The 56,196-nt window shown below is 46.1% G+C and carries 38 protein-coding genes, 1 rRNA gene and 5 pseudogenes (1 of these 44 running past the window's edge); 20 read left to right on the forward strand and 24 right to left on the reverse strand.

All coding sequences use genetic code 11. The features are described 5' to 3' along the window. Positions 1-1,074 carry the 5' portion of a nucleoside kinase gene (locus DW830_RS00490; protein WP_119248474.1) on the reverse strand. 588 nt of this gene lie to the left of the window's left edge, so only the first 1,074 of its 1,662 coding nucleotides appear in the window; it begins with the start codon at positions 1,072-1,074; the stop codon falls past the left edge of the window. 171 nt (positions 1,075-1,245) lie between these two features. Here DW830_RS00490 and DW830_RS00495 point away from each other — a divergent pair, with 171 nt between their 5' ends. Further along, complete coding sequence (locus tag DW830_RS00495) at positions 1,246-2,955, forward strand: Na/Pi cotransporter family protein (protein WP_119248475.1); 1,710 nt, start codon at positions 1,246-1,248, stop codon at positions 2,953-2,955. A 122-nt stretch (positions 2,956-3,077) separates the two neighbouring features. Here the strand turns inward: DW830_RS00495 and DW830_RS00500 are convergent, their stop codons facing one another. After that, a complete protein-coding gene (locus DW830_RS00500; RefSeq protein WP_119248476.1) occupies positions 3,078-3,686 on the reverse strand; it encodes a hypothetical protein in 609 nt (202 codons plus the stop codon). A gap of 367 nt (positions 3,687-4,053) precedes the next feature. Between DW830_RS00500 and DW830_RS00505 the strand changes: the two genes are divergently transcribed. Beyond that, positions 4,054-5,787, forward strand: coding sequence for a hypothetical protein (locus DW830_RS00505; protein WP_119248477.1), 1,734 nt, complete (start codon positions 4,054-4,056; stop codon positions 5,785-5,787). A 108-nt stretch (positions 5,788-5,895) separates the two neighbouring features. On the opposite strand, the gene DW830_RS00510 is transcribed toward DW830_RS00505, so the two are convergent. Continuing rightward, the gene (locus tag DW830_RS00510; protein WP_158573402.1) at positions 5,896-7,095 is read right to left on the reverse strand and encodes a serine/threonine protein kinase; all 1,200 of its coding nucleotides are present in this window, start codon (positions 7,093-7,095) and stop codon (positions 5,896-5,898) included. Between the two features lie 198 nt (positions 7,096-7,293). Between DW830_RS00510 and DW830_RS00515 the strand changes: the two genes are divergently transcribed. The 9 genes from DW830_RS00515 (at position 7,294) to DW830_RS00555 (ending at position 18,876) form a co-directional block, all read left to right on the forward strand. Further along, entirely contained in the window at positions 7,294-8,289 is a 996-nt protein-coding gene (locus DW830_RS00515; protein ID WP_119248479.1) for an NAD-dependent epimerase/dehydratase family protein, read from the forward strand. 45 nt (positions 8,290-8,334) lie between these two features. Continuing rightward, a complete protein-coding gene (locus DW830_RS00520; RefSeq protein ID WP_119248480.1) occupies positions 8,335-9,288 on the forward strand; it encodes a phosphatase PAP2 family protein in 954 nt (317 codons plus the stop codon). Between the two features lie 70 nt (positions 9,289-9,358). Further along, a complete protein-coding gene (miaB, locus tag DW830_RS00525; protein WP_022110614.1) occupies positions 9,359-10,693 on the forward strand; it encodes a tRNA (N6-isopentenyl adenosine(37)-C2)-methylthiotransferase MiaB in 1,335 nt (444 codons plus the stop codon). A gap of 125 nt (positions 10,694-10,818) precedes the next feature. Beyond that, positions 10,819-12,672, forward strand: coding sequence for an ABC transporter ATP-binding protein (locus DW830_RS00530; RefSeq protein WP_119248481.1), 1,854 nt, complete (start codon positions 10,819-10,821; stop codon positions 12,670-12,672). 41 nt (positions 12,673-12,713) lie between these two features. Beyond that, on the forward strand, positions 12,714-13,640 hold the full coding sequence (locus tag DW830_RS00535) for a lysophospholipid acyltransferase family protein (protein ID WP_119248482.1): 927 nt from the start codon (positions 12,714-12,716) through the stop codon (positions 13,638-13,640). After that, the gene (locus DW830_RS00540) at positions 13,637-14,695 is read left to right on the forward strand and encodes a CDP-glycerol glycerophosphotransferase family protein (RefSeq protein ID WP_119248483.1); all 1,059 of its coding nucleotides are present in this window, start codon (positions 13,637-13,639) and stop codon (positions 14,693-14,695) included. Before DW830_RS00535 ends, DW830_RS00540 begins: the two co-directional genes overlap by 4 nt. Positions 14,696-14,699: 4 nt before the next feature. Then, positions 14,700-15,773, forward strand: a complete 1,074-nt coding sequence (locus DW830_RS00545) for a pyridoxal-phosphate-dependent aminotransferase family protein (RefSeq protein ID WP_119248484.1) — start codon at positions 14,700-14,702, stop codon at positions 15,771-15,773. Between the two features lie 43 nt (positions 15,774-15,816). After that, positions 15,817-17,163, forward strand: coding sequence for a Gfo/Idh/MocA family oxidoreductase (locus tag DW830_RS00550; RefSeq protein ID WP_119248485.1), 1,347 nt, complete (start codon positions 15,817-15,819; stop codon positions 17,161-17,163). 147 nt (positions 17,164-17,310) lie between these two features. After that, positions 17,311-18,876 (forward strand): DUF6056 family protein, encoded by a 1,566-nt coding sequence (locus tag DW830_RS00555; RefSeq protein WP_147330148.1) that lies wholly within the window; start codon positions 17,311-17,313, stop codon positions 18,874-18,876. A gap of 53 nt (positions 18,877-18,929) precedes the next feature. On the opposite strand, the gene DW830_RS00560 is transcribed toward DW830_RS00555, so the two are convergent. From DW830_RS00560 to DW830_RS00575, 4 genes are read right to left on the reverse strand one after another with little or no spacing between them, the layout of a single operon-like run. Continuing rightward, a complete protein-coding gene (locus tag DW830_RS00560) occupies positions 18,930-19,730 on the reverse strand; it encodes a glycosyltransferase family 2 protein (RefSeq protein WP_118200952.1) in 801 nt (266 codons plus the stop codon). Between the two features lie 11 nt (positions 19,731-19,741). Continuing rightward, positions 19,742-20,530 carry a glycosyltransferase family 2 protein gene (locus DW830_RS00565; protein ID WP_118200953.1) on the reverse strand — a complete coding sequence of 263 codons (789 nt, stop codon included), beginning with the start codon at positions 20,528-20,530 and terminating at the stop codon, positions 19,742-19,744. Further along, positions 20,527-21,300 carry a lipopolysaccharide kinase InaA family protein gene (locus DW830_RS00570; protein WP_119248486.1) on the reverse strand — a complete coding sequence of 258 codons (774 nt, stop codon included), beginning with the start codon at positions 21,298-21,300 and terminating at the stop codon, positions 20,527-20,529. The genes DW830_RS00565 and DW830_RS00570 overlap by 4 nt, the downstream gene beginning before the upstream one ends. After that, positions 21,297-23,270 (reverse strand): RNA-binding domain-containing protein, encoded by a 1,974-nt coding sequence (locus DW830_RS00575; protein WP_119248487.1) that lies wholly within the window; start codon positions 23,268-23,270, stop codon positions 21,297-21,299. Before DW830_RS00575 ends, DW830_RS00570 begins: the two co-directional genes overlap by 4 nt. A gap of 471 nt (positions 23,271-23,741) precedes the next feature. Here DW830_RS00575 and DW830_RS00580 point away from each other — a divergent pair, with 471 nt between their 5' ends. Continuing rightward, entirely contained in the window at positions 23,742-25,511 is a 1,770-nt protein-coding gene (locus tag DW830_RS00580) for an ATP-binding protein (protein WP_119248488.1), read from the forward strand. Positions 25,512-25,560: 49 nt separating this feature from the next. Here the strand turns inward: DW830_RS00580 and DW830_RS00585 are convergent, their stop codons facing one another. After that, positions 25,561-26,115, reverse strand: coding sequence for a hypothetical protein (locus tag DW830_RS00585; protein WP_233544316.1), 555 nt, complete (start codon positions 26,113-26,115; stop codon positions 25,561-25,563). Positions 26,116-26,812: 697 nt separating this feature from the next. Here DW830_RS00585 and DW830_RS00590 point away from each other — a divergent pair. The 4 genes from DW830_RS00590 to DW830_RS16200 all read left to right on the forward strand — a co-directional run bounded on the left by DW830_RS00590 (position 26,813) and on the right by DW830_RS16200 (position 30,984). Next, positions 26,813-28,111: a hypothetical protein gene (locus DW830_RS00590; protein WP_147487171.1), complete on the forward strand. Its 1,299-nt coding sequence runs from the start codon at positions 26,813-26,815 to the stop codon at positions 28,109-28,111. Between the two features lie 227 nt (positions 28,112-28,338). After that, positions 28,339-29,796 (forward strand): DUF3843 family protein, encoded by a 1,458-nt coding sequence (locus tag DW830_RS00595; RefSeq protein ID WP_119248490.1) that lies wholly within the window; start codon positions 28,339-28,341, stop codon positions 29,794-29,796. Between the two features lie 43 nt (positions 29,797-29,839). Further along, a complete protein-coding gene (locus DW830_RS16195; protein ID WP_233544317.1) occupies positions 29,840-30,364 on the forward strand; it encodes a P-loop NTPase fold protein in 525 nt (174 codons plus the stop codon). Then, complete coding sequence (locus DW830_RS16200) at positions 30,334-30,984, forward strand: AAA family ATPase (protein ID WP_233544318.1); 651 nt, start codon at positions 30,334-30,336, stop codon at positions 30,982-30,984. The genes DW830_RS16195 and DW830_RS16200 overlap by 31 nt, the downstream gene beginning before the upstream one ends. Positions 30,985-31,071: 87 nt before the next feature. Here DW830_RS16200 and DW830_RS00605 read toward each other — a convergent pair. Next, a pseudogene (locus DW830_RS00605) lies at positions 31,072-33,011 on the reverse strand (LTA synthase family protein). A 141-nt stretch (positions 33,012-33,152) separates the two neighbouring features. Here DW830_RS00605 and DW830_RS00610 point away from each other — a divergent pair. Then, a complete protein-coding gene (locus tag DW830_RS00610) occupies positions 33,153-34,859 on the forward strand; it encodes an ArnT family glycosyltransferase (protein WP_119248491.1) in 1,707 nt (568 codons plus the stop codon). 78 nt (positions 34,860-34,937) lie between these two features. Here the strand turns inward: DW830_RS00610 and DW830_RS00615 are convergent, their stop codons facing one another. Together DW830_RS00615 and DW830_RS00620 are read right to left on the reverse strand one after the other, a co-directional pair. Continuing rightward, positions 34,938-35,867, reverse strand: a complete 930-nt coding sequence (locus tag DW830_RS00615; RefSeq protein WP_119248503.1) for a glycosyltransferase family 2 protein — start codon at positions 35,865-35,867, stop codon at positions 34,938-34,940. Positions 35,868-36,018: 151 nt separating this feature from the next. After that, positions 36,019-38,112: a helix-hairpin-helix domain-containing protein gene (locus DW830_RS00620; protein ID WP_119248492.1), complete on the reverse strand. Its 2,094-nt coding sequence runs from the start codon at positions 38,110-38,112 to the stop codon at positions 36,019-36,021. 209 nt (positions 38,113-38,321) lie between these two features. Between DW830_RS00620 and DW830_RS00625 the strand changes: the two genes are divergently transcribed. Next, the gene (locus DW830_RS00625; protein WP_119248504.1) at positions 38,322-38,960 is read left to right on the forward strand and encodes a DUF4294 domain-containing protein; all 639 of its coding nucleotides are present in this window, start codon (positions 38,322-38,324) and stop codon (positions 38,958-38,960) included. Between the two features lie 155 nt (positions 38,961-39,115). On the opposite strand, the gene DW830_RS00630 is transcribed toward DW830_RS00625, so the two are convergent. The 11 genes and pseudogenes from DW830_RS00630 to DW830_RS00680 all read right to left on the reverse strand — a co-directional run bounded on the left by DW830_RS00630 (position 39,116) and on the right by DW830_RS00680 (position 50,342). Beyond that, entirely contained in the window at positions 39,116-40,804 is a 1,689-nt protein-coding gene (locus DW830_RS00630) for an RNA-binding domain-containing protein (protein ID WP_119248493.1), read from the reverse strand. A gap of 37 nt (positions 40,805-40,841) precedes the next feature. Beyond that, positions 40,842-41,579: a hypothetical protein gene (locus DW830_RS00635; RefSeq protein ID WP_158573403.1), complete on the reverse strand. Its 738-nt coding sequence runs from the start codon at positions 41,577-41,579 to the stop codon at positions 40,842-40,844. Further along, entirely contained in the window at positions 41,539-42,078 is a 540-nt protein-coding gene (locus DW830_RS00640; RefSeq protein WP_119248495.1) for a hypothetical protein, read from the reverse strand. Before DW830_RS00640 ends, DW830_RS00635 begins: the two co-directional genes overlap by 41 nt. Before the next feature lie 63 nt (positions 42,079-42,141). Further along, positions 42,142-42,964: pseudogene (locus DW830_RS17220) on the reverse strand (transposase); the annotation flags it as partial. A gap of 123 nt (positions 42,965-43,087) precedes the next feature. Further along, positions 43,088-43,813, reverse strand: a complete 726-nt coding sequence (locus DW830_RS00650) for a UpxY family transcription antiterminator (RefSeq protein WP_158573404.1) — start codon at positions 43,811-43,813, stop codon at positions 43,088-43,090. A gap of 550 nt (positions 43,814-44,363) precedes the next feature. After that, positions 44,364-45,394 (reverse strand): annotated as a pseudogene (locus DW830_RS00655) (M28 family peptidase). 4 nt (positions 45,395-45,398) lie between these two features. Beyond that, positions 45,399-47,146, reverse strand: a pseudogene (locus DW830_RS00660) (membrane dipeptidase). Between the two features lie 25 nt (positions 47,147-47,171). Next, a complete protein-coding gene (locus DW830_RS00665; RefSeq protein WP_089544771.1) occupies positions 47,172-47,639 on the reverse strand; it encodes an Lrp/AsnC family transcriptional regulator in 468 nt (155 codons plus the stop codon). A 175-nt stretch (positions 47,640-47,814) separates the two neighbouring features. Continuing rightward, entirely contained in the window at positions 47,815-48,789 is a 975-nt protein-coding gene (locus DW830_RS00670; RefSeq protein ID WP_119248497.1) for an FKBP-type peptidyl-prolyl cis-trans isomerase, read from the reverse strand. Positions 48,790-48,829: 40 nt separating this feature from the next. Continuing rightward, complete coding sequence (locus DW830_RS00675) at positions 48,830-49,705, reverse strand: FKBP-type peptidyl-prolyl cis-trans isomerase (protein WP_089544773.1); 876 nt, start codon at positions 49,703-49,705, stop codon at positions 48,830-48,832. Between the two features lie 34 nt (positions 49,706-49,739). Next, entirely contained in the window at positions 49,740-50,342 is a 603-nt protein-coding gene (locus tag DW830_RS00680) for an FKBP-type peptidyl-prolyl cis-trans isomerase (RefSeq protein ID WP_089544774.1), read from the reverse strand. Positions 50,343-50,517: 175 nt separating this feature from the next. On the opposite strand from DW830_RS00680, the gene DW830_RS00685 reads away from it, so the two are divergent. Continuing rightward, on the forward strand, positions 50,518-51,216 hold the full coding sequence (locus DW830_RS00685; RefSeq protein WP_117663817.1) for an SIR2 family NAD-dependent protein deacylase: 699 nt from the start codon (positions 50,518-50,520) through the stop codon (positions 51,214-51,216). A gap of 88 nt (positions 51,217-51,304) precedes the next feature. Here the strand turns inward: DW830_RS00685 and DW830_RS00690 are convergent, their stop codons facing one another. Then, complete coding sequence (locus tag DW830_RS00690) at positions 51,305-53,014, reverse strand: Na/Pi cotransporter family protein (protein ID WP_118311133.1); 1,710 nt, start codon at positions 53,012-53,014, stop codon at positions 51,305-51,307. 343 nt (positions 53,015-53,357) lie between these two features. On the opposite strand from DW830_RS00690, the pseudogene rnr reads away from it, so the two are divergent. Then, positions 53,358-55,654: pseudogene (rnr, locus tag DW830_RS00695) on the forward strand (ribonuclease R). 247 nt (positions 55,655-55,901) lie between these two features. Here the strand turns inward: rnr and rrf are convergent. Next, positions 55,902-56,014, reverse strand: a 5S ribosomal RNA gene (gene rrf, locus DW830_RS00700). Positions 56,015-56,196: the final 182 nt, after the last annotated feature.

Consider the following 56,196-nt stretch of genomic DNA (forward strand, 5'->3'; position numbering starts at 1 on the left):
CTGCTCGTTGAGCAAATCGAGATTCAGGGCATAGATACTCTCAAAATCATATTCTCCATTCTCATCCTTCGGCGTCTTATCCCTATCCACGAAGTAATCATCAAGCGAAATCTGCAGAGGCTTCAGTCCGTTTACGGCAAGCTGGATGCTCAATCGCTTGCAGGAAGTAGTCTTGCCCGAAGACGAAGGCCCTGCCAGCAGCACCAGCTTCACCCCTTCCCGGCTGGCAATCTCCTCGGCAATCTTCGCCAGCTTCTTCTCCTGCAGCGCTTCGCTGATATTGATGATATCCGTAGCATGTCCCGCGTCGATAGCCTGATTGAAGTCACCCACGGTTCTGATACCCAGGATTTCCTGCCAGCGATGATGCTCCTTGAAGATATCAAACATCTTGTCCTGCCGGGTCATTTCGCCCAGCTCATCCGGGTTGCTGACCGAAGGAATGCGCAGCAACATGCCATCATAGTACTTCTCCAACCCGAAGAGATAGAGCTGGGAGGTATTGGTAAGCAGGGTGCCATAATAATAATCCACATATTCACCTATTTTATAATAGGTGGTATAGATGGAACCCGAAGTTCTGAGAAGCTTCACCTTCTCCACATCGCCCTTTTCCTGGAAGAGGGCGATAGCCTCCTCGGTAGGCACCGTGAAGCGGCGTATCGGCATCTTGGAGTCGATGATCTCCTGCATGCGGCGGCGGAGGATGTTCATATCCTCATCTACTACCGGGCGCCCCAGACGGATATCCACATAGAATCCGTTGGATACCGGAATATCGATGACCACATCCGTATTCGGATAAATATCCTGCACCGCCTTGCACAGTACAAAGAAAAGCGTCCGGGTATAGGCACGCGAACCCGACGCAGAGTTCATATCCAGGAATTCTACATCCTTGGAGTTATAAACACGGTAATGCATACCTTCCACCTTGTTATTTACCCTCGCAGACACCGGTCCATGGGTCATTTTAAGGTCAAATGAAGAAAAAACATCAAAAAGTGTGCTTCCGATTTCGACTTTCTGAGATTTTTTATTATTTTTGCAACGGATTTGTATCTTCTGTTTCATTTGTGTTAAAACTATGTTACAAAGTTAATAATCTACAGCCTAACGAAGACCTCCCTGGAGGACGTTCACCAGGCCTGAGCAAGCCCTCAAGCGGAGCATTGCTTACAGAGCGTAAAGTTACGAAAAAAAACGTAAACTTGAAGATTTTGACAACATTAATTAAGTTATAATATGTCGATTTGGATATTTTTTAGGCTTATCGGAGCACTCGCCTTACTGATGTTTGGTATGAAGACCATGAGCGACAGTTTGCAGAAGATGGCAGGACCACAGCTCCGCCATGTGTTAGGAACTATGACCACCAATCGTTTGACGGGCATACTTTCGGGTACGCTCATCACGGCTGCCGTACAGTCTTCTACTGCTACAACAGTGATGACGGTTTCATTCGTAAATGCCGGTCTCCTCACCCTTGCCCAGGCTATTTCGGTTATCATGGGTGCCAATATCGGTACCACACTCACCGCCTGGATCATGAGTGCAGGATTCTCATTCAACATCACCGACTTTGTATGGCCAGCATTCTTCATCGCCATCATCCTCATCTATAGCAAGAAGCGCAAGATCATAGGCGATTTCATCTTCGGTATCTCCTTTATGTTCCTCGGCTTGGGTACACTTCGCCAAACCGGTATCGACATGGATCTGGCTCATAACCAGCCGGTTCTGGAGTTCTTCTCCAGCTTCGACCCTCACAGCTTCCAGACTACCATCACCTTCCTGCTCATTGGTAGTATCCTGACTATGTGTGTACAGAGTTCAGCAGCCGTCATGGCGATAACGATGATTCTCTGTTCTACCGGCGTACTGCCTATCTATCAGGGAATTGCACTCGTGATGGGTGAGAACATCGGTACCACCGTAACTTCCAACGTGGCAGCACTCACCGCAAACACGCAGGCGCGAAGAGCGGCAATGGCGCACATGGTGTTCAACATCTTCGGTGTGCTGTGGATACTCTGCGTATTCCGTCCGTTCATCCATCTGGTTTGCGGCTGGGTAGGCTATGATGACATGATGGAGAAAAACGATCCTCATTTCGTTGCCAATGCAGCCAAGCTGTCGTTCGTACTCGCCGCCTTCCATACCACGTTCAACCTCTCCAATACCTTTATCCTGGTATGGTTTATCCCACAGATAGAGAAGCTGGTATGCAAGATCATCCGTCCTAAGAAGAATGCCGACGAGGATGATTTCCGTCTGCGTTTCATCCAGAGCGGTATCATGAAGACTCCGGAAATCTCCGTGCTCGAGGCTCAGAAGGAGATCCACTGTTTCGCCGAGCGCATCCAGCGTATGTTCGGTATGGTGAAGGAACTCCTGGGCGAAACCAACGACGACAAGTTTATCAAGCTCTATACCCGCATCGAGAAATACGAGGGAATCTCCGACAACATGGAGATAGAGATTGCGAAGTATCTCGACCAGGTGAGCGATTCTCATCTTTCTGATGAGACCAAGGCGAAGATCCGCGCCATGCTGCGTGAGATTTCAGAGATTGAGAGTATCGGTGACAGCTGTTTCAACATTGCCCGCACCCTCAACCGCCGCATCCGTGGCAAGGAAGACTTCATTCCTTCTCAGTATGAGCACATGCACCAGATGATGGAGCTTACAGATAATGCCCTCACCCAGATGAACATCACCCTGGTGGGTCATAAGGTAGATAATGATGCCAACCTCTCTTTCAACATCGAGAACGAGATCAACAACTATCGCAACCAGTTGAAGAGTCAGAACATCAACGATGTAAACAACCATCTCTACACCTACGCCATCGGTACGATGTACATGGATATCATCCAGGAATGCGAGAAGCTCGGCGACTACGTGGTAAACGTAGTAGAGGCTCGTATGGGCGTAAGACAGCATGAGGCATAATATTAGTAGATAGTTAACAGTTTATTGTTTAAGAGGGTGTGCCATAAAACTTATGCCACACCCTCTGCCATTTTTTATCATTATCGATACTTTTGCTTCTTTACTCTTTCGGCTCTACTGCTTCAGGAAGGTCCAGAATCACCCCCAGCCCGTCCGAGAACGGCCTCCCCCAGATTCCACTTGATTCCTCCATTCTGACCTGCTACATAGTTGCAGAGCGGGATACCAGGATGGCTGAGGTTGGAAAGATAAAGCGGCTGATCCTCAACAAACTGCGGACAGGTGAAGGTATCCCCCTTTGCCAGCTTGCTGCTGATGCTCTCAATCACCTCGAAGGAATCATTGCCCCGGTACATGATGGTGAGCACTCTGCCCGGGCACCAGGTCAATCTCACCAGTTCCCCCTTCTGCAAGGCATCCGCTATAAGCTTACTCTTCACGAAGAAGCGGCTGGAAGACAACCCCTCCTGCCCACCTACAAAGGAAGCCCAATCAGGATAGCCCACCATGCGGGAAAGCAAATTGAGATTATACTTGCTCGGGTTGCATGGCGAAGCCACATATCCCCACATACGCTTCAGGGTACTCACCGAGATGGTCTCTCGGGTATAGCCCTCTATCTGACAGGAAAGAAACTCAAAGTCTTTAGGGGTCTTGATAGGTCTTCCTACTAAGGTTTCCACTTCCTGCTTCAAGTGCTCGAAAATATCAGGATTATAATTATCTATCATTTTCTATTCCTTTCTTTTTTTAGCAGCAAAGATACATATTTTTCCCCATTCTCAACCATACTTTTTCCATTTTCTTCATCAGTATTTAAAAATGAACCAATTTGAACCAATCCTGTCTCAAAAGTTTTTCGTAATTTTGCAGCGCAAATAGAAAATATAACTATCTATCAAACATAACCAAATAGGAAACCATCCCTTTTCTGGGGCAGGATTTTCGCTAAGAACAATACATAAACAGGCTCTTCTTTCTTAGAAATTAAGGAAGGAGAGCCTTTTTCTTAAAAAAAAGTTGGGCGATTAAGAAAAAAATCGTATCTTTGCCCCATATCTATCAATACGGAAAGTAGAAATCTTAAAATTACAGATTATGAATAGAATTTATCCTACTCTCAGTTTCATATTGCTGCTCGGTTTGCATGCAACACCAAGCTTTTCGCAGAACGATGACTTTGTGAAACAGTTCCAGCAGTCAAGACAGGCAATGCTGGATGATTACAACAAGTTCCGCAACACCATACTTACCGACTACGATAAGTATATGCAAGGCGTATGGAAAGAATACAAGAAGTTTAAGGGAGATGTGCGCTCGCAGGTTCCTAAGCCTAAGACACCACCAACATATACAGCTCCGAAACAGCCGGAGAAACCGGTTACCGTGAAGCCAAAGATGCCGGTAAGCCCGATCCTGATTCCGGAAGGCGGATTCGGAGATCTCGTAAACAGACCCGACCTCTCGAAGGTACCAGCCCTGCCAGACGATCCGCTGGCTAAGGTTCCTGCCGTTCCGGTAACTCCGGAAACTCCTGCAGAACCGGAGACTCCGAAGAAACCAGATCCAAAGGCTCCTACCGTCCGACCAAAAATAGAGCCGGTGAACAAACCGAAACTGCCAGAGGTGAAGCCTGATATTCCAGACATCGAATATACCGGTTCGGGTATCGAACTGCCGCTGATGCCTGCCGTAGCAGCCGTACCAATCATGCCTGCCCTGCCAAACGTGCCTCACGTCAACATTCCGGCAAGCAAGCAGACCTTCGATGTCAACTTCTATGGTGCAACCCTGCAGATGCAGAAGGCAACCCCACTCGCTTCCATGAGCATCAGCTCTACAGAGGATGTGGTGAACTACTGGAAGAATCTCAAGAAATCAGACCTCAAGGAAGTAACCCAGGCTTTCGCCACCGAATCGCGCAAGATGGGACTCAGCGACTGGGGTTCTGCCATGCTCGTAGAGAAATACATCGATACCGCCATGCCAAACGCCAGCCAGAACGAGAAGATCATCGCTTCGCAGTATGTGCTAGCCAACTGCGGCTATAACGTACGCCTCGCCCTGTGCGGCAACCACGTGGTGATGCTCATCCCTTACGTGGAGCACGTATTCGAGAAGTCGTACCTCAACATCGACGGCAAGCGCTACTACATCTATCCGAACGTAGAGGATGAAGGTTCCTTCCGTTCCTGCGAACTGCCTAAGGGCGCAGAGCTGGGCAAGGATATGGGACTGAGATTCACCGGCAAGATCGTGATTGGCGATGAAGCCAAGCCGTTCAGATATGAAGCTGCGGGCATCACCCTGCAGGGCGAAGTACCAACCGGCGTCATGCCGCTGCTCGATGAATACCCTATCATAGATATTCCTACCGTAGCCGCATCTGTAGTAGATAAGAGTCTGCGCGACGATGTGGTGAAGCAGATCAGAGCACAGGTACAGGATCTCGGCGAACAGGAAGCAGCCAACCGCATCCTGCGATTCATACAGATGGGATTCCCATACGCTACCGATGATGAGCAGTTCCATCGCGAGAAGTATTTCTACTTCGAGGAAAGTCTCTACTATCCTAAGAATGACTGCGAAGACCGCGCCATCTTCTATGCCTATCTGGTACACGAGATTCTCGGACTCGATGTACATCTCATCCAGTTCACAGGACACGAATGTACAGCCGTAGCCTTCCACGAGCCGGTAGAGAACGGTACCTCATACGAGTACAAGGGCAAGAAGTTCTACATCTGCGATCCTACCTATATCGGAGCCAAGATCGGTAAGTGTATGCCTAGCTATGCCAAGGAATCACCACAGATAGAAGTATGGTATTGATACATATATAATAAGGTATAGACACCTGATATAAGCAATAAACGCAAATAGCCGCATCTCACGCGAGATGCGGCTATCTGCATAATTGAAGCGTAACTCTATCATATTCTATTCATATTCCATGATATTCTCAAACTGATTCCATGCAGAATTGCGATAAGCATCGAAGCTGCCTTTGGGAACATACAGGATGACACGCTTGAAATCAGATTCACTGAAGACATCCTGAATTCTGGTCTTCCAGATGGCATTGCCGATGACTGGCGGCAAGGCGCTTCGGAAACAGATGCTGTGCAGATTCGGACTGTTCTCCACCATCTGCTTCATCACATGGAACTTGGTATCCGGGAACACCAGTTTCCTCAGATCAGGCTGATTGGCAAACGCCTTCTTTTCGATTTCATCTATCTTATAGGTCATACCCTGGAAGTTCACCGTTTTAGGTACCTCGATGCAGGAATCCTTGGAATTGGCTGCCCTGACCGACACGACTCCACCGCCCCACGACTTATAAGCCAGGTTTCCTATCTTAAACTCTGCCACCACATCGTATCCACGAGGAGGCTCGTTCACCTTATTATATATAAGCACGCCCGCAGTACTTACTGCCAACATGCCTGAAGCTATCCAGAAGGCAAGCAGGTTGCGATGCAGAGAAAGAATATGCTGGCACATGGCGGTCATATTGGGATATCGCTCCTCCAACGGACGGAGGCAACGCTTCAATCCCAGGCGATAAGAGAAATTCAGCTTCATCTTATCCAGGATAACGCCCACACTGTAGATATCATTGCGCACATCGGTAGGTCCGCCCTTCTGCTGTTCGGGAGAAACATATCCATCTGTTCCCGCCGGTTCCTTCAGTACGGCATAGCTGTCTGTATCAGCCAATCCGAAATCTATCAGCTTCAGCACGCTTCCATTACGGGTAACCATTATGTTGGAAGGTTTCAGGTCGCGATGCACCACCTGCATGTCGTGCACAAACTCAAGCACCTCGAGCAGCTGGTTGGCGATATGCACCCTTTCCTTCTTGGAATGAGGTTGCAGGAGCCACTCTTCCAGAGTCACTCCATCTATCCATTCCATCACGAGGCATTTACCATATCCGTCCACTTCTTCGATACCCGTCACCTCGACAACTCCGGGATGCTGGACATGCTTCATGATGTCGAATTCCTTCTGCAGCAAACCCTGATACACCTCGTTGTTACGCACAGCGGGAGCGAGTGCCTTCAAGATCCACCACCTGCCATCACGTTTGGCACGGATAAGGATATTAAAGCCACTAGCCGAGATTTCTGACATGTTGCTGAACTGCGCAGAAATCGTTTCTGAGGGAGGGAAATAAAAACCCGATACTTGCTCCATGCATGCAAAGATACAACTTTTTATAGAAACCCACACTATTTTTCAACATTTATCTCCTTTTTGAACAAAATCATGGTGATAAATCACCAAAAAGTCGTATCTTTGCAGCCGAAATTGCAATTTTATATATAATTAATGAAGATTTTAGTAACGGGTGCATCGGGTTTTATCGGCAGTTACATCGTAGAAGAAGCCTTGCGACAAGGCATGGAAACCTGGGCGGCAGTTCGCCCTACCAGTTCCAGAAAGTATCTGCAAGACGAGCGCATCCATTTCATCAACCTCAATCTTTCTTCAGAGGAAGAGTTGGAGAAGGAACTCGCTCCGCACGAGTTCGACTATATAGTGCATGCAGCTGGCGCTACCAAGTGTTTGCATGCAGAGGATTTCTATAAGGTAAACACCGAGGGCACCAAGCACCTGGTGAATGCCATCCTTCATCTGGGAATGCCAATCAAGCGATTTGTCTTTGTCAGCTCGCTCAGCATCTTCGGAGCCATCCGTGAGGAGCAACCTTATCAGGAAATCTGCGAGAACGATGTGCCTAAGCCTAATACGGCATACGGCAAGAGCAAGCTTGCCGCAGAGCGCTATCTCGACAGCATCGGCAACAACTTCCCTTATATCATCCTGCGCCCTACCGGCGTATATGGACCAAGAGAAAAAGACTATTTCCTCATGGCGCAGAGCATCAAGCAGCATGTGGATTTTGCTGTAGGATTCAAGCGCCAGGACATCACCTTCGTATATGTTCAGGATGTGGTACAGGCTGTTTTCCTTGCCCTGGACCATGGTATGAACGGCAGAAAATACTTCCTCAGCGATGGAGAAGTTTACCAGTCAGAAGCTTTCAGCAACCTGATTCATAAAGAATTGGGCAATCCATGGATGTTGCGCATCAAGGCTCCTATCTGGGTGCTCCGCATCGTAACCTTCTTAGGCGAGTATCTCGGCAGAATGACCGGTAGGATGTCGGCACTGAACAATGATAAGTATAACATCCTGAAACAACGCAACTGGCGTTGCGACATCGAACCAGCTATGGATGAGCTGGGATATCATCCCCACTATCCATTGGAAAGAGGCGTAAAGCTTGCCATCAAGTGGTACAAGGATAACGGATGGCTGTAAAAAAGCATATCATAAAGTTCAAATCTCAAAGTTCAAAGTAACACCGTGATAAAAGATTATTTTAAGATAGAAAAGAACCCCAAGAAGGGACTCCTGCCACTGGAATGGGTGATGCTGGGCTATATGGCGATAACAGTCATCACCATGCTCTTTACCTTTACCAAGGTAGTGAATCCGGAGTCGATGCTTTGGGGCAGGTTGAGAATTCTGGTCATGACCCTCGCCCTTTGGGGCGTATATCGCATGATTCCATGCAGGATAACGAAGATGGTGCGCATCATAGCACAGATCGCCCTGCTTGCCTGGTGGTATCCAGACACTTACGAAATCAACCGCATATTCCCCAACCTCGACCATCTCTTTGCGGGATGGGAACAGGATCTCTTCGGATGCCAGCCTGCCCTGCTCTTTGCCAAGGCACTGCCATGGGCGGTAGTGAGCGAACTGATGTCGATGGGATACTTCATGTATTATCCGATGATAGCAGCGGTAGTACTCTACTATTTCTTCTGCAGATACTATGAGGCAGAACGGGTTAGCTTTGTACTGCTTGCCAGCTTCTTCATCTACTATCTCATCTACATCTACGTGCCGGTGGTAGGACCCACGTTCTACTTCGACGCCGTAGGAGTGCAGGATATTGCCAAGGGCATCTTCCCGGCAATGGGCGATTACTTCAGCACCCATACCAACTGTCTGCCACCCCCAGGCTATACCGACGGAATCTTCTACCAGCTCGTAGAGGATGCCAAGGAAGCAGGAGAGCGACCTACCGCCGCCTTCCCGAGTTCGCACGTGGGCGTAAGCACCATCTGCATGCTCCTTGCCTGGCACAGCAGAAACCGCAAGCTGCTCTTCACCATGCTGCCATTCTACATCTTCCTGTGTATGGCTACCGTGTATATCCAGGCGCATTATCTCATCGATGCCATCGCCGGATGGATCTCTGCCGTAGTCATCTACTTCATGCTGATGGCAGTTTCAAAGAACATGAAATGATGCGGCATGGAAGATACAGGAAAGAAATCATTTTAATACATCAAACATAAATTAGAATTCATCTAGAACAATGAAGAAACTATTTATTGAAACTTATGGCTGCCAGATGAACGTGGCAGACAGTGAGGTAGTTGCCTCTGTGATGCAGATGGCAGGCTACGAGATTTGTGAGAAAGAAGAAGAGGCTGATGCCATCTTCCTGAACACCTGCAGTATCCGCGAGAATGCGGAGAACAAGATTTACCATCGCCTTGACACCCTGCATGCTGAGCAGAAGAAGGGAAGAAAGGTGATTCTCGGCGTATTGGGCTGTATGGCGGAACGAGTGAAGGATGACCTCATCCAGAACCACTATGCCAACCTGGTCTGTGGACCAGACAGCTATCTCAACCTGCCGGATATGATTGCGCAGTGCGAGATGGGTACCAATGCCATCAACATAGAACTTTCAAAGACCGAGACCTACCGTGACATCGTGCCTCAGCGCATCGGTGGCAACAGAGTGAGCGGTTTCGTAAGCATCATGCGTGGTTGCAACAACTTCTGCCACTACTGCATCGTGCCTTATACCCGTGGACGTGAGCGCAGCCGTGATGCCGAGAGCATCCTGCGTGAGGTTCGCGATTTGCAGCAGCGTGGTTTCAAAGAGGTTACCCTGCTGGGGCAGAACGTAAACAGCTACGGTCTCTCTCCATCGGGCAAGCGCGAGGAAGGCAGCCTTTCCTTTGCCGAACTCCTGCACATGGTAGCCCAGGCTGTGCCGGATATGCGTGTACGCTTCACCACCTCTAACCCAGAGGATATGACCGAGGACATTCTCCACGCCATTGCCGAAGAGCCAAACCTCTGCAAGCACATCCACTTCCCTGCACAGAGCGGAAGCAACAAGATATTGAAGCTAATGAACCGCAAATACACCCGTGAGGAGTATCTGCAGCGCATCGCTGACATCAAGCGCATCATCCCGGGCTGCGGCATCACCACCGACATCTTCGTGGGTTATCACGACGAAACCGAGGAAGACCATCAGGAAACCCTCTCGCTGGTGAAGGAAGTAGGCTTCGACAGCGCCTTCATGTTCAAGTATTCGGAGCGCCCAGGCACCTACGCAGCCAAGCATCTGCCAGACAACGTTTCTGAAGAAACCAAGATAGCCCGCCTCAACGAGCTCATCAAGCTGCAGACCGAGGTGAGTGCCGAGCAGAACAAGAAGGACGAGGGCAAGGAATTCACCATCCTCATCGAGAACTTCAGCAAGCGCAGCCGTGAGCAGATGATGGGTCGTACCGAACAGAACAAGGCAGTGGTCATCGACAAGGGTAACCACCACATCGGAGAGTTCGTAAAGGTCCGCATCACCGGTTCTACCTCTGCTACCCTCTTCGGAGAGGAAGTTAAAGAATAACAATTGCTCTTTAAAAGAAGAAAAACGGAGCAAAAAAGACTCTCCGATAAGAAAAAACTGAATAAAAGAAAAGAAAGACCGCCAAAAGTTTGGCGGTCTTCCTTAAAAACACTATATTTGCACCTATGAAGGAATTTTTGCAAATCTTACGACGATTCGTCCCTCCCTACAAGAAGCATCTAGGGTTATCAGTTCTGTTCAATATCCTGTCCGCGGTATTGAACATCTTTTCGTTTGCAGCCTTGATACCAATCCTGCAGATTCTCTTCCAGGTAGATGGCGGTATCCGTGCCAACGACTATATGGAATGGGACGGAACGCTGGGCAGCATCAAGGAAGTGGCAACCAACAACCTGTATTATTACATCCAGGAGTTTATCGTGGCGCACAGTGCATCGCTGGCTCTGCTGGTTATCGGCATGTTCCTTGCCTTCATGACATTCCTCAAGACGGGAGCCTACTTCCTCTCGTCAGCCACCATCATCCCTATCCGTACGGGTATTGTTCGCGATATCCGCAACCAGCTCTACCAGAAGATTACCTCCCTTTCATTGGGTTTCTTCAGCGAAGAGCGCAAGGGAGATATCATTGCCCGAATGAGTGGTGATGTGCAGGAAGTGGAGAACAGCATCATGTCGTCGCTCGATATGCTCTTCAAGAATCCTATTCTCATTCTCTTCTATTTCATCACACTCATCTGCATCAGCTGGCAGCTCACCCTCTTCACCATCCTCTTTGTGCCACCATTCGGTTGGTTCATGGGTGTTGTTGGAAAGAAGCTGAAGGCACAGAGCACCGAGGCGCAGTCGCTCTGGAGCGACACGATGAGTATGGTAGAGGAAACCCTGGGCGGATTGCGCATCATCAAGGCGTTCTGCGCCGAGGATAAGATGAACTGGCGCTTCAACCAGGTGAATAGCAGTTATCGCGACAACATCATGCGCGTGAACATCCGTCAGCAGATGGCTCATCCGATGAGTGAGTTTCTAGGAACCATCCTCATCGTAGTGGTATTGTGGTTTGGCGGCATCCTGGTTCTGGATTACGGCAGAATCGATGGTCCTACCATCATCTTCTATCTCGTGATGCTCTACAGCATCATCAACCCACTGAAGGAATTCTCCAAGGCGAGCTACAATATTCCAAAGGGATTGGCAAGCATGGAGCGTATCGACAAGATTCTGAAAGCCGAGATCGAAATCAAGGACAAGGAGAACCCAGAGCATATCAGCAGCTTCGAGCATCAGATAGAGTTCCGCCATGTTTCCTTCGCCTATACCGACCACCAGAACGATGAGTTGGTTTATGTATTGAAGGATATCAACCTGGTGATTCCTAAAGGAAAGACCATCGCACTGGTGGGACAGAGCGGTAGCGGAAAGAGTACGATGCTCGACCTGATTCCCCGTTACTACGATGTACAAGAGGGCGAGGTTCTTATCGACGGCATCAATGTGAAAGACCTTGCCGTGCACGATCTTCGCCAGCTGATAGGTAATGTAAACCAGGAAGCTATCCTCTTCAATGCCAGCTTCAAGGACAATATCCGATTCGGCAAGACCGATGCTACGGATGAAGAGATTGCCAATGCTGCAAAGATTGCCAATGCCTACGAATTCATCACCAAGTCGGAACATGGTTTTGATACCGGAATCGGTGACCGTGGCGGCAGACTCTCCGGAGGTCAGCGTCAGCGTGTAAGCATCGCCCGTGCCATCCTCAAGAATCCTCCTATCCTCATTCTCGACGAGGCAACCTCAGCTCTCGATACCGAAAGCGAGCGCCTGGTGCAGGATGCCTTGGAGAAGCTGATGAAGACCCGTACCACAGTGGCTGTCGCCCACCGACTGAGTACCGTCAAGCATGCCGACGAAATCTGCGTACTGCATGAGGGCAGGATTGTAGAGCGTGGTACCCACGATGAACTGATTAGAAAAGACGGATATTACAAGAAGTTGCATGATATGCAGCAGGTGTAATTGAGTAAAGAGTTAATAGTTAAAAATTTATAGTTTTACAGATGGTTAAGATTGTTTATGCATTCTTTTATGCAATATCGCTGCTGCCGTTCAGGTTGCTCTATTGCATTGCAGATTTCGAGTACTTGATGATGTATTACGTCATCAAGTACCGCAGAGGCATTGTGCGTAAGAATCTCACCAGCTCTTTTCCTGAGAAATCAGAAGAAGAGATCATCGACATCGAGAAGAAGTTCTATCGCTGGTTCAGCGATTACTTCTTCGAAGCTGTCAAACTGCTCAGCATCAGTGACAAGGAGTTGCGCCAGCGCTTCCAGGTCATCAACAGCGAGGAGGTGGAGCAATGTTTCCAGGAAGGTCAGAATGTGGCAGGCATCCTGGGACATTACTGCAACTGGGAATGGCTCTCGTGCGTAGGCATCGAACTGCCTAAGTCACGCAAGATGGGCCTCATCTATCATCCTCTGCGCAACCATGCCTTCGACGAGCTCTTCAAGCGCATCCGTTCTCACGAGGAGAATGGCGTGGTAGTTCCTAAGAAAGACATCCTCCGCTATCTGGTGGATTACAAGCGCAAGGGCATCATGAGCATCTTCGGCTACATCAGCGACCAGGGACCCAAGTGGGAGAACATCCACCTGTGGCTACCTTTCCTCAATCATCCCGAAACCCCAGTGTTTACTGGCGGCGAGAGAATCATGAGAAAGATGAACGATGCCGTGTTCTATGTAGAGATGTCGCGCCCGAAGCGAGGCTACTATACGGCAACCTACAAGCTCATCACCCGCGAGCCGAACACCCTGCCGGAACACGAGATTACCCGTCGCTTCTTCCAGATGCTGGAAGCCACCATTCGCCAGAATCCACCTTATTATTTATGGACGCATAACAGATGGAAGCGAACCAGGGAGGAGTTTGACAAGCGATATGAAATCAAAAATGGTAAAGTAATTCCTAAAGAATCATGAGAATAGTTCTTTTCTGTGAAAACAAGTATGCCATAGACATACTTAATCCGATACAAGAACATGTGACAAAGCAACATTTGCCACACGAGATATTGTGGTATATCCACAAACCAAAGATAGATAGTTTTCCATATGCCGACCAGGTAAAATGGACCAATTCTATTCAGGAAGTCTATGACTTCCAGCCAGAGGCTATCTATGTGCCAGGCAACATAGTACCTTACTATCTGCCAGGCGTCAAGATACAGGTATTCCACGGCTATGCCGCAGAGAAGAAAGACCACTGGATTATCCGTCGTTACTTTGACACCTATTTCACCCAAGGTCCTTACTTCACTTCCCACTTCGAGGCTCTGGCCAAGAGATATGGAGATTTCGAGGTGTTGGAAACGGGATGGCCTAAGCAGGATTGGATCAAGGAAAACCAGCATAAATATGATGCTGACCGAGAGAAACTGCTCAGGGAAAGCGGCAAGGAGACCTTAATTCTTTACGCTCCTACCTTCTCGCCAAAACTCACTTCTCTTCCTTATATCAAGGAAGAGCTGGGCAAGCTGGCTAAGGAACGCAATGCTCTGGTAGTAATGAAGTTCCATCCGCTTACCCGTCAGGAATGGGTAGATGAATACCGTGAATGGGCTGCAACCAAGAAGGATGTTCTCTTCATCGACAAGGGAGAGAACGTAACCAAATATCAACTGATGGCAGATACGCTCATCAGCGATACCTCTTCTACCATCTATGAGTTCCTGCTGCTCTCTCGCCCAGTAATCACCCTCGGCACCATATCCAAGGATATCTACTGGGAGAACATCACGGAACCTGATCAGCTGATTGCCGCCTACGACCATGCCCTCACAGACCCTGAGGCGATAGCCAAGAGACAATGGATAGTAGACAACTACGATCCATATTTGGACGGCAACGTATGCCAGCGCATGCTCGACGGAGCAGAAGACTACCTCCGTCGCCATGGTGTACCAAAGAAGAGAAAGCTGAATCTCTGGCGTAAATATACCAGCATCAAGACATTTGGAAGAATCAAAAAAGAATAAAGATATGCTTAATTTTACAGTAGGACCTGTGATGGCAAGCGATGAGGTTAGAGCCATCGGCGCTGAGCAGGTGCCTTATTTCAGAACAGTAGAGTTCTCCGCCATCATGAAGGAGAATGAACAATTGATGAAGCAGTTTGCCAAGGCTTCAGACGATGCCCGCACAGTTTTTATCACAGGTTCGGGCACAGCCTCTATGGAAGCCGTGGTCATGAATGTATTCACTCCTGCCGACAAAGTACTGGTAGTGAATGGCGGTAGCTTTGGTCACCGATTCGTACAACTCTGTGAAATTCATGAGATTCCACATACAGAAATCAAGCTTGAGATGGGGACTCCACTCACGGCAGAAGACCTCAAGCCATACGAGGGACAAGGCTACACCGGCTTCCTCGTCAATCTACATGAGACTTCTACCGGCGTACTCTACGACATCCAGATGATCAGCGACTTCTGTCATCGCAACCATATTTTCCTGGCCGTAGATTCCATCAGTTCTTTCCTCGCGGACCCATTCAACATGAAGGAACTCGGCGTGAACGTAATGATTACGGGTTCACAGAAGGCACTGGCATGTCCTCCAGGCATCTCTGTCATCATTCTCGATACAGAGGCAATCAAGCGAGTAGAGGCAAACAATGTTAAGTCGATGTATTTCGACCTGAAGGATGCCTTGAAGAATGGTGAGCGTGGACAGACTCCTTTCACCCCAGCCGTAGGAACCTTACTGCAGATTCATGCCCGCCTGAAGGAGATAGAGCGCAATGGCGGTGTAGAGAGCGAGAACCAGCGCATGAAAATGCTTGCAGAAGATTTCAGAAGCAAGATCAAGGACCTGCCATTCACCATCGTTTCCCAATCGATGTCAAATGCCGTTACTCCTCTGCATCCACAGAACGCCTCAGCCTACGACATCTTCCTGAAACTGAAAGACGAATATGGCATCTGGGTATGTCCTAATGGTGGCGACATGGCAGAAAAGATATTCCGTGTAGGTCATCTCGGCAACCTGAGTCCAAAAGACAACACCACTCTCGTTGATGCACTGAAGGATATGCAGGCTAAGGGACTGCTATAATATATATAATAAGGTATAGAGAACTTTCAAGATAGAGAAACTTATGGTTAAAGTCATCACATATGGTACTTACGACCTGCTTCATTATGGTCACATCCGTCTCCTGGAGCGCGCCAAAGCTTTGGGCGACTACCTCATCGTGGGCGTAACCTCGGATACCTTCGACCGTGAGCGTGGCAAAATCAATGTACAACAATCCCTCATGGAACGAGTGGAAGCCGTGCGTGCCACTGGCATTGCCGATGAAATCATCATCGAGGAATACGAGGGACAGAAGATTGACGACATCAAGCGACTGGACGTAGATATCTTTACCGTAGGTTCTGACTGGAGAGGCAAGTTTGACTATCTCAACGCCTATTGCAAGGTGGTTTATCTAGACCGCACTCAGGGCGTATCGAGCACGGAGATCAGAAGCGAGCAGCAGGTGGTTCGCCTCGGACTGGTTGGCGAATCGCCTATCCTCAACAAGATAGAGCGGGAAAGCCAATATGTCAATGGATTGGAGGCAGGAAAGGTTTTCTCCCTCAACGACCAATATCTCTCAGAGAATCTGCAGGCAGCGGAAAAGCAGGCTGCCAGTTTTCAGGAACTCCTGGATGAAAGCGATGCGCTCTATGTTATCTCTGCCCCAAGCAAGCACTATGCTCAAATAAAGGAGGCATTAGAAGCTGGCAAACACGTATTGTGCGAATCGCCTATCACTCTTCAGCCTCAGCAATGGAAAGAACTCAAGAAAATAGCAAAAGATAAGAAGGTAGTCTTGATGGATTCTATCAAGACCGCCTATTCCGTAGCCTATTACCGACTCTTACTCTTGGCTAAGGGCGGTATCATCGGTGATATCATGTCGGTGGATGCAACCTGCACCAGTCTCGTAGACTTTGACCCGACCCAGGATTCACAGAAGAGTCTTTACGAATGGAACAGTATCTGCGCCTGGGGACCGACGGCACTCCTGCCTATCTTCCAGCTTCTGGGCACAGAATACAGCAGCAAACAGATAGCCACTCACTTCCTGGACGAGGCAAAACGCTATGATGCCTTTACCAAGATATCCTTCCTCTATCCTCATGCCGTAGCTTCGCTGAAGGTTGGTCAAGGCGTGAAGTCGGAAGGCGAATTGATTATCTCGGGCACCAAGGGATACATCTACGTACCAGCCCCATGGTGGAAGACCGATTACTTCGAGGTGAGATACGAGAATCCGCAGAACAACAAGCGCTACTTCTACCAGCTGGATGGAGAAGGGTTGCGCTATATGCTCCTCTCCTTCCTCAAAGCCATCCGCACCGGCAAGGACTTCTCGTATGTATCCGATGACATATCAGAAGAAATCGTCAAGACTATCGCCAATTTCGAGGCAAGAAAAGACATGGTCATCATATAGATTCGTCTACATGACGTCCATTTCCTTTCTTGAAAGCTTTTTCCTTTTAGTCTTAACGGCATTTATATAATTTAACAACTATTAGTGCAAGAAAGCACAAGTTTCTCTGTTATTATACATATAAAAATAAGCAAAAACAATAATACGATGAATCAGAAATTGTTAAAAAGCCATACGATATTGGCGATTTGTATTCTAATCTTATCCGTCATCCCTGTTGTGGCAATAGGTCCCTATCTCCATCAGTTTGCAGATGACTATGTATTCGGAGCTCCTGTCTACAAGGCTTGGACTGCCACCCATTCATTTGGGGCATGTATTCAGGCGGCCTGGGCAGAATCCATGCATATCTACCAGACATGGCAGGGTACCTATTCGGCATGTTTCCTGATGGCATTACAACCTGGAATTTTTGGCAAATACTGGCTTGTACCGATTATTCTATTGGGAAGTCTAATTCTTTCCACCTATACACTGGGATACACAATATTACGCAGATTGCTACATATCAGCAAATTGGAATACACTTTCATTTCTACTCTATTTGTATTAATGACCGTACAGTTCGTATGGTCGTTCTACGATGCATTCTGCTGGTATAACGGAGCGATGTACTATACCTTATATTATAGTATTTCTTTGTTTCTTGCCTCCCTACTCATCGAATTCCATCTTACAAAATCTATCATAGCGAAAATCATCATCACGCTGGTTTCCGCAGCACTCGCCATATTCATTGCCGGCGGCAACTTTGTTACCGGTCTGGGTATGCCAGCCATTCTCTTTATGGCAATCGTATGGATGTGGGTGGAGAGGAAGAAGACTCCTTTCTTCTTGCTTTCTATCCTTATCATTTATGCCTGCGCTTTTGCTTTCAGTGTATTTGCACCAGGCAATACTGTCCGCCAATCCACAGTCACCAGTCAACCGAATGTGGTTTCAGCCTTCTTTATTGCGATAGCAAAGGGCATAGAATTTCTCGCTGATGCCATTAAAATCACAGAAATACTCATGTTTACCATTCTCATACCTTTCCTTGCAAGATTAGCCAAGGCATCCCACTTTAGGTTTTCTCATCCATGGCTTTATCTGCTCATCTCTTTCCTACTTTATTGCGCCTTCTTTTTTCCAAACAGCTATGCCATGGGAACCAAAGGAGCAGACAGAACACAGAATGTATACTTCTATGTGCATCTGTGGATGATTTGCTTCAATATCTACTATCTTTCTGGTGCTCTTCAGCGCAGAGCGGCTAATCTGGAACCAATAAGCGTTGCTATTGTAAACTTGACAGAGGCAATCAGACTGAAATATAATAAATACTTCAGATGGCTACCGGTATATTACTGGCTTGTGTTGGTACTTTCTATCACAGCAAAGCCAACTACTACCAACAGAACACTCTCCTTGCTGCGTAGAGGAACAGCACAGAAGTTTGACCTAGAAATGCAGCAGCGCGAAATTGCCGTAAAGCAAAGCAAGGCAGATCATCTGGTATTAAATCCGCTTACCGTAAAGATGCCATCCGATGCCTTCCATGATATCACTATTTATCCAGGTTATTGGATTAACCGAGGTATGGCAAACTATTATGGCAAGAAAACGGTAGTAGCATTACCTTTCGATGATGGCGAAGAAACGCCAGCCAAGTTGTTAAAACGCTGCCGTGATGAAGTAGGTCCAGGCGGAATGACCTTTATCGAAGGAAAATAAATCAGAAATAACAATATCATTCATTAAACAAAAAAGGTAAGTAGCCAAAACTACTACTTACCTTTTTTATGTTTCAAGCGATCTTCTATAATCTTGCTGACAGCAACAAACTGATAGATGCCTTCATAGCAGGCACATACAAATCCTTCCTTACCATCACGGAATCCACCCTTCTGTATATAAGCACGGAAGAAACGAACAAACGGACGATAGAACAAAGCTGCCATTCCATAATTGCGGTCTTTCTTCTTTTCTATTTCATTCGCTGTATACTGGTTGATCTTTCCCATCCTGCTGGCAATACTGTCATCTGCCAGATGAACAAGTGCCATATCAGCATGAGCCGCCGGTATCTTTTCTATTCTGCCCTTGATAACAGGATCGGCATGAATGATGGCTGGCCATACGGTATCCTTCCTGATAAAGAAACGCAACTGGTAGTCGGGATAGAAACAATGCATGAATCGTCCCATAAAGCGACTCTTGCGTGGAACATACAAACCCTGTGGAGCATTCTCCTTCTCTATCAGGGAATAAAGATATTCCTTCAGTTCTGGAGTTACCAGTTCATCAGCATCAACCACCAATACCCACTTGCAGGAAGCAGCATCTATAGCAGTCTGACGTGCCGGTTCACAAATCTGATAGTTTCCTCTAGGAAAGACAACTATCTTGCAACCATTACGCTTTGCTATATCCAAGGTGTCGTCAGTACTTTCCATGTCGCAGACAACCACCTCGTCAAAGCCCTTCACTGTATCCAGCACCTGCTGAAGATGGCAGGAGGCATTATAGGTATTAATAACCACCGAGATGCCATTTCCCTGCTCTTGTTCTACACTTGTCTTATCCATATATCTATGCTCTATAAATATTGATCGATACCATTTGTGCAACGAACCAAACGCTCCTTCTTCACCTGGTTCAAAACATCTTTATGCATGTTCTCTTGAGCTTTAGACGCCTCCTTGTGATAAAGATGGTACATGATTCCTCCCATCTTCAGCGCCTTCTTCCGAACGCCAGCAAAATGCAGGCGATAGGCAAACTCGGCATCCTCATGTCCCCATTCCAACAGATCCTCATTGTAACCATTTACCTTGATGGCATCCTCTTTCCAATAAGCCATGTTGCAACCTCTGAGATGGCCGATTCTACGGGCATAGCGAAAAGCCAGCAATCTGCGGAACACATGAGAACGGAAGCTGTTGCTTACATAACTGAAAGGCATGTTCCAAAGATTCACATTGACAACCTTTGTATCCAAAATCTTTTTGGAAATCTGGGCAGACAGCAGCACTCTACTTCCACAGACGAAACATCCTTTCTGAGCCATTTCTATATGGTCTTCTACAAAATGAGAACTCAAAACAACATCTCCATCAACTTGGATGATATAATCACCCGTAGCCTTTGCTATTGCCTTATTCAAAATGGAAGTTCTTCTGAATCCCTTATCTTCCTGCCAAACCCAAATTACCGGTACTGGCATTTTTTCAGCATAACGGTCTATCAGTTTTTTAGTCTCTTCGGTAGAACCATCGTCAGCAATAACAACTTCATCAGGCATAACATGCTGATGCAACACGCTATACAACACGAGTTCTAAGGCTTTAGGCCAATTGTAAGTCGTAATCAATAATGTTGTTTTCATAAACCTAACTTTTTGTGTTTAAAATAATGCAAGATACCTTTGCGATGTGCCCATCGCCAATCGTGTATCTTCTTTGCTCCTATTATTTTTTGTAATATTTTCTCATCCATTCCCCGCAGTTTCACATACTCTCGTGCCACACACTCGAAGACATCCATTCTTCCGGTAAACCTCGTCAGGTTTTCCACACATTCATTCATCGGCGGATAGCCTGAGTAAAACCTCATACGATTGATATCGATAAGCGAGAACGTATAATGACCATCAGCCTGAAGCTGATACAGCACATTGGCGGCATTCAAGTCAATATCGATGATGCCTTTCTGGTGCAATCGATTCACAAAGTGCGCATAATCTGTCGCCATCATCCTGTTGAATTCCTCTGGAGAGTTCAACTGATCGTTGATAGGCATACTGTTATCAATATCAGAGACAAAGTAGCAATAGTCAATAAGTCCCTTTACCCTCGTTTCAATATATCCAAAGCCTTCGGGAGTGGCAAAGCCATCTGCCATCAGCCTAAGGGCATTCTCATAGGCACGGAAAGCCTTGGTAGAGCGGAAGAAGCTATATCCTATCTTCTGAATGAAATTAGGCTGCTTGTATCTCTTCACCACAACTTCTTTCTCTTTTCCATCAAACTTTACATGAAAAGCCTTGATAACATTTCGTCCTTCAAAGATGCAACGTCCCTCCTGCTCGAACACATCTGGGATGCGTTCGATGAAACTTCTCATCTCTTCGTATTTTGGGTTTATCTTTATCTTCATTTGTTTACAGTACTTTTATATTTTTGCCTAGGATGCTTTGGAACTCCAGGGAACATCATTTCCAAACTCTTGTCGGCTAACATCCGTGGAATGACATAAATCTTTAAATAAGTCTTATTTCTATTAACTTGCAGTGCCAATTCATCTAATGACTGCCAATCCGAACAAACCAAACATATAAGTTTCTTCAATTCTTCAAAAGATAATTTCTTTCTCTTCCTCAAAGATTCCATGTTTGAAATGCTAATATTCGGACTTGGTATATTTGAACTTAAGCTTGCAACCTTAGAGCCTGAACTTGCAATATTACTTGGTATATTTGAATCTGAACTTGGTATATTTGGGCTTAAACTTGCAACCTTAGAGCCTGAACTTGCAATATTACTTGGTATATTTGAATCTGAACTTGGTATATTAGAGTCTGAGCTTGCAATATTACTTGTTATATTAGAATCATCTTTTGGAAGATAATATTTCGTTCCTCTACCATACCCATCTTGTACCAACAATCCATCTTGGCACATATCTTTCAGCAAATCAGCAATCTCTGCTTTATGAATATCCAGCACAACTCTAAGGCTCTCATTAGTAACATAGCCATCAATGCAAGCCGCATTAAGTGCCAACAAACGCTTTTGCCCAATTGTCGTGATTTTTGGACCAAATATCTGAGCAAGCCTTTCCTTCGTAGCATCATCCATCAATGACTCCATCATCATTGTCAGCTCCACAATATCAGGCTGAGTTAACAATCTCAACATCGGTACCCGCCAATTCGCAAATCGCCAACCTGCCAGAATCTTATCGACACCACTTCCCGCTTTTTCTGCCGAACCTATCTGCATAAACATCTTTTGCAGAGTCGTATTGCGACAAACGCTTGTACTCTCCTCGTAATACTGTGTCTTGGAAACCAACAAGGTGCCAGGATTAGAAAACACCATTTTATTCGGGAACAAACGCACCACCATTGTAGCATCTGCCGAATAATCGGTATGGATACAAAGATTTACCAATGCCTCACGTACAGCTATATGAGCTGGGGTTTCATCTCGGCGAATATTGTCCTTCAAAATGAAAGGCTTTGGCAAAACTGCACACAAACGAGGAAGGACACGCAGATAAAACTGAAACAAGTTTGCTTCCCAAGTTCCATCTGGGCAAATTCTATTTGTCCATCTTATCTCAGGATTATCCAAAAGTTTTTCCCGATAATCAGGAAAAAAATTAGGGCAGCACTCAGTATCTGTAATTGCATCTTCCTTACCAAACATCAGCACACCTGCAAGCGTAAAGCCCTCTTCCTTCGAACTACGTTCTATACGATAGGCTCCTATCTTTTTAAGAAATTCAAAATCAGACAAAACAGACCAAGGATGGTCTGGCTTTGCTAACTTAAATAATTGTCGATATTGAGCAACAGACTCCATATCTAAATCATTTAATGAATAATTTCTCAAAATGCGGCTATCAGCGGGATTAGAAACATTCGCATCTGAAAACATACGCTGCACTTCTCGCTCCGTACATTTATAATCACCTTCATGATTGCGCTTAAAAGTACCATTATAGGGTTGAGACGTTCTATAAATAGGACGCTGTTCTCTAGATGCACGAGGAATAAAGAATAACATAAGTTTGTGACCATTGTAATCTTCTACCACGACATCTTCTGTTTTTAACAGGTTGCAACTAACCGTAGCTCGATTATTCACATTATTCCAAAAGTCCTTGGTATATTTCTCTATCTGTTCATCAGATAGATTATCTATATAGAACTTACCTTTTCTTTCTATAACTCCAAGCACGATAACTCCTCCTTCACTATTGGCGAAGGCTGAGTAAGTATCCCAAAAGCTACCAGGAAATCCACCGGCAGCACTTTTAAACTCCAAGTCATCACTCTCTACGCTATTCAAGAGTGAATCCAGATAATCCTCGAAGTTTAATCTATCACGTACTTCTAACATACAATTCTTTTATATTCTTAAACAAGATACCTTCCTGGTATCTCATAGGTTGCAAAGTTACGAAAAACTATCAGAAACGCCAAATTTTAGGGAGATAATCTTTCTTCTTTCATTGATACTTGTTTTTTTTATCTATTCTCTTGCAAGTTTAAAGTATATTTAGTATTTTCGCACCGATAACATCATTATAGTTTTCATAAACAGCCACCTTTGCCGACCCGCCATTCGGAAGAGTCATCTTTGGCGGGGTACCAGGCATCGGCTTGGGCGTATGCCGACTATACCAAACTCAGCAACGATATGGATCCTACTCCTTTCTAGAATATGTATCGCAACTGCTGCTATCAGGACGACCTGTTGCTGTCCGGCATCTTATCTTTGATAAAGTTTCATAAATAAATGCCACTAGCATATCGACTTTCAAGAATATTTCGTAACTTTGTACTCAGTCATTGCAAAAAGAAAAGAACTATGGTAAGAGAAAGAAAAAAGCGAATCTATCGCAAGCGAATACCTTATGGTATGCAGAATTTTGAGGATGTGATTGAAAGGGATTGCTACTATGTAGATAAGACTCCTTTCATCGAGGAAATAGAAGACTCTAATATGTACTTCTTCTATATACGCCCTCGCCGATTCGGCAAGAGCCTTACCCTCTCCATGCTTGAAAATTACTATGACATCAACAAGAAAGACAAGTTTGATGAAATTTTTGGCAAGCTTTATATTGGTGAGAATCCAACTCCCGAACATAATAGTTATCTCATCATCCATCTCAACTTTGCCATTATTGTAAGCGACCTAAACGACTACAAGCATGGCATGGACAATTATTGCAGGACGCAGTTTAATTACTTCGTGGATGTATATTCGCATCTCTTACCAGAAGGTACCAAAGAAGGTCTCAACCAACAGGAAGATGCCGTCAACCAATTAAACTATCTTTGCACCCAAAGCAAAAAATCCGGTCAGAAGATTTATCTCTTCATTGACGAGTACGACCACTTCACCAATCAGATTCTTGCTCACAAGGAACATGAGCAGAGATACCGCACCCAGACACATGGCGAAGGATATCTCAGAAAATTCTTTGATACCATCAAGGGAGCAGCAGGCGATACCTTGGCACGTGTCTTCGTAACAGGCGTTAGCCCTGTAACGATGGATGACCTGACAAGCGGATTCAATATCGGCACCAATTACTCCCTGGCTCCGGAATTCAATGAGATGACAGGATTCACAGAGGATGAAGTAAGAGATATGCTGGGCTATTACTCCAGTGTGTTGCCATTCAACCACAGCGTGGATGAACTCATCAAGGTGATGAAGCCATGGTATGACAACTATTGCTTTGCCGAAGAGGAGTACGGAAAAACTACGATGTACAATTCTGTGATGGTACTTAACTTCTTAGACAAGTACATCCGCAACAACTACGACATTCCAAAGAATATGGTGGAGAGCAATGTACGCATCGACTATGACAAAGTACGTATGCTTATCCGTCATGACAAGGAATTTACTCATGATGCCAGCATCATCCAGCAGTTGGTAACCCAAGGATTCGTCACAGGTAAGCTCGTGGAGAATTTCCCTGCCGAGCGCATCAACGACCCAGACAACTTCCTAAGTCTGCTTTTCTATTTCGGCATGGTAACGATAGATGGCACATACGATGGTAGCACCAAGTTCATTATCCCTAATGAGGTGGTGCGCGACCAGATGTATACCTATCTCTTGGATACCTACAAGGAAAATGATTTGACCTATGATAGTTACAACAAGGGAAAGCTGGAGGCTCAACTAGCATATCATGGCAACTACAAGGCATACTTTGAGTTCATCGCCGACAGTCTGAAGCGTTATTCTTCTCAGCGTGACAAGCAGAAGGGAGAAGCATTCGTGCATGGTTTCACCTTGGCGATGACCAGCCAAAACCAGTTCTATCGCCCTATCTCAGAGCTAGACAACGATGGTGGCTATGCCGACATCTTCCTTTCTCCGCTCTGCGACATCTACAAGGATATGGTGGACAGTTACATCATCGAACTGAAATACTGCAAGACCAATACCGCCGATGAGCAGCTGCAAGTTCTCTTCAAGGAAGCCTCTGCCCAAATCTGCCGCTATGCCAATAGCGACATCGTCAAGGAGTCGGTCAAGACTACTAAGCTCCACAAACTCGTAGTTATCTACCGAGGAGCAGAAATGGTAATGTGCGAGGAAGTAACGGAAGAATAAGGCTCAGGAGAGGTTGTCTTATCCACGGACAATCTCCCCTGAGCCTAAATTACGTTAACTTCCAAACTCTTCTCTTGAGCCACAACGCCAAGATGGGGTCACTCATTTCCAGATGCTTAGGGGCTGATATCGTAATCAGATTTTTTACCATCAAGGATTTCTTAAGGCGGGTTACATTGGCGGCAGTACCCAGGCGATAAGTTTCCAATATTGCCGTCTGGGTGAAACCGGTATGTACTCCATTGGTGATGGCATGCAGGAAATTCATCTGATAGGCAGAAAGGTCTTCGGTCTGCTGAATAAACAAGGGCTCGCAAGCATCCAGCAACCGGTCTATTCCATATTTCAAGTCCTCTTCTGTTGCTACAGAATCATCCTGTACACGCAACCATACAAACCATGCCAACTGCTGTACATAAGAAGAATACCTATCTGTTACCTGACAGATTTCACGAGCCAACTCTTCCGAGATATGCTTGCCGGTAGATTCGAATCGCTGACAGATATACTCCACCCAGTCTTTCTCGCTAATCTTATTCAGATAGAAGAAATCTCCAAAGCGATAAAATGGGTAACTGGCATTCTGGAACATCTGTTCCATCATGTGTTTCTTGCTTCCATAAAGGCAGTAAGATACATGGCTCTGCAATTGCCATACGCTACGGAGCTTCTTTGCTTTTTCTCATAATCACTACCTTATTATATACTACTGAAATTCGCATGTAAGCTCCACACGCCCTAAAAGGCAGAAGCTTTCAAATTGCCGAGTGCAGCAAATCTTCTGCAAAGATAGCAAAAAAAAACAAATTAAACAAGGTTGTTTTAAACAAAGTTGTTTAAAACTAGTAACTTTTTACGAGAACCACTATTAATCAACGGATTACGGATAATATCATCAAGAGCTGAACGGGGCGATTTTAAAAACACGGACAAATTGAATTTGTCCGGATGGTTGTCCAACAGGCTTATAACCAAAAGGAAATCAATAAGTTACAAGCAACCGGACAATTTGTCCGGACAAATTCAATTTGTCCGTGTTATTTTTTTATGAGAAAGAAAGAGGGGTTCAGGTATCGAAACAAAAACTAGAGATTCGAGAAGCTATGACTTTACTCCTCTTATGCTATGTTTCTCCACCCACAAAACTACGAGTTGCATTTATTAACACAATTTGCTCCGAACGACTGCTGAATTTCGGACCTTATCACCAGGCGAAATTTGGTGGTTACAAAAGAATGTCGTATTTTTGCCCCCCGCTTACCGGATAGTCCGGCAAACTAACAATTTAATCTCTAAAAGATATGATAAATTTCAATCTTAAAAACTCTGAGAATCTTTTGGCTGCTAAAGCTAGTACACAACCACTCAACGACTTTCCTGTAGATCAGCTTCCTCTCGGACTCCGTGACTCACTCTCTGGCGTAGCCCCAGAGGCTCGCGTGCCTGCCCTCTTCTCTGCCCTCCCTATTGCCGCAGCCTACGCCGACGGCGTGAAGGCGAAGTATTGCGACGGCAGCGAGACTCCGATGGCACTCATGTCTATCATCATCGGCGAACAGGCTTCGGGTAAGGGCGTATGCCGTAGAATCGAGGGCATCTGGGCAAAGAAGATGGATAAGGACGACGAAAAGCCACGTGAGGAGGAGGCATGGTACCAGCAGCACAAGGGCAAGAAGGGCGTAATAGACCCTAAGCCTTGCATCCGTCACATCGGTGATACAATCTCGAAGTCGGCTTTGATGAGACGTCAGCTCTGTGCCGACGGCCACACCATGTATATGTTCAGCGAGGAGCTCGGTTCGATGAAGAGCGTGTGGAAAACCTTCGGCGACTACTTCCGTAAGGCGTTCGACCAGAGCGAGGTGGGTCAGGATTACATCACCGCCACCAGCGGCGTAACCCACGCCCAGCTCAACTTCACAGGCTGCTGCACCCAGAATATCTTCCAGAAATTCTTCACCGAGGATAACATCGAGGATGGCTCCTCTTCCCGCACGATGCTCGCCAAGATGCCAGATACATCCTTCGCACCCCTCAGCCAGCACCACGGCTACACCGAGGAGGAGCAGGCCAACATCCTCAAGGCGGTAACTCTCCTTGAGCGTAGTCACGGCGTGATGGAGCTGCCCCGTATGTGCGAGGAGTTCTGCCAATGGCTCGAAGCAAAGAGACTGCTCGCCCTGGCGAATGCCGACCGTGTGATGGATGTGTATCGTCGCCGTTCTGCCGTCATCGGCTTCCGTTGTGGCATCATCTTCCACATTCTGGAGCAGACCGATGAGGAGACTGATGCCTGCATCCGTTTTGCCAAGGCTGTAGCCGACTACGTGCTCGCCATGCAGATGGAGATGTTTGGCTTGCGTCTCGACAAGCAGCAGCAGGACAACGAGGCTATCCCAGTCTATAAATCCCGTAACACCCTGCTCTTTGCCCAGCTCCCGGAGCAGTTCACTCTCTTCGATGCAAGCCGTGAGCGTGGCGACGGAGCCAGCCGTGAAACCATCCGTAAGATGATAAGCCGTTGGACCAAACGTGGTCTCTGCAAGAAGCTGAAGGGTGGCGACACCGAAATCTGGCAGAAGCTTACCATTTCAGCATAAAGCATCTTGAATCTCCTAAAACAGTCAATCCCCCATCACGCAGCCAAAGCGTGGTGGGGGATTACTGTTTCTGATGATATCACCATTTCATTGCTGATAACACATGAAAAAAGAGATAATGATAAAGATAAAAGCATAAAGTTTCATAAATTATACCTTTGGGTATAATACCTTTGGGTATAATTTTGTAACTTTGCTGCTAGAATAATATAAAAAGACAATATACAATGAAGCGAACAATATTTCCGTATGATTTCTCTCCCTACTATCCGGTAGGGATTCAGCCATGCCCCATGTATGTGGATGTGGCAAATCGTATATATAATAACATCAAGGACATAGACCTTAATTTGCCTAATGCAGATAAATTAAAGAAAGAGATTGCCATCAATGCAGCAATCTATTTTGAGGATAAGATGTCTGATATAGGTCTGTGGAATACCTTTGTTACTAAGCACTTGCTTGCATACATGCACTCATTGCCCTTCTTTGATGATTTTGAGTCTCTTGATAAGAATGAGGTGAATGCCAAAGAAGTAGAACTGCTGGTGTGGCTCGTGCTGTCACGTAACTTCGATGACCGTTTTCTCAATCCTTTAGCTATGGGTGAGGATGCGGCAAATCTCATCATGGAGGTGCTTACCGAGGATGAGGATGTAGATTCGAACGATTCTTTGTATGATTTTATATACGATACAGATAAAGCCAATGACTATTTCAAGTTGAAGGATGTGCTGATATGGCTTCGTCGCTCCTACCTTCTCTGTTCTCCTTTATCAGAGGAAAAATTTAGCCGTTTACTTGATTCATACACAGGAATATTTAAGAAATCTGAAGCTGCGTACTATGCAGAAACGGCTTTCTCTATGGGCAGCGAGATAGGACCAATGGCAGAACTGCCTCATCTGTGGCTGGCTGATATGTTTTTGGAACATGATATGCAAAAAGAGTCAGAAAAGCTACGGAACCTGAATTTCTGCCAACAGGATATGTTTGAGGTGACTGATGCAAATTCAGAATATGCCGTGCTGAAGAATTCAAAGGACGAAGAGTTCAAGTTGAAGAATGCCTATCCTGATATTTTCCGTAAGGGTTCTTATGTTTATACTGCGCTTGTAAAGTATGCTGATAATGACTGGGAGATTAATGGCGTGTTGTTCAACTCGAGCCAAGAAGCGTATGCCAAGATGCATAAGCGTCAAGCACAATTGAGCAGGTCTTATGAACTTGCTTATCCTTTGTATATGAAACGGACGAAAGGGAAGCGTCTTGCATTCTTTGAAGACACCAAACAGTTACAAAAATGGTTGATGAAAATTTCACCGGAGGTAGATATGACAGAGGTTTGCCATCAGTTGCCAAATGGATCACAGGTTGCTTTTATTTCCGAGAAGGCAGGAATCATTTTCGCCCCGAATATTGTTCATGCAATAAAATGCAGCAACAACCCATACTATAAGAAATGTGATGCACATAGATTACAAAAGGAAACGATGGAGGCCGTACTCAATACCAGCGCCATACATCCAGAACTGCTGCATTATCTGCTCGAGAATAACATGTTACAGGATGGAGATTTGAGTTACAGCTACCCAAGCGACTTGGGTAAGGAGATATTTACACATAATATCGACTTTATTGCTCGCCAGCATCGCAGACACTTTTATTATGACCACGATTTCTGACAAGCAGCAGCAAAGAATAAAGAACGAAAAAGACTTTAAGTATATGAACAAGATACCATTCGAATATGGTTCTATCGCAGAAAATGAATATTTCATTGATAGAATTGAAGATAGAAGAGACCTCAAGACTTTTCTTGGAGGAGGCATCAACGTGATGCTAATTTCTCCAAGAAGATGGGGTAAGTCTTCCCTTGTCAAAGCCGCAATGGAAGAGCTGAAGCAAGAGCAGAAGGATGTGAGAGTATGCTATCTGGATGCCTTCAAGATTTTCTCTGAGGAAGAGTTCTACAACAAGTTTGCAAGTGCAGTACTCCAGGGCGTTTCTTCCACTATGGAAAAGAGATGGGCCGACATCGTAAAGTTCGTCCAATCCATATCTCCAAGCCTTACCATCAACAGCGACCCTGTGAATGCCGTAGAAGTAAATCTGAACTTCAAGCCCCTAAAAGAAAGTGCCGAGGAAATTCTCAATCTTCCAGAAAAGATTGCCAAGCTAAAGGCATCCATGTCATCGTGTGCATTGATGAGTTCCAACAATTGGCAAACCTGCCCGATTGGAAGCGCCTAGAAGGAACCATGCGTTCGGTGTGGCAGGGACAACACAGTACGACCTATTGTCTCTATGGCAGTAAACGCCACATGATGATGGATATATTCGGCAACTCGAAGAATCCATTCTACCGTTTTGGACAGATGATGACATTAAAGAAGATAGCCAAGGAATACTGGAAGCCTTTCATCCACGACAGTTTCTACAATTATGGCAAGTCTATCAGCGATGAAATGATAGAGCGAATCTGCAATGCCGTGCAATGCCACTCCTGGTACATGCAGCAATTCTGCTTTCTCATCTGGACTCGTACAGCAACAGAAGTAACAGAGGAAATCTATCAGTCACAGCTCACCAAGCTTCTAGATACCAATGCCGATATGTTCATTACCGATATTGATGGCATGCCTGCCTCTCAAATAGCATTCCTGCGTGCCGTCTGCATGGGAGAGAATCATTTCAATGCCCAACAGGTAGTAGCAGAATATGGACTTGGTGCTCCACGCACCATCACCAAGAACAAAAAGACTCTTGTAGAAAGAGACTTCATTGAGAAATCGGGCGATGGCTTCAAGATGGTTGACCCCGTCTTCGAACTGTGGTTCAAACGGGAATACTGCAACATCTTACCTCAATAAAAAATAGAAAAACTATATAAACAGTCAATCCCCCACCACGCTTTGACTGCGTGATGGGGGATTACTGTTTATGATGATATCCGTGTTTTATTGCTGATGCCGCTCGATATATTCAGCAGCCTGGATATTCGAGAATACATAGTTCTTTAAATCCAGAAACTTAGACTCCTGCTTCGTTTCCTTCAGATTGCCATTCGGCAACACATCATAGCAGAAACTGCGGTTCATCGACGGATTATAGACGAAGCAACGCTGATGGTCTCTTGCTACAATCTGGTTATCTGCCGAATAGAACACCATCGGGCGCTGATGCTTGAGCAAATCTACACCAAAACCCTCGTACTCATAATTCAAATTCATCAGTCCGAAGAGCGTAGGCATCACATCTACCTGCATACCCAAACCGGCATACTGCTGCTGCGGAACACCCGGACCGAAGATGATGAGCGGAATATGGTTGTAAGACTGAGGCAACTCGCCCTCGCTCTTACCCACCAGTTTACCATGATCTGCCTGAATCACGAATATCGTGTTCTTATACCAAGGCTCCCGGCTTGCCTTCTTCAGGAAGTCGCCTATCGCCCAATCGGCATACTCCACAATCTGCGTTTCCTTCTCCTTGGTCTTAGGCTTGAAGAAATCAGGGATGATATATGGCGGATGATTACTCACGGTGAGGATGGTAGCATGAAAGGCTTGCCCGTCTTCGCCTTCTGGTTGATGGTGTTGAGGGCGTAGCCCATCTCAAAATGGTCGCTCACGCCAAAGCTGTTCACCACCTCGCTCTTAGGATAGTTCTCCTGAGAGAAGATGTCATCGTAGCCATTGGTCTGGAAGAAAGCCTTCATGTTGTCATACTGCGCCTCGTGGGTCATGAAGAACATGTTCTCGTAGCCATACTGCTTCAACACCGTGGCGATACCCTTGCGACGCGGAGTCACCGTCCCCTTCATCAGGTTGCGGAACATGAGGGCAGGAAAACTGTAGAGCGTAGCCGTCATACCATGGTTGGTATGGATGCCGGCACTATAGAAATGGGTGAACGCCAGGGAATGATGGTAAAGCGAATCGAGCGTTGGGGTGAGCGGCTGCTGGTTGCCGAAAGTGCCCAGCAGGTTGGCCGACATAGATTCCATCAATATCACCACCACGTTAGGATGTCCCGACTTCATTACCAGGGAATCATTCACCACCTCACGCTTCAGAATATTCGTGCTATCCACCTTTCCCGTGATCCCCAGCCACTGACGGGTATTCATAATGGCCTCAGCGTATGGCATGAGATGCAGCTCCTTGTTCTCCTTGCGCATATCGTCGAGTGCCGAAGTAAGGAGATTGAATGCCGGGTTGATGCCGAGCTGGTTGAGGAAGGAATCCTCGCAATAGTAAGCCTGGCTCACCTTGATAGGATTATAGCCCATTCTGCCACGGATGCCGAAGAGGCAGGCGCCAATCATCACCGCAGAAATGAGAAAACGGCTGCCTATCAGCAACAGATGCATATTGTCCTTTGGCAACAGGAAAAGCCCCTCGAAATAGCGGCGCAAGCGGACGAGCGCATAGATAAACGCCCCCGTGAATACGAAATAGAGGGCGATATAGAGCCAATAGGAAGACTCCTGCAAGAGCATGCCCGATGTAGTGGCAACATAGCCGAACCACCCGAAGATGCTGGAATTGATGTTCTTGAAGAAATACTGGAAATAAGGGGTATTGGCTGCCGAAGGCATGAAGGCGATTGCAAACCATGCCGCATACCAGATGTTGATGCCACGCAGCAAACGGCGATGACACCACCCCAGGCTGGCAGCAACAAGGAGCACAGCCACAGGCAATACCGAAATATAACAAGCAATGACATTGTCGAACCATACACCCTTGACAAACGCCATCACCCTACTCGCCTCTGCATCTACTACCATGCCATGCAGGGCTATGAATTCCACCAATCTGAAAAGAGTCATCACCAGCAATGCCAATACATGCACCGAAAGGAGATACCCCAAAGCCTTAAAATATCGTTTCATCTTTATTCTACTTTAGAAATCGGGTGCAAAGTTAATAATTATATCCCAATAAAAGCAAAATTTCCTGCCTTATTCTGTCTATAAACAAATAATTATATGTAACTTTGCAGCCAAAATAACATAATAAGACTTCGATAAGACATGAACATCAAGTACAACAAAGCCCTATGGCTCATCATCATTCTGGCTATCGTGATGATGACTCCATTCCTCGGACTCTCTGATTTCAACACCAAGGGAGAACCTCGCGAGGCGGTAGTTGCCTACACCATGCTGGAACATGGCAACTGGATATTGCCTATCAACAATGGCGGCGACATTCCTTACAAGCCACCTTTCTTCCACTGGTGCATCGCCTTCTTCAGCCTCATCGCCGGCCACGTGAATGAATATACCTCGCGTCTGCCGTCAGCCGTATCGCTGATTTTGATGACCATTGGCGGCTTCGTATTTTATGCCAAGCGCAAGGATACACAAACCAGCCTCATCGCAGCCATCCTCACCCTCACCGCTTTCGAGGTGCACCGTGCCGGAATGAACTGCCGTGTGGATATGGTGAACTCTGCCTTCATGGTGGGTGCCATGTATCTGCTCTACCGCTGGTGGGAGAAGGGAAAGCGCCAGCTGCCTTGGCTTGCCATCCTCTGCATGAGCGGCGCTACGCTTACCAAGGGTCCTGTGGGCATCATCCTGCCTTGCTTCGTGATGGGCGTATTCATGCTTACCCAGCGCGAGAACTTCTGGGGCATCGTATGGCGCATGGCTTTAACTGCCCTGTTCTCGCTCATCATCCCGTTCTGCTGGTACTATGCAGCCTATCTGCAAGGTGGCGACGAGTTCCTGCGACTGGTGAAGGAAGAGAACATCGACCGATTCATGGGTAAGATGGCATACGAATCGCATGAGAACCCGGCGTGGTATAACCTGCTCACTCTCATTACGGGTTGGTTGCCTTACACCTTATTATTACTGTTCTCGCTCTTCATCCTGCCATGGAAGAAGTTCTCGAAGACCCGGTTCCTGGAGAATGCGAAGAAGGCTACTCCGCTGCAGGTGTTCACCTGGCTCGCCTTCCTCCTGGTGCTCTTCTTCTACTGCATCCCTAAGAGCAAGCGCAGCGTCTATCTGCTGCCATGCTATCCGTTCATGGCTTATCTCATCGCTGAATACATCGTCTGGATGATGAAGGAGAAGGTGGGAGCCATCAAGGTATATGCAGGGGTGATTGCCTCGCTGGCAGTTATCCTCGTGATTGCTACGCTTGTTATACGAGCAGGCTGCATACCAGATACCATTTTCCATGGCAAGCATGCTGCCGACAACATCGCCATGCTCCATGCTATAGGGGAATCTACTCATGGTATCCTATTCTACGTATGCTATATGTTTCTTATAATAGGGGCTTATCATATATTCAAGGCACTCAAGAAAAAAGAGACAAGCCAAATGATGAAATATACATTGGTGATGGTTATCGCACTTTTCATCACACTCGATTCCACCTTGCAGCCTGCCGTGCTCAACACCAAGGCAGACAAGCATCTGGCGCCAGTTATCGAAAAGAAGTTTGATACCAGCAAGCTCTATTCTTATATGTCGGTAGATATGCTGCATTTCTTCAGCCTCAACTTCTATCTGGGCGATAAGATTCAGCAGTTTGACAAGGTTCTGCCACAGGATGGCGTGCTGATGATTCCTGAAAGCGACGTGCCAGACTTCAAGGAAAAATTCGGAAGGGACTATACCTTCCAGAAGGTTTGGGAAGTAAAGAAACTCGTAGAATGGCATCATCCGGTAGGCTTCTACCAGTTTGTAAAGACAAGTGCCAACATCGCACAGAACAGATAAACAAAGATTAGTGATTAGATACAAAAATGAGGGTGCGTCATGGACTTATGACACACCCTCATTTTTGTATTTGAATAATTATACTCTTTCTTCGATAAAGTATCGAGGGCGGCGCTTCACCTCGGTATAAATCTTGCCGATATAAATGCCCGTAATGCCCACGCCCGTGGTAATGATGCCACCGATAAACCACATGGAAACGAGCAGGGAAGTCCAGCCCAGAATGGTCTTGCCCTGGAAATGCTCCACCAAGGCAAAGACAATCATGATGATTGCCACCAGAGTCATCGCCAACCCCAGGAAGGTGATAAACTTCAATGGTGCCACGGAGAACGAAGTGATGCCATCGATGCTGAAGCTCAGCATCTTGGTAAGCGGATACTTGCTCTCGCCAGCCTCGCGAGCCTTGCGGTCGTAATAGACGAATCCCTCGCGGAAACCCAACTGGCGGACGATGGCTCTGAGAAAGAGATTGCGCTCGGAGTACTGCATCAGAGCCTTCAGAGTGCGGTTGGTCATCATGCGGAAGTCGGCATGGTTATACACCGTATCCTTATCCACGCTCTGCATCAGCTTATAGAAAGCCTGTGCGGTGAATCGCTTGAAGAAGGTATCGGTCTTACGCTCCTTGCGCACACCGTAGATGATATCCTTGCCTTCCTGCACTTGTTGTACCATATCGATGATGACATTCTCATCATCCTGCAGGTCGGCATCGATACTTACCATCGCATCGCAATGATCTACCGCCGCTTCCATTCCTGCCCAGAGTGCATTCTGATGTCCCCGGTTATGAGATAACTTGATGCCGTGTACATACTTGTGTTCCTTGGCAGCATCAGAAATCATCTGCCAGGTACGGTCACGACTACCATCGTCAACAAGGAGCAACTCCGTGTCGGCGTCTGTTTTTACCTTGATGGTTTTGATCAGATTGCCAAGCACCTCCAGGGTCTTCGGCAATACCGCTTCCTCGTTATAGCAAGGAATCACTATGAATATCTTCATCACTTCTCTTTTTTCGTCGTTAGTATAGATACTTATCAATTGCAAAAATACCCCAATATTTTTACATACACAAATAAAACGCCAGTTTTTTTATATTCTTGCATCATATTCCTGAAAAGAAGGACTGAGAAAGCAGGATAACCCCCAGATTTCACCACTTCCACTTCACCTGCATCTCCAGATCCATCTGATGAGAACCGGCTATTTCCTGCAAGCCGGAAGAGATGTGGGTGCGGTCGAAATAATCGGTGCTGCCCAGCTTTGCGATAACCAGCAGATGATGGCTGATTTCCGAACGCACCACCAGGGCATAGCGGATGCCCTCGCCAAAGTAACTGCCAAAACTCATCTGATAGAGCAAGCCCGGCTCATAGGCATAGATGCGACTGGCGAAATCCTGGGTGTGAAAATAGCCAAAACTGCCCTGCAGCCTCAGCCAACGCCAATGATATCCGAGGTTTTCATTCAGCAGATAACCGCTGCTGGAAGCATTCGGGGTGCCGCCGGAAGCATTCGGGGTGCCGCTGCCCGCATTTCCTTCCCGGTACTTCGTATAATCCACACTCGTCTTGGAACTCCAGTTTTTCGTGGTAACGCTGGCATAGAAACGGAGACGCCCGGTAGCGTTTCCCGCCTTTTCCTTATAGCGGACCCGGGCTCCCAGTGTCCAGGAACGGGCAGGAAGATAAAGGATATTCAGCAGATGATCCCAGCTCTGCGTACTCTGGCGGGTATGATACTTAGGCCAGGCAAAATAGGCAAAGTCGCTATAGGCGGTAATGGTCCAGCGACTGCCTGGCGACCACGTAGCCCCCACATACACACCATTTTCATCCTGCACGCTGCTTCCCTCGGCAAAACTGTTGCTGAACAGGGAATAGTATCTGGCAGAATAGAACCGCTGCACAGCCGTGAGCGAGAAATGATCGGAAAACTGATAAGATGCCGCATTGAGCGTGGCGACGGCTCCACAATCACCTGTTGCCGTTTCGCCACCTATCGTCCAGCGATGGGAAATATAGCCATAATCTACACTCACATTCCAGAAGGCATCACCTTCGGGAGCAAACCGCTTGTACAACTGCACCTTTTCTGGCATCAGCGGAAGGGAGAACGAGGTATAGAAGCCGGTGGCTCCAATATGCCAGCCCTGATGACGATAGTTGATGTTGCCACCCACCAGCGTATTGGAGGCTATATCCTGCCTGGCTATCTCCCTGCGTGTACGGTGCAGACCGGTCTTGAGTATGGTCTTGATGCCACCTTCATCACTCAGCGTGGCATCTATCTTGCGATAAGAGAGGAATCCGGTAAGGTCAAGTCCCTTCAACAAGGTATAGGTGGCTGCTGCTCCCTGCAGATAGTTGGCAGAAGAGCGGGAGGAATGAACTTTGACCTGGCTGGTGGTTCTGCCCAGCGAGGACAGCACCGAGAGTTTGCCGAAACTGAAGTCGTTATTGAGAATCAGTCCCATTCCCTCGTGCAGCCGATACCTGCCCAAGGTGATATTCTTCCATCTTCCCAGTTTCCTGACTTGCAGATAGAAGGAATAGAAATCATATCCCAGGTTGTTCCTGCCGCTTCCGAAAGGTTCGCCCGCATCCTGGGCACCAACGAATCCCATCTTCACATAGTCGCCATACCTGAACTGATAGCGCACCCCGTGCCTATACTTATATCCCAGGTATCCATCGGTTCCCTTGCCATCGCCCTTGCGCTCATAGAAAGGCACTTTCACCATTCCCATCACCTCGTGCTTGCCATACTTCAGGATATTCTTCAGGCTCGGGAACTGCTGGCGGGGAGTCTCGTCGGCTACATAGAAGAAGCTGTTCATCAACTGCCGCTGATACCAGCTGATACTGGGAATGAGAGCCAGTTCTGCCATCGTCTTCATCCCATGATAACGATAGAGATATGCCTGGATATCCTCTACCTGCGAAGGGGTGAGGAAAGGCAGATGCGCCATCTCTTCGCGGGTAGCCGTATTCAGATTCAGCGGATGCTGCGCCAGCTCCTCCAGTTCCTCCTCATAATCCTCCCAGGCTGTCTGTTCGAAATCCTCCATCTCCGAGAGTTCCATCAGATATTCCTGCCAAGGGTGCGAAGGGGCATGCTTCTCCTTATCTTCTTCCGGCAGGGAAGAGGAGCCTTGGGCACAAACAGAAGGGACATAGAATAACTGGGAGCTGCCTATGAGAAACAGTTTCAACAAAAAGCGGATGATAGGTTGCCAATACTTCATAGACAGGCAAAAGAATTATTAAATTTCCACAAAGATACTGCGAAATTCTGAAAATGAGTAAGAAAAGAGCAACTTTCTTTCTCTAAATGGGAAATTATCTGTAATTTTGCGGCATAATTAGGAATAGAAGAGGATTACACCTCTTTATATATATATAAGAGATGCTCCGGACAGGAAGCGGATATTTTAATTGGATCAAGAAGATTTTTATGAAACAGAAGATATTCTTTTTGCTGGCGATGCTCTTCTGCATCACGTTGCAGACAATGGCACAGACAGATGACGACAAGCCTGAAAACAAGGAAGTCGATATGGATGCCCCTACCTTCGAACCGATGGTGAAGGTGGGAAAGGTGCTGCTGGATAAAGACAGCATTCAATACGTGCAGGTGAACAACGTGTATGTTTATCCACAGCCGGTGTTCAAGAACGCCAAGGAAAGAATGGCGTACAACCGTCTGGTATATAACATCAAGAAAGTTCTGCCGATAGCCAAGGAGGTGAGGAAGATCATCATCGAAACGGGTGACTATCTGGAAACCCTACCCAACAAGAAGGCGAAGGATGCGCACATGAAGCTGGTGGAGAAAAGCATCAAGCAGGAATATACACCGAGAATGAAGAAACTCACCTATGCACAGGGCAAGCTCTGCATCAAACTGGTGTATCGTGAGTGCAATTCGTCCTCCTATCATCTTATCCAGGCATTCCTCGGTCCTATCCGTGCCGGCTTCTATCAGGCTTTCGCCGCCCTCTTCGGTGCCAGCCTCAACAAGAAATATGATCCGAACGGAGTGGATAGGCTTACGGAAAGAGTGGTGAGACAGGTGGAATCAGGGCAGATTTAATCATACTACTTATCAAGCAAACACATCCTCACTTCCTTTCAAGATGCTCTGATAATATGTTTTTTTCGACATAAATTGGTTGATTTTACGACCTATTTCGACCTCAAGTGAGCATATTGGGTCGTAAAAAGGTCGTAATTTACAAATTAGTCTTTTTACGACCTAATTATCCACTTTCGTCCTTTGGTTGTTATTAATTTATTCTCATCCATCTCAATAAGCAATTTGCCCACCATACGCAGTTGTTGTTCCTCTGTCTTGTTGGAAGGAAGTACATCCCTTAAGTATTCATAAATACTGTCTCGCTTTGCCCCTTCGTCACCTGCGTTTTGTAAGAATTGCAGTATCATCTGGCGTAATTTCTCCTTATCCAATCCTTTTGTCTTCGTATAAGAAGGGAGTTGATGCGTATTTTGGGCTATGCTAAGAGAAATGTTGTAATGCGGAGCATCACCTTCAATAAGTCCACGTTTGAGCAAGTCTTGTGCCACATCTTCATGTATTATCCTACCTTTTTGAATGGCATCAAGCGATATGCAGTCCCATAAAGAAAGAGTGTCATTGGTTTTCAACAAATCAGTGTATCGCTTATTGATTTCATTACCATAGATACGGACAACCACTTTCTTCTTTAGCTGGTCAATCTCATAGTCTGGCATAGGGAAGTGTCTGCGCCATTGCTCATTGAACATCTTCTTAATACCACGACTTACGGTATCAATCATGTTGAAATCTACCATCGCCCTACACAGACATTCATTGCGGAAATGCGTTTGAGGTTCTTCGTTCCTCAGAGCATTCTCCAAAGTGCCAGGGATGAACGTTCCTGCATTAGAGTAATACAGATAACCAGGATTCTCTACGAAATTGATGCGTTGTTGAAGAGTGTAGTCCTGATGAGCGATGCAGTTATGAAGAGCCTCACGAATGGTGTAGTCGTCATACTGCTTCATCGTGTCAGGGAAAAGTGTACCCCCAGGCATCTCACGCAATGTCAGGTTCTCTATCTTTGAGAGGATTTCGTCCACAGTCAAAATGAATGGAACAGTAAAGTGTTCGTAGTCCACTACATCTGTATTTTTATCTCTACGAGTCCAGGTTACTTGTGCAACAGCAGGACGAAGTTTGAAAGCCGATTCGTATTTGCCCAGTAATATGATAGCAGCACGTGTAATGCCACCATTTCGTGTCAGTCCACACTTGCCAAGGAATGTCTGAACGTTCCAGCCATTCACTTCCTCCGCAGGTATACGGCTGTGCACTTTCTTAAACATCATGCGAGCCTTGGCAACAGCCACTTCATCCAAATCATCTATTGTAGCATCAGACACAATCTCAGCAGACCAATCTTTGGCTGCATAGATTGGTTCTTCAAGGATGACAGCCATCCTTTCTTGTGTCATCTCTACCAAAGAATCCTCTATCCGTTGCCATGCTTTCTTATGTGCCAAGACAGGACGACGTGGCAAATGCTTTGGTATATGGATAATCCACACCGTTTTATGGGTATCATCTGTAATGAATTCCTCTATGGACAGTCCTTCGGATGAAAGGTATGTGCATTGTTCCGTCAATTTGAACGTTGCCGACTGCGTATTGGCTGGTTGTCCATTGAAGGTCAGCCTTGAAATATCCGTCCCGACTATTTCAAGCGTCTTGTCCTTGACACCAATCACCAAGTGTCCACCCTCCATATTGGCAATGGCAGACACATACGAGATAACATCGTCTTTCTCGTCACCGCAAAAAGAGTTCTTCAAGTTCTTGAACTCTTTCCATTCGCATCGTGCATTCTCCTGCGGATATTTGCGGAGAAGATATTGTTGTAGTTCTTGTTCGAGCATAATCTTTACATGACAATTTTACTTTTCCTCCCTGTGCCTATATCCATCCTTTGTTTTGGGCTTTGATAATGCAAGAAGTGTCATTGCCTATCGGAAAACCGACATCCTGAGTCATCCAAGGTAAATTTGTCAAATAAAATACCCTTATATAATTAACAAGAAAATGATATTCATCGCTGGATAAATCAACTATGTCAAACACGCCTTCCAAAAGAATTGTAACTCTTTCTTTACTTACTGAAAGTTTTTGGATATATTTACCATTTTCCTTATATAATTCAACTTCTGCATGACCATTAAGATGCCATGTTCCATCATTAATAAAAATCAAACTTGGCGAACATGTTTGCACATCTCCAATAATCTGTTTCAGTTTTAAACAATTAAGTTTTGTAAGGATGCTTTTAATTTTTGTGTTATCGGCCATTTGTTCCATTTTCTTTGCATTCATGGTCGCATAGCTATTTAATAAAGATACAAAATCCTTAAATGTTAAAGAATTATTATATGTATAAGAAACTCCTAATGATTTTTTCATTCCATTAATATACATACAATGTTCAAATGTATCCTCCTTGAAGAAATGACTTTTCTTGCTTATACGATAAAACGTATTTGGCAAACGTGAAATTTTATAATCATCATTTATTATAGCCATAATATGATATTTTCTCTCTAAATCTCTTTGATAATAAAGTTCAATAATAACATTGTTTGACGCTAATGTGTTTCCCTTATATTTTATGGGGATATAAAACAATACTTGGTAGAGCAAAATGTTTTCTGATAATAGATGCTACATCGTGTTCCGTATAGATAATTCTCTTTATTTTTTGTTGTTTGGCAAGAAAATCTTCGCGAGTTTTATCTCTAAGGGTTGACGTTCTATAGTTTCCTTGTTCGCTAACCTTTGAATCACTAAACTCAATGTGAAGTTTACGAACCAATTCCATTCTCTCTTCATAAGTAAGCGTCAAGTACATACATTCAGCGCTTTCTATTGACATAATAAATGTTACAAAATTGGTATTCCCTTCTATAGGGAAAAAGCGCCCTTTATCTCGTATTATTGGATAAAGTTCTACAATACTTAGATCTGCTATAAGAACATTATGCACTCCATTTTCTGCTTCTTTCAAAGCTATATGAAGATTGAAGTGAGTTTGATAGCCAAAATCATTCCAATTACCATAAGATAAAACATATTTGCTTGAAGCAAGGGTATGCAATCCTGATAATTCATGAACACAAGTCCATAGTTTCGTTCTTTCCATAATATAAGTTTTGAATATGTTATAATCTTAATAACAATAGTTCGTTAATAATTCAATAATGTGCTAAGCAGCTATACGCTGTAAGCACGAGAGATCTTTGAAAATCTTGCTAATTAAAGTTCGGTTCGGGGTGTACCCGCTTGCTTTAAAAATTCGTTTCACCAGATAAATGTTGGTCATCAGTGACTTGAATGAAGACATAGAATATTCCATTCCCATCTCCTTCATAGTTACCTTGGCAACATTTAGTGAAGTGAAGAAGCATTGATAGCAAAATCGAGTTTCCACCTATTGCGAGCCTGCCAGTCCATAAGACCAGTATAGCCTTTGGCATCACGAAAGCAAAATTCGATCTGGAACCTGGTTCTATAATAAAGAAGTACTTCTTCCCCGAAAGTGAGGTGTCTGTAGAGAAGAATAGTTTCTTCTTGCCATTCGGCATCTGCCAGATGACAAGTCTAACTTTACACTTGAGAGCCTTGGAATAGGCTATCAAAGTATAAGCTGTTCCTTCTATATCTTTCATCTCCATCTTCTCCATTCGAGTGAGGTCAAGATTTGTACTTGTAGAGAAGTAAACATCTGCAACCATGAGGGTTGAGAGTTTGAGAAGTTCCTTGCGATAACGCTTAATGACGCTGATATAGAAATCTACCATAGTCTTGTTTCTGAGACTCAGTTCTTTATTACTTAGCGACTGGTGGGCTCTTAACATCATGCAGTCTTTGGCATCAATATCAACGAGACCAATACCCAAGATTTCGAGACCATGTTTAACAGACTGTGCACATCCTGACCAAAAACGACCGATATGTGGAGTATTCTTGCCAGCTTTGCTGATGTAACTGGGATCAATGGCAATAGTCCATCTTCCCTGTTGACCGAAGATTTGCAAAGTTACTGAAAAATCAGCGACTTAAACAACCTTCCACAGTTAAGCTTTCATAACCATTTCTTAATATAAGCTATTGATTTACAAACTATTAAATATTAATCTAACGCAGTATTGTTAATCATTGATTATCTTTATAGCACCTTTGGGTATATAAGCGGAAGCAACCAAATAGCTCTCAAATAACTCCACAACCACTCTCTGTTGTCCAGCAATCCTTGCCACTCTTCCATGAACGCCCTTGAACTCACCTTCCGCCACAACAACGTTGTCACTCAATTTGAATTGGATGTTGTCGGAAGTAACCGGGATGACGTGAGGATTTTTAATGGACGTTAGACGGATGAAGTTAGCCATTGCTTCGTCACTGATTGTAAGTGGAGGATTGTAATCAGGATTGCCTTGAAGATGGATTGTGTGGTCAAAGTAGTAGCTGAGCAAGGCTCTACTTTCATTCGTCACAACCTTATTGCCGTGAATCAAGGTTTCTACTTGTTCTACCGAGGCATGAACAAATATAAATGAGGGGAGAAGAGGCTCTGTTATGATTCGCTTCTTACCTTGCTTCCTCACCTCTTTATATCGCAAAGGAACATAACATTCCAATCCTTTAGCTTCTACAAACGCTTTAGCTTTGATAATTCGCCCATACGAAACTCGCAGAACAAACCATTGTCTGTTTGTATTAGGCACATTCTCTACCGACACCCCACCTTTGTTCTTTGAGATGGGGGGCGTACAAGAGGTAAGTCTTGCACTTGGACACGATGAACCTGTGTCAGTAGGTTGCCCATTATACAATGAAGCATTAGCCGCTAAAGGCTGTTTGATTTTATCTTCCAATATTATATTCAGAGGTTAGATGAAAACCAATAGACCTTTCTTCTTCAGAATTGTCACATTTTGACTACAAAGATAAGGAAACTTGTTGATACGAAAGAATAAATTATAGAGAATCTTTGCTTACCGCCTGCATTTTAACAAATATGAGGTCGGTTGGTGCACCATATGTAATAAATATCCACACAGAACTTGCTCCAGTTTGTGAAGATTACATTAAGAAAACCGATACCCTTAGGGAAAGAAGCATTCCTGATAATAGGAAACGGCTTCCAGCCCTAAGGGTATTTTTTGACGGAATAAGGGAATGTTATGGATACTAGTAGAAGAGAAAATCTATACTATTAGGAGTATTTGTCTATACTATTAGAAGAAAAAGTCTATACTATTAGGAGAAATCTCCGTTCATAAGTTTTGAATGTGCGTTCAGCGTCGTTGAATGTACATTCAAAAGCGTTGAACGTACGTTCAACGACGCTGAACGGAAATTTCTCCTAATAAAAAAAGAAATGCCCCTAGAGGTAACTGCTTTTTCCTCTAGGGACATTCCTTTTTATTCCTCGGTGTAAAGCACCTGAATCATAGTCTGACCCACTGCCTTCAATACGTTCTTATCCAGATGAGCCATATCATCGCTCACGGTGTGCCAGGTAGGACCGAAACTGCTCTGCTGGCAATCAGGATAGTAGGCTATCACATCAATGGTAGGAATCTTCGCCTTCTCGTTTACCGGGATATGATCATCCGTAATCATACCGCCATCACTCTTAGGGAAGAAACTGCCGTAACCAGCCTGACGGGCAGCAGCCCATACTCGCTTCACGATGCCACCAGCATACTGCATAGACATTCCTTCGCGGTAGAAGCGGGCTCCCTGACCGCCTACCATATCCAGGAGGATACCATAGCGAGGATTGTAACCCTCTGGCTTGTTCTCGCTCCAATACTGCGCACCCAAAGCCCAGCTGTTGCCATCATCCTGTGCATCAGACCATTGAGGCACGCCCCAATCCTCGGTATCGAAACATACGAAATCTACGCCGATATTTGGATTCAACTTCTTGTCTGCCTGCAACTGGCGTGCAATCTCCAACATGACGGCTACTCCGCTGGCACCATCGTTGGCAGCCATTACAGGCTTGCGCCAATTGGTACTGTCGGGATCGTTATCCGCCCAAGGGCGACTGTCCCAATGGGCACAAAGCAAGATACGGGTTTCAGCCTCGGGTTGTAATGGGCAATGATATTGGTATTCTTCAATATCGTGCCATCATAGCCCTTCAGGTCTGCCTTCTGGGTCTCTACCTCACAGCCAAACTGCTTGAACTTGCTCACAATCCATTCGCCGCACTTATCGTGCGCCTCGCTGTTCATCACGCGAGGTCCGAAATCGCATTGCGCTGCACAATAAGCCAATGCCGAATCGGCATTGAAAGCCGGACCTACGGGATTCAGCTTCTCCGCTTCCTCTACCTCCTGAACATCTGGCGAGCTTGCACTGCTGGCATTCTTATAGCTGATGGTACCAGCCACCAGTCCGGCAGCTACCACCACACCTAATATAATCTTCATTTTTTTCGTCATAACATTAATGTTTAAAGTTCTGCACCTGCGTCATCACTCTGAGCCAGTTGCCTCCCCAGATCTTGGCGATATCCTGCTCGCTGTACTTGCGGCGCAACAGCTGGAGTGTGAAATTAATCAGCTCGGAAGAATCAGCAAGTCCGCGGATGCCTCCGTCTCCATCGAAATCGGTACCCAAACCTACATGGTCGATGCCCATCACCTCGATGGCATGCTCCAGATGGGCAATGGCATCCATGATGTCTGCCTCGCCCTCCTTGCGCAGGAATCCATGATAGAGCGTAGTATGAGCCACACCTCCACGGGCTGCCAGGGCACGCATCTGATCATCGGTAAGATTACGGGGCACATCGCAGAGCGCACGGCTGCTGCTATGGCTGCACACGATAGGAGTCTGACTGATTTCCAAGGCATCATAGAAACTCTTTTCGCCTGCATGGCTCAAGTCCACCATGATGCCGTGGCGGTTCATCTCCTGAATCACCTTGGCTCCGAAACTGCTCACGCCATTGTGGGTATTGCAGCCACGGGCACTGTCACAGATGTCATTATCGCCATTATGGCAGAGGGTGATATATACCACGCCTCGCTGGGCAAAGTACTTCACATTGCTCAGATCGTGCTCCAGGGCAAGACCATTCTCAATACCGAGCATAATGCTCTTTCTGCCCTTTCGCTTATCGCTGTAAAGATCGGCAGGAGTTCGGGCGATACTCAGGTAGGCGCGGTTCTTGCTCACGATTTCCTCAATCTTGTCGAAGATGAGATCGGCATACTGCAGAGGTCCCTGTACATCGAGGCCACCTTGCTGCTGAAGCTCTCGCCTATCTTAGGCTGCGGCAGGTAAGCCACCATGGTGGTAGCATCCTGATGTCCGTCGGTCATCTTGTGCAGATCTACGAGGATGCGGGAGTCGCGATGATTGAACTTCACGCCCTGCGGGAAGAACATCGGGGTATCGCAATGGGTATCGAGGGTAAGGATACGCTTGTGCAACAGCTTGGCTGCATGGAAATTTCCAGCCTGGTTTACCAGCCACTGGAAGATCTTTCCGCCTTCCTCGCCCAGCCACTCCGGATGCCACTGCACGCCGAGTATCTGCTTATACTCATTGCTCTCTATCGCCTCGATGATGCCATCGGTAGATTTGGCGATGATGCGCATATGCCTGCCCGGCTCGCTCACAGCCTGATGGTGGAACGAGTTGACGAGAATCTTTTCCGAATTATATATATGATATAAGGTGGAATCCTTCTTGATTTCTACACTATGGGTTGGTTCGGAGCGGTCGGCATCCTGACTGTGCTTCACCATCTGCTTGATATCCTGATACACTTTTCCGCCCAGGGCTATCGCCAGGGTCTGGATGCCTCGGCAGATGCCGAGCATCGGTATCTGACGGTTGAAAGCCAGACGGACAAGCATCAGCTCTGCAGCATCACGCTCCTGATTGATATTGTGAAGGCGGGGAGACGGCTCCTCGCCCATCCACAACGGGTTATGGTCGCCCCCACCCGTCAGGATCAAACCATCCAGATGCTCCAGGGTATTGATGATGACAGTACTGTCGGCAACTGGCGGGATGATGACAGGCGTTCCACCTGCCGCAATCACCTGCTTGTAATAACGGTCGCGAAGCGTAGCATCAATGTTCTCGTAATTGGCAGTAAGACCGATTACGGGCTGATGCTTCGCTTCAGGAAAAGAAGAGTACGCACCCTTGAGATGTGACTCCAAGTCAAATGTTTCCATTTGTTTATTTCTAAATACAAAAAAATTACTCTTCCTCCAAAAGTACTGGAACCTCGCGCTTGATGCTCTGCTCAAGCGAGATGAGTGTTTCGGTAGATACTACACCCGGGATAGCCTGGAGCTTGTTGTTCAGCAAGTCCATCAACTGCTCGTTGTCACGGGCATACAACTTCAAAAGCATGGTATAAGAACCGGTTGTGAAGTGGCACTCCACAATCTCAGGAATGTTCTGAAGACGCTCTACCACCTTCTTGTACATATTACCACGCTCCAGGTTAAGTCCTACGTATGTACATGTAGAATAACCCAGACTCTTAGGGTTTACATCAAATCCGCTACCGGTGATGAATCCATCCTCCATCAAGTGCTGGACACGCTGATGGATGGCTGCACGAGACACGCCACATTCTGCAGCTACGTCCTTGAAAGGAATACGGGCATTCTTGGAAAGGATGCCGAGAATCTTTCTGTCAAGATTGTCTATTTTCTCCATTTCTTCTTTATTATTATGTTCTATTTTAAGGTATTCTTCTATACCAGATAGCAAAATTAATAAAAACTATCGAAACAGACAACAAAATGCACGAATATTTTGCAATATCCGTGCATTTTGTTGTTTTTTATACTGATTTTAACCAAATTTTCAGATTTTTCCTGCTATTTGGTCGTTACTTTCTCTTTCTGGAAGCAGACTTCTTGCCAGCAGACTTGGCTGGAGTCTTAGCCACCTTCTTCTCTGCACCTACGGCTACATCATCCTTCTGCTCGCTGTCAGCCTCAGGCTTTACCTCTGGCTTCACGATGCTCACGAGCTCCAGGTCGAATACCAATGTAGAATATGGAGGAATCTGACCAGCCTGACGCTCGCCGTATGCCAACTCATAAGGGATGTAAAGCTGCCACTTGCTGCCAACAGGCATCATGGTGAGAGCCTCTGTCCAACCCTTGATCAGACTGCCGGCACGGAACTTGTCTGTGGCAGCACCACCATGCTTGGAAGTTGCATCGAATACGGTTCCGTCGATGAGACGACCCTCGTAGATAACCTCCACCTCATCAGAAGCCTGAGGAATCTCGCCCTGACCTTCCTTGATCACCTTATACTGCAAACCGCTAGGCAAAACCTTGACACCTGGCTTCTTGGCATTGGCTGCCAGATATTTCTCGCCAGCACCAGCCAAGGCTTCCTTCTTGAACTCGCCAGCCTTGTGCTCGGTAAAGATAGTGGTATCATTGGCAAGAGCTGCCACGAAACCACGGCTGAAGACTTCGGCATTGATAGAATCCTTGGTGCTCTTCAGCTCCTCGCGGGTTCCAGGTAGAATGCGCTGATTTACCATCTGGGCAATCTGCATACCTACGATATAGGCAGTACCCTTAGGAGTATTTGCCTGCTGGATAGCCTCCTCGTAACCACGGATGAAGTCTGCCATATAAGCAGTATCCACCTGATAACTCTGCTGGATGAATGGAACCAGACCACGGGTGGCATAGACACCAGCCGCATAACTCAAGGAATCACCCTCACTGGCAAGAACCACTGGAGTTACCTTCTTCACATTCTTCTTCTTGCTTGCAGCACTGGCTGTAAACAAAGAAGCACTCGCCACGAGGACGAGTGCTGTCATTAAATATTTCTTCATTTCTTATAAGTCCTCTACTCAAAATGAGTTCCCACAAAAATTACTTGCCACCTACAGAGATCAACTCAATCTTGAAGATCAATACAGAGAATGGCTTGATCTGACCCTGCTCGCGCTCACCGTAAGCCAACTGCTGAGGGATGTAAACCTCCCATACAGAACCTGCTGGCATGTGAACCAAAGCCTCAGTCCAACCCTTGATAACCTGGTTAGCACGGAGATCTACAGCCTGACCACGCTTGAAAGAAGAATCGAATACCTTGCCGTCGATTGTCTTACCCTCGTAGTTAACCTTTACCATAGATGTATCCTTTGGCATAGGACCGTTACCCTCCTTGATTACCTTGTACTGAACACCTGAAGGAAGAGTTACCACTCCTGGCTTCTTCTTGTTGGCAGCGAGGAACTTCTCACCAGCCACCTTGTTAGGACCATATTCCTTCTCCATGTTCTTTGCCTTGATGGCCATCATCTTGGTCTGTGCTACCTGAGCAGCCTGCTCTACAGTCATCAAACCCTTCTTGCCGGTAGTACCTGTGATGAAACCAGCCATGAAGTTCTTCAAAGAGATAGTCTTGGTAGAATCGTCACCGAATACCTCGTGGTTGATACCCTTCACCATCTGGTTAGAGATCTGCTGACCAATCTGAATACCTGCATAGTAAGCAGCCTTCTTCTTGTCATCACCAGCGTTGGCACCATCGTTGAGACCCTTGATGAAATCATCCATGTAAGCGGTATCCACGCCCATGCGCTCTACCATAAACTCCTTCAGACCCTGAGTCTGAGACATACCCATGGCATAGCTCATTGTATCAACATCATTCTTGAGATCTGCCTTTGGAGTAGAATTGCCACAAGCTACGAATGTAGCGGCAACACAAGCCACGAGGGCTCCGAAAAATAACTTTTTCATTTTCAATTTTATGTTTTATTCTTTGTTCTCTATATTACTTTACTGCAACAAGCTCTACATCGAAGATCAATGCTGAGAATGGAGGAATAGCTGCTCCTGCGCCACGCTCGCCATAACCCAACTGATAAGGGATGAAGAAACGGTACTTAGCACCCTCGGTCATCAACTGAAGACCCTCTGTCCAACCAGCGATTACCTGGTTCAATGGGAAGGTAGCTGTCTGACCACGGTCGTAAGAGCTATCAAACTTAGTACCATCGATGAGTGTACCCTCGTAGTGGCACTCTACCTGATCTGTAGCCTTAGGAGCCTTGCCGTTACCCTCGCGCAGAATCTGATACTGCAAACCGCTCTTGGTAGTGATGATACCATCCTTCTTAGCGTTCTCTGCGAGGAACTGCTCACCAGCCTCCTTGGCAACCTTGCCCTTCTCTGCAGCTGCAGCCTGAGCCTTAGCCTCCTGCTCTGCGAAGAAGTTCTGTACCAACTCCTGCGCTTCCTGCTCATCAAGCTGAAGCTTGCCTGCAATCGCATCCTTTACAGCCTGTGCAAAATCATCAATGTTCAAACTCTCTGCACCCATAGAAGCCAACTGGCGACCGATGCCAATGCCTAAAGCATAACTTACTTTATCCATAAATTTATCTTATAACTTTGTATTAATATTCTTTATTTTGTACTTATTGTCCTTAAAACGAGTGCAAAGATAACATTTTTCTCGCTGATAACGATGATATTTAAAGAAAAAAGTGTAAATTTGTGCATTCTTAATAAGAAGATTAAGAAAATATGAATAAATTAAACGTGATAAGATGAAGAAACTCGTATTTTTAACCGGCGCTGGAATGTCTGTGGAGAGTGGTTTCAAAACTTTCCGTGGAAATGATGGCTTGTGGGAGAACTATCCTGTGGAACAGATAGCTACCCACGAGGGATGGGAAGCTGACCCTACCCTAGTAACTAACTTCTATAATATGTTGCGCCATAAGCTCTATGCCGCTCAACCTAACGAGGGACATAAACTTATCAAGGATCTGGAGAAGGATTTCGACGTAACGGTGATTACACAGAATGTGGATAACCTGCACGAGAAGGCGGGATCCAAAAACGTGATCCACCTGCATGGAGAACTCTCCAAAGTCTGCTCTTCGCGCGATCCTTACGACTACCGATACATCAAGGAGTTGCCGGAGAATGACTGTGAGGTGGAGCCTGGAACCAAGGCGGGCGATGGCAGCTTGCTGCGACCATTCATCGTCTTCTTCGGCGAGAGTGTTCCGATGATAGAGCCTGCTGCCGAGGCGGTACAGCAAGCCGACATCTTCGTCATCATCGGTACTTCGCTCAACGTGTATCCTGCCGCAGGTCTGATAGCATACACCAAGCCGAACATTCCTATCTATCTGATAGACCCAGGTGCCGTAAACACCAACGGCTACTACAAGATTGAGCATATCATGAAGGGGGCTTCTGAAGGAATGAAGCAGCTGAAGGAGATCCTGGAGAAATAAGCAAGAAAATCGCCCTGTAAGAGCAAAAGCTTTAGAATGAGATGCTTTTGCTTTTACAGGGCGATTTCGTTTTATATCAAAAAGCCAATTATGCCGAAGCTCTGGTTCCCATACGTGCCTCGGCTACGTTTACCACGTAATCACCGAGCTTCTCGCACTCCTGAATGATATCCATATACAGGGTTCCTACACCATAGGTATAGAGATGGTTGTCCACATCATCCAGGTTCTGGTTTCTCAACTGAGTACGGAAGTTGTTGATTTCCGTCTCTATATTATAGGTATGGTTCATATTGATCGTCTGGCGGTCGTGAGCAAACATGAAGTTCATCTGGGTAAGCGACTCATCTACCAGCTTGAACATCTGATGGATATTCTCATTCTGCTTGGCAGTGAACTCCTCCTTGTTCTCTCCCTTGCGCTTGATGGTGCGGGCGAGGTTGTAACAGCTGTCACCAATACTCTCTATCTCGGAAATCGCACGCAGCATCGAACGAATCTTCGCCTTGGTATCATCACTCAGATGGGCATCGCTCACCTGATCCAGATACTTGGCTATCTCAATCTCCATATTATCCGATATGCCCTCATACTTCTCGATGCGCTCATAGAGCTTATCGAAAGTCTTGGCATCCTGGGTATCCATCAACTCTCTCACCATACCAAACATACGATGAATGCGCTCGCCGAAACTGCCGATTTCCTGCTGTGCCTCGAAAACTGAAAGCTCCGGTGTCTTCATGATACCAGCCTGGATAAAGCGCAGGCGGAAATCCTCCTCCTCCTTGTCTGCCTTAGGCTTGATAAGCTTGCAGACCACCTTTTCCAACTGTGGAATAAACCAGATGAGTACGCCCGTATTGCAGACATTGAAGCAGGTGTGGAACATCGCCAGGACGATAGGCAACAACTTCGCCTTCTGAGCAGCCGACATACCGCCATCAGGATCGTAGCCCACAATAGAGCAGACGAAATCCACGAAAGGATAAAACAGGCAGAGAACCCAGATGACACCAAACACATTGAACACCAGATGAGCCAAAGCCGCACGACGAGCCTGGGCATTGGCACCCAAAGCAGCAAGGTTGGCAGTAGCAGTGGTTCCGATATTCTCACCCATCACCAGCGCAATACCCAGATAGATAGGAAGCACTCCCGTAGAACAGAGCAGGATGGTAATCGCCATCACCGCAGCAGAACTCTGTACGATGCAGGTAATAAGCGTACCTATCAAAAGGAAGACGACAATGGTGAAATGACTCTTCGTATCGAAGGAACCGAAGAAGTCGATAACTGCCGGATTATGCTCCAGATCGAGAGCCTTGCCTGCACTGCTCAACAGAACGAGCGAGAAGAAGAGAAAGGCGATACCGAAAAGAAAATCTCCAAAATACCGGCGCTTCTTGCTATATATCAGCATAATGCCGAGGAAGAACGCAGGGAAAACCACGATGGTTAAATCTACATTATAACCCAGCGACATAATCCATGCCGTAAAAGTGGTACCGATGTTGGCACCCATAATCACGGAAATGGCTTGGGCCAGGGTGAGCAGACCTGCATTCACAAAAGAAACCGTCATCACGGTGGTTGCAGAGGAACTCTGAACAGCACAGGTAATAAAGGTACCTGTAAGCATTCCCGTAAATCGGTTGGTAGTCATAGCTCCTAAAATGTGGCGCAACTGGGATCCTGCCATCTTCTGCAAAGCCTCACTCATCACCTTCATACCATAGATGAGCAATGCCAGAGAACCGAGAATCTGAAAAAAAATCACAAGATATTGACTTGTATCCATAATTAATTGTTTTTGTGGAAATGTTTGTTACGTTTCGATTGCAAATATAATAAGAAATCCGCTTATTACGAAATATTAAGCAAGGATATTTCAAATTGTAACAGCATTGTAACATCCTAAACCAATGAACATCTTTAAAAAGAAACAAAGCGCTCTTTTCTATCTACTATTTATTATATACCGTTTTTCTACTCTTGATATAGAAGGAAAGGAGAAATTAGTGGCCTATTTTGTTACATATTTAATAAAAAACAAAAAAAGATGCCAAGAAACTTTGTATTCTCCGATTTTTTTTGTTTCTTTGCCTTATAAAACTATAAACAGTCATATAACAGTCGTAATTATGGGAAAAGGTAAAAAAGGCGGCAAAAGAATGAACAAGGCGCAGCTCACTGAGATTCTGCAGCAATTCTTTGCCGAAAGGCCGGGCGAAACGCTCAGCTTTAAAGAAATATTCCGTTCCCTCCATCTCACCACGCATCCGCTCAAGATGCTGGCTATCGACATCATGGAGGAAATGGCATGGGATGACTATCTGGCAAAGGTAAGTGATAATTCGTATCGCCTGAACCAAAGCGTGCAGGTGATGGAGGGTAAGTTTGTTAGAAAGGCAAATGGCAAGAACTCCGTCATTCCTGACGGCGAAGAAAATCCTATCTTCGTTTCTGAGCGCAACTCTATGGGAGCGCTCAATGGTGACCGCGTGGAATTCACCTTCCTCGCACGCCGAAAGAACCACATCAAGGAAGCACAGGTAAACAAGATCCTGGAACGTGCAAAAGATACCTTCGTTGGTAGATTGAAAGTGGACAAGGATCTGGCTTACCTTGTTACACCAAGCGATGTCTTCGCTCACAACATCATCATTCCAAGAAGAAAGGTGAAGGGTGGAAAGACCGACGACAAGGCGGTGGTACGAATCATAGAATGGCCGGATGGAGAAAACAAGAGTCCTATCGGTGAGGTTGTGGATATCCTCGGACAGAAGGGTGACAACGATGTAGAGATGAACTCTATCCTCGCCCAATATGGATTGCCTTACAAGTATCCGAAGAACGTAGAGGATGCTGCCAACAAGATTTCAGGAGAAATCACAGAGCAGGACTACAAGGAGCGAGAAGACTTCAGAAAGGTTTTCACCTGCACCATCGACCCGAAAGACGCCAAAGACTTCGACGATGCCTTGAGTATTCAGAGATTGGAGAACGGCAACTGGCAGGTGGGTGTCCACATCGCTGATGTTTCACACTACGTCACGGAGGGCAGCATCATCGACAAGGAAGCCGTGAAGCGTGCCACTTCTGTCTATCTCGTAGATCGCACCATCCCGATGCTCCCTGAGCGTCTCTGCAACTTCATCTGTTCGCTTCGCCCTAACGAGGAAAAACTGGCATACAGCGTCATCTTTGAACTCGACAACAATGCCGAGGTCAAGAACTACCGCATCGTGCATACCGTCATCGAGAGCGACCGCCGATATAAATATGAAGAGGTACAGGAACTCCTAGAAGCAAATGGCGTGATTGATGGTACCGGCGAACCTGCACCGGCAGAAACCAAAGAGCATCCATACCAGGGTGAAAATGCACTCCAGCTTATCACCCTTGATAGACTGGCAAAGAAACTTCGTGCTGCAAGATTCAAGAATGGAGCCGTGAAGTTCGACCGAGAGGAACTGCATTTCGATATCGACGAGAAAGGCAAGCCTATCAGCTGCTACTACAAGCGCTCTAAGGATGCCAACAAACTCGTGGAGGAATTCATGCTCCTAGCCAACCGTACGGTGGCTGAAAGCATCGGAAAGGTGAAAAAGGGAAAGAAGCCAAAGACGCTTCCTTATCGTATTCACGATAATCCAGACCCACAGAAGCTGGAAACCCTGCGTGAATTCGTTGTGAAGTTCGGCTATAAGATGAAGACCGAGGGCACCAAGGGCGCCACAGCTAGAAGCCTGAACCAGTTGATGGCTGACTGCGAAGGCAAGCCTGAGAACAACCTCATCCAGATGGTAGCTCTCCGTGCAATGATGAAGGCAAAGTATTCCGTCCACAACATCGGTCACTTCGGCCTGGCATTCGAATACTACACTCACTTCACCTCGCCGATCCGCCGTTATCCGGATACAATGGTACACCGCTTGCTCACCAAGTATGCACAAGGCGGCAGAAGTGCCAACGAGAAGCATTACGAGGAACTCTGTGAGCATTGCTCCGACATGGAGCAGATTGCACAGAATGCAGAACGAGACAGTATCAAATACAAGATGGTAGAATTCATGGGCGATAAGCTAGGTGAGGAATTCGATGCCCACATCAGCGGTATCACTTCTTACGGCATCTATGCAACCATTGATGAGAACCATTGTGAAGGTATGATTCCGATGCGAGACATCGCAGACGATTACTATGACTTTGACGAGAAGAACTTCTGTCTGATTGGTCGTCGTCATCACAACAAGTACCAATTAGGTGATGCTATCCGCATCAAGGTGGCGCAAGCAACCTGGAGAAGAAACAGCTTGATTTCGCCCTAGCCGGCGATTCTGCTCCTGTACGCAAGGAAAAGCCTGAGGCTAGTACTTCTTCCAAGAAAACAAAGAAGTCGAAGCAGAAGACACGTAATCATCGTAGAAACAAATAAACTCTCCATATCAAACTGGGCTGACCTTTAAGGTTGGTCCAGTTTTTTCTGCGTCATCCAGGACCGAACAGGTCAAAAATCTGCGCACATCTGTGAAATCTGTGTGAAAAAGAAAAAGCAGCAAAGAAAAATCTGCGTCATCTGCGAAATCTGCGTGACCTAAAAAACAATTCGCGTGAGAAAGAATAAAATCTGCGTGAAAACAAAAAAACCTCAGAAATCTTTCGAAATCTGAGGCTTTGATAAAAGAAGGCGGCTACCTACTCTCCCGCATTGCATTGCAGTACCATCGGCGCAAGTGAGCTTAACTTCTCTGTTCGGAATGGGAAGAGGTGGGACCTCACCGCAATAACCACCTGATAATGGGGTATGACGTATTTGCACACAAGCAAACTGTATTTGATAGTAAAGAACCACCGTCCCTCTCGATTTTATCGAGAGTCAACAGCTGAAACTATGAACTTTCCTAAAGAAAGTGTTCGGGCAATTAGTAATGCTCGGCTTTGACATCGCTGTCTTTACACCTGCATCCTATCAACGTC

Source organism: Prevotella sp. AM34-19LB, from assembly GCF_003468525.1.
In the GTDB taxonomy this organism is placed as follows: Bacteria; Bacteroidota; Bacteroidia; order Bacteroidales; family Bacteroidaceae; genus Prevotella.

Coding starts and splice junctions, on each gene's coding strand:
- DW830_RS00495 (WP_119248475.1), top strand. CDS start 1,246: ATGTCGATTTGGATATTTTTTAGGCTTATCGGAGCACTCGCCTTACTG.
- DW830_RS00500 (WP_119248476.1), bottom strand. CDS start 3,686: ATGATAGATAATTATAATCCTGATATTTTCGAGCACTTGAAGCAGGAA.
- DW830_RS00505 (WP_119248477.1), top strand. CDS start 4,054: ATGAATAGAATTTATCCTACTCTCAGTTTCATATTGCTGCTCGGTTTG.
- DW830_RS00510 (WP_158573402.1), bottom strand. CDS start 7,095: ATGTCAGAAATCTCGGCTAGTGGCTTTAATATCCTTATCCGTGCCAAA.
- DW830_RS00515 (WP_119248479.1), top strand. CDS start 7,294: ATGAAGATTTTAGTAACGGGTGCATCGGGTTTTATCGGCAGTTACATC.
- miaB (WP_022110614.1), top strand. CDS start 9,359: ATGAAGAAACTATTTATTGAAACTTATGGCTGCCAGATGAACGTGGCA.
- DW830_RS00530 (WP_119248481.1), top strand. CDS start 10,819: ATGAAGGAATTTTTGCAAATCTTACGACGATTCGTCCCTCCCTACAAG.
- DW830_RS00535 (WP_119248482.1), top strand. CDS start 12,714: ATGGTTAAGATTGTTTATGCATTCTTTTATGCAATATCGCTGCTGCCG.
- DW830_RS00540 (WP_119248483.1), top strand. CDS start 13,637: ATGAGAATAGTTCTTTTCTGTGAAAACAAGTATGCCATAGACATACTT.
- DW830_RS00545 (WP_119248484.1), top strand. CDS start 14,700: ATGCTTAATTTTACAGTAGGACCTGTGATGGCAAGCGATGAGGTTAGA.
- DW830_RS00550 (WP_119248485.1), top strand. CDS start 15,817: ATGGTTAAAGTCATCACATATGGTACTTACGACCTGCTTCATTATGGT.
- DW830_RS00555 (WP_147330148.1), top strand. CDS start 17,311: ATGAATCAGAAATTGTTAAAAAGCCATACGATATTGGCGATTTGTATT.
- DW830_RS00560 (WP_118200952.1), bottom strand. CDS start 19,730: ATGGATAAGACAAGTGTAGAACAAGAGCAGGGAAATGGCATCTCGGTG.
- DW830_RS00565 (WP_118200953.1), bottom strand. CDS start 20,530: ATGAAAACAACATTATTGATTACGACTTACAATTGGCCTAAAGCCTTA.
- DW830_RS00570 (WP_119248486.1), bottom strand. CDS start 21,300: ATGAAGATAAAGATAAACCCAAAATACGAAGAGATGAGAAGTTTCATC.
- DW830_RS00575 (WP_119248487.1), bottom strand. CDS start 23,270: ATGTTAGAAGTACGTGATAGATTAAACTTCGAGGATTATCTGGATTCA.
- DW830_RS00580 (WP_119248488.1), top strand. CDS start 23,742: ATGGTAAGAGAAAGAAAAAAGCGAATCTATCGCAAGCGAATACCTTAT.
- DW830_RS00585 (WP_233544316.1), bottom strand. CDS start 26,115: ATGATGGAACAGATGTTCCAGAATGCCAGTTACCCATTTTATCGCTTT.
- DW830_RS00590 (WP_147487171.1), top strand. CDS start 26,813: ATGATAAATTTCAATCTTAAAAACTCTGAGAATCTTTTGGCTGCTAAA.
- DW830_RS00595 (WP_119248490.1), top strand. CDS start 28,339: ATGAAGCGAACAATATTTCCGTATGATTTCTCTCCCTACTATCCGGTA.
- DW830_RS16195 (WP_233544317.1), top strand. CDS start 29,840: ATGAACAAGATACCATTCGAATATGGTTCTATCGCAGAAAATGAATAT.
- DW830_RS00610 (WP_119248491.1), top strand. CDS start 33,153: ATGAACATCAAGTACAACAAAGCCCTATGGCTCATCATCATTCTGGCT.
- DW830_RS00615 (WP_119248503.1), bottom strand. CDS start 35,867: ATGAAGATATTCATAGTGATTCCTTGCTATAACGAGGAAGCGGTATTG.
- DW830_RS00620 (WP_119248492.1), bottom strand. CDS start 38,112: ATGAAGTATTGGCAACCTATCATCCGCTTTTTGTTGAAACTGTTTCTC.
- DW830_RS00625 (WP_119248504.1), top strand. CDS start 38,322: ATGAAACAGAAGATATTCTTTTTGCTGGCGATGCTCTTCTGCATCACG.
- DW830_RS00630 (WP_119248493.1), bottom strand. CDS start 40,804: ATGCTCGAACAAGAACTACAACAATATCTTCTCCGCAAATATCCGCAG.
- DW830_RS00640 (WP_119248495.1), bottom strand. CDS start 42,078: ATGGAAAGAACGAAACTATGGACTTGTGTTCATGAATTATCAGGATTG.
- DW830_RS00665 (WP_089544771.1), bottom strand. CDS start 47,639: ATGGAGAAAATAGACAATCTTGACAGAAAGATTCTCGGCATCCTTTCC.
- DW830_RS00670 (WP_119248497.1), bottom strand. CDS start 48,789: ATGAAGAAATATTTAATGACAGCACTCGTCCTCGTGGCGAGTGCTTCT.
- DW830_RS00675 (WP_089544773.1), bottom strand. CDS start 49,705: ATGAAAAAGTTATTTTTCGGAGCCCTCGTGGCTTGTGTTGCCGCTACA.
- DW830_RS00680 (WP_089544774.1), bottom strand. CDS start 50,342: ATGGATAAAGTAAGTTATGCTTTAGGCATTGGCATCGGTCGCCAGTTG.
- DW830_RS00685 (WP_117663817.1), top strand. CDS start 50,518: ATGAAGAAACTCGTATTTTTAACCGGCGCTGGAATGTCTGTGGAGAGT.
- DW830_RS00690 (WP_118311133.1), bottom strand. CDS start 53,014: ATGGATACAAGTCAATATCTTGTGATTTTTTTTCAGATTCTCGGTTCT.